The sequence below is a fragment of the Streptomyces sp. x-80 genome (genome assembly GCF_046549095.1).
GTDB classification, from domain to species: domain Bacteria; phylum Actinomycetota; class Actinomycetes; order Streptomycetales; family Streptomycetaceae; genus Streptomyces; species Streptomyces celluloflavus.
Window position 1 is genome coordinate 112,658 of sequence record NZ_JAJPWM010000022.1, and the last position, 45,711, is coordinate 158,368.

Annotated in this window: 45 protein-coding genes, 1 pseudogene and 1 riboswitch (1 of these 47 running past the window's edge); of the genes and pseudogenes, 23 read left to right on the top strand and 23 right to left on the bottom strand. The window is 72.4% G+C overall.

What is annotated here, in order from left to right:
- From ACLJWH_RS34190 to ACLJWH_RS34210, 5 genes are all read right to left on the bottom strand, one after another.
- Positions 1-459, bottom strand: partial view of an isochorismatase family protein gene (locus tag ACLJWH_RS34190; protein WP_411145677.1) — the 5' portion only. 186 nt of this gene lie to the left of the window's left edge; only the first 459 of its 645 coding nucleotides appear in the window; its start codon is at positions 457-459; its stop codon lies off the left edge, out of view.
- Between the two features lie 122 nt (positions 460-581).
- The gene (locus tag ACLJWH_RS34195; protein WP_411145678.1) at positions 582-1,361 is read right to left on the bottom strand and encodes a 2,3-dihydro-2,3-dihydroxybenzoate dehydrogenase; all 780 of its coding nucleotides are present in this window, start codon (positions 1,359-1,361) and stop codon (positions 582-584) included.
- Positions 1,362-1,571: 210 nt separating this feature from the next.
- Positions 1,572-2,021: a winged helix-turn-helix domain-containing protein gene (locus tag ACLJWH_RS34200; protein ID WP_411145679.1), complete on the bottom strand. Its 450-nt coding sequence runs from the start codon at positions 2,019-2,021 to the stop codon at positions 1,572-1,574.
- A 152-nt stretch (positions 2,022-2,173) separates the two neighbouring features.
- Complete coding sequence (locus ACLJWH_RS34205; protein ID WP_411145680.1) at positions 2,174-3,814, bottom strand: NRAMP family divalent metal transporter; 1,641 nt, start codon at positions 3,812-3,814, stop codon at positions 2,174-2,176.
- Positions 3,815-4,115: 301 nt separating this feature from the next.
- Positions 4,116-4,289: riboswitch (M-box (ykoK) riboswitch) on the bottom strand.
- A gap of 103 nt (positions 4,290-4,392) precedes the next feature.
- Positions 4,393-5,394, bottom strand: a complete 1,002-nt coding sequence (locus ACLJWH_RS34210; protein ID WP_411145723.1) for a methyltransferase — start codon at positions 5,392-5,394, stop codon at positions 4,393-4,395.
- A gap of 560 nt (positions 5,395-5,954) precedes the next feature.
- Between ACLJWH_RS34210 and ACLJWH_RS34215 the strand changes: the two genes are divergently transcribed.
- The 3 genes from ACLJWH_RS34215 (at position 5,955) to ACLJWH_RS34225 (ending at position 8,019) form a co-directional block, all read left to right on the top strand.
- Positions 5,955-6,128, top strand: coding sequence for a hypothetical protein (locus ACLJWH_RS34215; RefSeq protein WP_411145681.1), 174 nt, complete (start codon positions 5,955-5,957; stop codon positions 6,126-6,128).
- 163 nt (positions 6,129-6,291) lie between these two features.
- The gene (locus ACLJWH_RS34220) at positions 6,292-6,777 is read left to right on the top strand and encodes a cation:proton antiporter regulatory subunit (protein WP_411145682.1); all 486 of its coding nucleotides are present in this window, start codon (positions 6,292-6,294) and stop codon (positions 6,775-6,777) included.
- 6 nt (positions 6,778-6,783) lie between these two features.
- Positions 6,784-8,019 carry a cation:proton antiporter gene (locus ACLJWH_RS34225; protein ID WP_411145683.1) on the top strand — a complete coding sequence of 412 codons (1,236 nt, stop codon included), beginning with the start codon at positions 6,784-6,786 and terminating at the stop codon, positions 8,017-8,019.
- A gap of 165 nt (positions 8,020-8,184) precedes the next feature.
- Here the strand turns inward: ACLJWH_RS34225 and ACLJWH_RS34230 are convergent, their stop codons facing one another.
- From ACLJWH_RS34230 to ACLJWH_RS34250, 5 genes are all read right to left on the bottom strand, one after another.
- Entirely contained in the window at positions 8,185-8,628 is a 444-nt protein-coding gene (locus ACLJWH_RS34230; protein WP_411145684.1) for an SPW repeat protein, read from the bottom strand.
- A gap of 61 nt (positions 8,629-8,689) precedes the next feature.
- Entirely contained in the window at positions 8,690-9,322 is a 633-nt protein-coding gene (locus ACLJWH_RS34235) for a histidine phosphatase family protein (protein WP_411145685.1), read from the bottom strand.
- Positions 9,323-9,952: 630 nt separating this feature from the next.
- Positions 9,953-10,078 (bottom strand): hypothetical protein, encoded by a 126-nt coding sequence (locus tag ACLJWH_RS34240; RefSeq protein WP_411145686.1) that lies wholly within the window; start codon positions 10,076-10,078, stop codon positions 9,953-9,955.
- Positions 10,079-10,449: 371 nt separating this feature from the next.
- Positions 10,450-10,812, bottom strand: coding sequence for an ArsR/SmtB family transcription factor (locus ACLJWH_RS34245; protein WP_411145687.1), 363 nt, complete (start codon positions 10,810-10,812; stop codon positions 10,450-10,452).
- Complete coding sequence (locus ACLJWH_RS34250; RefSeq protein ID WP_411145688.1) at positions 10,809-11,054, bottom strand: hypothetical protein; 246 nt, start codon at positions 11,052-11,054, stop codon at positions 10,809-10,811. The genes ACLJWH_RS34245 and ACLJWH_RS34250 overlap by 4 nt, the downstream gene beginning before the upstream one ends.
- Before the next feature lie 732 nt (positions 11,055-11,786).
- Here ACLJWH_RS34250 and ACLJWH_RS34255 point away from each other — a divergent pair.
- Together ACLJWH_RS34255 and ACLJWH_RS34260 are read left to right on the top strand one after the other, a co-directional pair.
- Positions 11,787-12,161, top strand: coding sequence for a VOC family protein (locus tag ACLJWH_RS34255; protein ID WP_411145689.1), 375 nt, complete (start codon positions 11,787-11,789; stop codon positions 12,159-12,161).
- A 403-nt stretch (positions 12,162-12,564) separates the two neighbouring features.
- A pseudogene (locus ACLJWH_RS34260) lies at positions 12,565-12,883 on the top strand (transposase); the annotation flags it as partial.
- Positions 12,884-12,901: 18 nt separating this feature from the next.
- Here the strand turns inward: ACLJWH_RS34260 and ACLJWH_RS34265 are convergent.
- Together ACLJWH_RS34265 and ACLJWH_RS34270 are read right to left on the bottom strand one after the other, a co-directional pair.
- Positions 12,902-13,507 (bottom strand): response regulator, encoded by a 606-nt coding sequence (locus tag ACLJWH_RS34265; protein ID WP_411145690.1) that lies wholly within the window; start codon positions 13,505-13,507, stop codon positions 12,902-12,904.
- On the bottom strand, positions 13,504-14,700 hold the full coding sequence (locus ACLJWH_RS34270; protein WP_411145691.1) for a sensor histidine kinase: 1,197 nt from the start codon (positions 14,698-14,700) through the stop codon (positions 13,504-13,506). Before ACLJWH_RS34270 ends, ACLJWH_RS34265 begins: the two co-directional genes overlap by 4 nt.
- A gap of 148 nt (positions 14,701-14,848) precedes the next feature.
- On the opposite strand from ACLJWH_RS34270, the gene ACLJWH_RS34275 reads away from it, so the two are divergent.
- The 3 genes from ACLJWH_RS34275 to ACLJWH_RS34285 all read left to right on the top strand — a co-directional run bounded on the left by ACLJWH_RS34275 (position 14,849) and on the right by ACLJWH_RS34285 (position 17,406).
- Positions 14,849-15,328 carry a hypothetical protein gene (locus tag ACLJWH_RS34275; protein ID WP_411145692.1) on the top strand — a complete coding sequence of 160 codons (480 nt, stop codon included), beginning with the start codon at positions 14,849-14,851 and terminating at the stop codon, positions 15,326-15,328.
- Positions 15,329-15,382: 54 nt separating this feature from the next.
- Positions 15,383-16,873 (top strand): alpha/beta hydrolase, encoded by a 1,491-nt coding sequence (locus tag ACLJWH_RS34280; RefSeq protein ID WP_411145693.1) that lies wholly within the window; start codon positions 15,383-15,385, stop codon positions 16,871-16,873.
- Positions 16,874-17,055: 182 nt separating this feature from the next.
- Positions 17,056-17,406, top strand: coding sequence for an aldo/keto reductase (locus ACLJWH_RS34285; RefSeq protein WP_411145694.1), 351 nt, complete (start codon positions 17,056-17,058; stop codon positions 17,404-17,406).
- A 365-nt stretch (positions 17,407-17,771) separates the two neighbouring features.
- Here ACLJWH_RS34285 and ACLJWH_RS34290 read toward each other — a convergent pair whose 3' ends face one another.
- A complete protein-coding gene (locus tag ACLJWH_RS34290) occupies positions 17,772-18,209 on the bottom strand; it encodes a lipoprotein (RefSeq protein ID WP_411145695.1) in 438 nt (145 codons plus the stop codon).
- A gap of 1,157 nt (positions 18,210-19,366) precedes the next feature.
- Between ACLJWH_RS34290 and ACLJWH_RS34295 the strand changes: the two genes are divergently transcribed.
- The 4 genes from ACLJWH_RS34295 (at position 19,367) to ACLJWH_RS34310 (ending at position 24,589) form a co-directional block, all read left to right on the top strand.
- Positions 19,367-21,154, top strand: a complete 1,788-nt coding sequence (locus ACLJWH_RS34295; RefSeq protein ID WP_411145696.1) for a hypothetical protein — start codon at positions 19,367-19,369, stop codon at positions 21,152-21,154.
- Between the two features lie 82 nt (positions 21,155-21,236).
- Positions 21,237-22,733 (top strand): alpha-L-fucosidase, encoded by a 1,497-nt coding sequence (locus ACLJWH_RS34300; RefSeq protein ID WP_411145697.1) that lies wholly within the window; start codon positions 21,237-21,239, stop codon positions 22,731-22,733.
- Entirely contained in the window at positions 22,730-24,088 is a 1,359-nt protein-coding gene (locus ACLJWH_RS34305; RefSeq protein WP_411145698.1) for an SGNH/GDSL hydrolase family protein, read from the top strand. Before ACLJWH_RS34300 ends, ACLJWH_RS34305 begins: the two co-directional genes overlap by 4 nt.
- Positions 24,089-24,292: 204 nt before the next feature.
- A complete protein-coding gene (locus ACLJWH_RS34310) occupies positions 24,293-24,589 on the top strand; it encodes a hypothetical protein (RefSeq protein ID WP_411145699.1) in 297 nt (98 codons plus the stop codon).
- On the opposite strand, the gene ACLJWH_RS34315 is transcribed toward ACLJWH_RS34310, so the two are convergent.
- Complete coding sequence (locus tag ACLJWH_RS34315) at positions 24,579-25,565, bottom strand: endonuclease/exonuclease/phosphatase family protein (RefSeq protein ID WP_411145724.1); 987 nt, start codon at positions 25,563-25,565, stop codon at positions 24,579-24,581. The two genes, ACLJWH_RS34310 and ACLJWH_RS34315, sit on opposite strands and share 11 nt — an antisense overlap.
- A gap of 287 nt (positions 25,566-25,852) precedes the next feature.
- Between ACLJWH_RS34315 and ACLJWH_RS34320 the strand changes: the two genes are divergently transcribed.
- The 5 genes from ACLJWH_RS34320 (at position 25,853) to ACLJWH_RS34340 (ending at position 31,396) form a co-directional block, all read left to right on the top strand.
- Entirely contained in the window at positions 25,853-26,548 is a 696-nt protein-coding gene (locus ACLJWH_RS34320; RefSeq protein ID WP_411145700.1) for a response regulator transcription factor, read from the top strand.
- Positions 26,541-27,656, top strand: coding sequence for a sensor histidine kinase (locus ACLJWH_RS34325; RefSeq protein ID WP_411145701.1), 1,116 nt, complete (start codon positions 26,541-26,543; stop codon positions 27,654-27,656). The genes ACLJWH_RS34320 and ACLJWH_RS34325 overlap by 8 nt, the downstream gene beginning before the upstream one ends.
- Before the next feature lie 446 nt (positions 27,657-28,102).
- The gene (locus ACLJWH_RS34330; protein WP_052854318.1) at positions 28,103-28,336 is read left to right on the top strand and encodes a cold-shock protein; all 234 of its coding nucleotides are present in this window, start codon (positions 28,103-28,105) and stop codon (positions 28,334-28,336) included.
- A 56-nt stretch (positions 28,337-28,392) separates the two neighbouring features.
- Positions 28,393-29,334, top strand: coding sequence for a phage minor capsid protein (locus ACLJWH_RS34335; protein ID WP_411145702.1), 942 nt, complete (start codon positions 28,393-28,395; stop codon positions 29,332-29,334).
- Positions 29,335-29,683: 349 nt separating this feature from the next.
- Positions 29,684-31,396, top strand: coding sequence for a GAF domain-containing protein (locus ACLJWH_RS34340; protein ID WP_411145703.1), 1,713 nt, complete (start codon positions 29,684-29,686; stop codon positions 31,394-31,396).
- Positions 31,397-31,416: 20 nt separating this feature from the next.
- Here ACLJWH_RS34340 and ACLJWH_RS34345 read toward each other — a convergent pair whose 3' ends face one another.
- Positions 31,417-32,751: an SLC13 family permease gene (locus tag ACLJWH_RS34345; protein WP_411145704.1), complete on the bottom strand. Its 1,335-nt coding sequence runs from the start codon at positions 32,749-32,751 to the stop codon at positions 31,417-31,419.
- A 118-nt stretch (positions 32,752-32,869) separates the two neighbouring features.
- Between ACLJWH_RS34345 and ACLJWH_RS34350 the strand changes: the two genes are divergently transcribed.
- The 4 genes from ACLJWH_RS34350 (at position 32,870) to lnt (ending at position 37,739) form a co-directional block, all read left to right on the top strand.
- On the top strand, positions 32,870-33,418 hold the full coding sequence (locus tag ACLJWH_RS34350) for a GNAT family N-acetyltransferase (protein WP_411145705.1): 549 nt from the start codon (positions 32,870-32,872) through the stop codon (positions 33,416-33,418).
- A 190-nt stretch (positions 33,419-33,608) separates the two neighbouring features.
- Positions 33,609-35,501 carry an ABC transporter ATP-binding protein gene (locus ACLJWH_RS34355; RefSeq protein ID WP_411145706.1) on the top strand — a complete coding sequence of 631 codons (1,893 nt, stop codon included), beginning with the start codon at positions 33,609-33,611 and terminating at the stop codon, positions 35,499-35,501.
- Between the two features lie 60 nt (positions 35,502-35,561).
- A complete protein-coding gene (locus ACLJWH_RS34360) occupies positions 35,562-36,062 on the top strand; it encodes a nuclear transport factor 2 family protein (protein WP_411145707.1) in 501 nt (166 codons plus the stop codon).
- A 147-nt stretch (positions 36,063-36,209) separates the two neighbouring features.
- On the top strand, positions 36,210-37,739 hold the full coding sequence (gene lnt, locus ACLJWH_RS34365; RefSeq protein WP_411145708.1) for an apolipoprotein N-acyltransferase: 1,530 nt from the start codon (positions 36,210-36,212) through the stop codon (positions 37,737-37,739).
- Here the strand turns inward: lnt and ACLJWH_RS34370 are convergent.
- Both ACLJWH_RS34370 and ACLJWH_RS34375 read right to left on the bottom strand, forming a co-directional pair.
- Positions 37,711-38,616, bottom strand: a complete 906-nt coding sequence (locus ACLJWH_RS34370; RefSeq protein WP_411145709.1) for a Gfo/Idh/MocA family protein — start codon at positions 38,614-38,616, stop codon at positions 37,711-37,713. The two genes, lnt and ACLJWH_RS34370, sit on opposite strands and share 29 nt — an antisense overlap.
- The gene (locus tag ACLJWH_RS34375; protein WP_411145710.1) at positions 38,613-39,848 is read right to left on the bottom strand and encodes an FAD-dependent monooxygenase; all 1,236 of its coding nucleotides are present in this window, start codon (positions 39,846-39,848) and stop codon (positions 38,613-38,615) included. Before ACLJWH_RS34375 ends, ACLJWH_RS34370 begins: the two co-directional genes overlap by 4 nt.
- Positions 39,849-39,927: 79 nt before the next feature.
- Between ACLJWH_RS34375 and ACLJWH_RS34380 the strand changes: the two genes are divergently transcribed.
- A complete protein-coding gene (locus ACLJWH_RS34380; protein ID WP_411145711.1) occupies positions 39,928-40,515 on the top strand; it encodes a TetR/AcrR family transcriptional regulator in 588 nt (195 codons plus the stop codon).
- A gap of 170 nt (positions 40,516-40,685) precedes the next feature.
- Positions 40,686-41,159 carry a hypothetical protein gene (locus tag ACLJWH_RS34385; RefSeq protein ID WP_411145712.1) on the top strand — a complete coding sequence of 158 codons (474 nt, stop codon included), beginning with the start codon at positions 40,686-40,688 and terminating at the stop codon, positions 41,157-41,159.
- On the opposite strand, the gene ACLJWH_RS34390 is transcribed toward ACLJWH_RS34385, so the two are convergent.
- The 6 genes from ACLJWH_RS34390 to ACLJWH_RS34415 all read right to left on the bottom strand — a co-directional run bounded on the left by ACLJWH_RS34390 (position 41,147) and on the right by ACLJWH_RS34415 (position 45,691).
- Entirely contained in the window at positions 41,147-41,689 is a 543-nt protein-coding gene (locus ACLJWH_RS34390) for a hypothetical protein (protein ID WP_411145713.1), read from the bottom strand. The genes ACLJWH_RS34385 and ACLJWH_RS34390 overlap by 13 nt on opposite strands.
- 102 nt (positions 41,690-41,791) lie before the next feature.
- Positions 41,792-42,469 carry a uracil-DNA glycosylase gene (locus ACLJWH_RS34395; protein WP_411145714.1) on the bottom strand — a complete coding sequence of 226 codons (678 nt, stop codon included), beginning with the start codon at positions 42,467-42,469 and terminating at the stop codon, positions 41,792-41,794.
- Positions 42,470-42,645: 176 nt separating this feature from the next.
- Positions 42,646-43,416 carry an SDR family oxidoreductase gene (locus ACLJWH_RS34400; protein ID WP_411145715.1) on the bottom strand — a complete coding sequence of 257 codons (771 nt, stop codon included), beginning with the start codon at positions 43,414-43,416 and terminating at the stop codon, positions 42,646-42,648.
- 29 nt (positions 43,417-43,445) lie between these two features.
- Positions 43,446-44,207 carry a 3-oxoacyl-ACP reductase FabG gene (gene fabG / locus ACLJWH_RS34405; protein ID WP_411145716.1) on the bottom strand — a complete coding sequence of 254 codons (762 nt, stop codon included), beginning with the start codon at positions 44,205-44,207 and terminating at the stop codon, positions 43,446-43,448.
- A 267-nt stretch (positions 44,208-44,474) separates the two neighbouring features.
- Positions 44,475-44,870: a DUF3037 domain-containing protein gene (locus tag ACLJWH_RS34410; RefSeq protein WP_411145717.1), complete on the bottom strand. Its 396-nt coding sequence runs from the start codon at positions 44,868-44,870 to the stop codon at positions 44,475-44,477.
- The gene (locus ACLJWH_RS34415; protein ID WP_411145725.1) at positions 44,867-45,691 is read right to left on the bottom strand and encodes a HipA family kinase; all 825 of its coding nucleotides are present in this window, start codon (positions 45,689-45,691) and stop codon (positions 44,867-44,869) included. Before ACLJWH_RS34415 ends, ACLJWH_RS34410 begins: the two co-directional genes overlap by 4 nt.
- Between the last annotated feature and the right edge of the window lie 20 nt (positions 45,692-45,711).

Sequence of the window (45,711 nt, forward strand, 5' to 3'; positions counted from 1 at the left end):
GTAGACACCGACCACGACGAGCTGGTCACGGCCGAGACCGGCCAGCTGCTCGCCGAGGTCGGTACGGGCGAACGCGCTGTACTTCCACTTGGTCAGCAGGGTGTCGCCGGGCTGCGGGGCGACGGGCGCGGCGACGGCCGCGGCGTCCTCCGGTTCGGCCGGCAGACCGGGGCCCCAGAAGTCCTGCTGGAGTCCGCGCTGGGCCGGGGTCTGGCCGGCGGGCTGCGCGGAGTAGACGACGGGGATGCCCGCCGCGCGGCAGGCGGTCGTCAACCGGCCCACGTTGTCCAGGAGTTCGGTGAGCGGCGCGGCCCCTTCGGTGAAGGCGCGCAGGAAGTAGTTCTGGAGGTCGTGCACGAGCAGTACGGCCCGGCGGGGGTCCACGGTCCAGTCGACGCGCTGGGCGGGCAGCGCGTCGGGGGTGGGCATGGGGTACGGGGCGATGGCGGGGAGCGCCATGACAGGGCCTTTCGCTGGTGAAGGGGTGGGGAGTCGGAGCTGCGGGGGCGCGGCGGGCCGGCGGCCGCGGCCGTCGTACGGGCGGTCGCGGGCCGGCGCGCGGGCCCGCGGTGCGGGCGGCGTCAGGCGCGCAGCGTCGCGCCGCCGTCAACGTACAGGTCGTGCATGGTGATGTGCCGGGCGCGGTCCGAGACGAGGAAGCCGACGGCCTCGGCGATGTCGCGGGGTTCGGCGATCCGGCCGAGCGGGATGCCGACCCGGTAGGACTCGGGGTCGCCGTCGATGATGCGGTCGCGGGCCTCCGGTCCGGTCCACAGCTGTCGCTGCATGGGGGTGTCGGTGGAGCCGGGCGAGACGACGTTGCACCGTACGCCGCTGCGGGCCAGTTCGAGGCCGAGGCATTTGGTGAAGAGCGTCGCGGCGGCCTTGGAGGCGGCGTACGCGGCCATTCCGGCGCGCGGCACCCCGGCCGCGTTGGAGCCCACGGTGACGATGCAGCCGCTGCGCCGGGTGGTCATGGTGCGCGCCACGGCGCGGGAGAGCTGGAAGACGCCGGTGGTGTTCACGGCGAAGGTGTCGTCCCAGTCCTGGTCGGTGAGTTCCACGACGGGCGCGGTCCGCAGCACACCGGCGACGTTGACCAGGATGTCCAGCGGCCCGGCGGTGCGTTCGGCGTCGGCCACCAGAGGTTCGACGGCCGCGCGGTCGGTGATGTCGACGGCGCGGCCGGTGATCCGGCCGACGCCGTACTCGGCCTCCAGGGCGGTGACGCCGTCGGCGTCCCGGTCCACGGCGACCACCCGCGCACCCTGGTCGGCCAGCAGTCGCGCCACGGCCTCCCCTATGCCCCGGCCCGCGCCGGTGACCAGTGCTGTCCGACCGGAAAGTTCGGTTTCCCGCACGCCGTTTCCCCTCACTCACGTCATCACTTAGGCAAGCCTAACCTAACATGAAGATCGCGAGCGCGGACGCCGCCCCGGCCGGACGCCCGGCGCGGCACCCCGGCCCGACGGGCGTCAACAGCGGCCATCCGCCAAGACGTTGCACCCGGCCGTCGCCGCCCCGCACCGCCCGGGCTCCGGTGCGGGGCCGGAACCCCGGCCGGCCCGCCCCTACCGCGCCCGGTTGGCCGGATCGAAGGCGTAGCCGACCTGCCGTACGGTGCGGATCAGCGTCCGGTGGCCGGGGCCGAGCTTGCTCCGCAGGCGGGCGATGTGGACGTCGACGGTGCGCGTGTACCCGACGGGGGCCTGCTGCCACACCAGCTCCATCAGCTGCGGGCGGCTGTAGACCCGCCGCCGGTTGGCGACGAGATGGGCGAGGAGTTCGAACTCCATGCAGGTCAGCTCCAGTTGGCGCCCGTCGACCGCGACGCTGCGGGACTCGCAGTCGACCACGAGACCGCGGACGCGGTGCACCGGGGCCCGGGGCGGTTTCACGGCCCGGGGTTCGACGGACGACGGCCGCGGTACGGGCCGGGCGGCTGCACCCCGCCGTGACTCCGCGGCCGTGGCGACACGGTCGCGGTAGACGCGGTGGACCAATCGGTGACGCAGGGTCATAGCGGCTCCTGACGGGTTCGGAGGTGAAGGGAATCGGGTGCGGGGCGGGACCGGGCGGACCCGGCACCGCCGGTGAGGAGGACGGAAACGAGCGCCCGAGGCGTTCCCCCGGGCCCCGGAACCGGCGCCCGGAGCCTGGGCCGCCCCACGGTTCAGCCGCCCAGCGCCACTTGGACGATCTTGACGGCGACCAGCACCATCGCGATGAGCAGATAGGTCCGCAGGGTGCCCATGCCGATCCTGCGGGTGGTGGACATGGCCGGGCGGGTCAGGGTCTCCAGCGGTGGCATCCGCCAGGTGTCCCGGCCGGTGCGGTCGACCGGCTCCGCCCTGGCCGCGGTGCGGCGCCGGGTGCCGGCGTAACCGGCCGCGAGGATGCCGGCGGCGGCGCAGCCGGCCATGATGTCGATGATCGCGTCGGCGCTGATGCCGGGGAAGAGCACGGAGGCGGTCAGGACGACGGACAGGGACACCAGCACACCCACCACGACGGCGGTGAAGGCGTTGGTGCGGGAGCCGTTGACCCACGGGCCGAGGACCTGCTTGTCGTTGCAGAGCAGCAGCAGGAAGACCGAGGCGGACGGCAGCAGGACACCGGCGAGCGTCTGCACGCCCTCGGTGAGCAGACCGAGCGGGGAGCCGGGGATCAGCACGATGGCGGCGGCCGCCGCGACCAGTCCGGCGTAGAGGGCGTAGAAGCCCTTGGCGCCCTTGACCCCCCGGTGCAGGGAGTGCTTCATGCCGAAGACGTCACCGATGGCGTAGGCGGTGGAGAGCGACACCGCGAACGCGCCGATGACGGAGGCGTCCAGGAGGGCGATGGCGTACAGGACTCCGGCGAGCTTGCCGGCGTGGACCTCCAGACCGTGGGCGATACCGGCGGCGTCGCCGAAGTTCCCGAAGCCGGTGGTACCGGCGAACGCGGCGGCGGTGAAGCCCATCATGGCGGCGCCGCCGATGACGACGATGACGATGCCGATCCACAGGTCGGCCTTCTCGTAGCGCATGAACCGCGGCGTGATGCGCTTGTCGATGACGTACGACTGCTGGAAGAACAGCTGCCAGGGGGCGACCGTGGTGCCGACGATGCCGATGATCAGCAGCATGACGGTGGACAGCTCACCGGAGCCGCCGGGCAGGCCGGGAGTGATGAGGCCGAGCGCCATCTGCGAGGCCGCGGGGTGGACGAGGAAGTAGACCGGCACCAGCAGCAGGGAGGCCGCGCACAGGCAGATGGCGATCCGCTCGAAGCGGCGGAAGGAGCCGGTGAACGCGGAGGCGACGATGACGAGCGCGGCCAGGACGACCGAGGCGGCCTTGGGCAGCCCCAGATATCCGGCGGCGAGGGTGATGCCGATGAACTCGGTCACCAGCGTCAGCGCGTTGAGCAGGAACAGGTCGATCACGCTGAACGCGCCCCAGAACTTCCCGAACCGCTCCAGGATCAGCCGCGCATGCCCCACCCCGGTCACCGCGCCGAGCCGCAGGACCATTTCCTGGTTGACGTAGAGGACGGGGACGAGCAGCAGCAGGGTCCACAGCAGGTGGGTGCCGTAGTTCTGCCCGGCCTGGCCGTAGGTGGCGAACGCGCCCGCGTCGTTGTCGCCGACCATCACGATCAGGCCGGGTCCGACTATCGCCAGCAGGGTCTTGAGCTTGGCGGACAGGCCACGGCGCGCGCCGTGGTCGTCGAGCCTGATGGTGCCGAGCGCGCCCTGGATGTCGCCGAGGTGCGCGTCATCCAGCACGGCGGCGCGTTCCGCCGGTACCGGGTCGAGTGCGGTGTGGGTCATGGCAGCCTCCCGAACCCCTTGACAGGGCGAGGTGTTGGGGGGCACGCGGCAGCGGTCCGCCGGCGAGCGCAGCCCGGCACCCCGGGGCGGCGGTCGGCCGCACGGGGGCAGGGGTGGGAGCGCGAACGCGCCGGTGGAGAAGGTGGTTACCGGGTGCCGGAGAAGAACGAGAACATGCAGAGTGGAGCGCAGCTACGGTCCGGTCTACTGCCACCGCTGTCCATGCCGCTCGCCTCCTCCCGGCCGGGGACGCACTGGGCGTCACAACGACTCGGCAAGGAGCGGACCGGCCCGTACGGCCGGTTCACCCCAACTCGTCAGAGCTTTGGCACTGCACGGCGTAATCCCTCGGCGAGGGCAGCCACTTGGGGTCACCCCTTAGGCCGGGGAGACCTGTCCTGACCCTGGGCGTCTCTCGATGTCGTGGGGTCAGTGGCCTGTGTCCGTGCAGAAGCCTCACCGAACGAGGTGCCTTTCTGCATTCGTCTGAAGAATGACCCACACTTGCGCGTTGACGCAACTATTTGACGAAGACTTGGCGCGTTCGCCGCCTCCCGGGTGGGTAACACCGGCTCGGCTCAGACCGGTTCGGCCTCGATGAGCGAGAACGGGCTCGGCTTCGGAAGTGCCGTCACGGTCCGCACGGCGAAGCCCGCGGTGCGGCAGAGCTCCTCGAAGTCGTCCCGGGTGCGCTCCCGGCCCCCGAGGTTGACCAGCATGTTCAGGTCGCTGAGATACATGGTGCCGGCTTGCGACGGGTCCACGACAGGCGGCAGGACGGGCTCGACGATCAGCAGCCGGCCGCTGTCCGGGATGACCTCCCGGCAGTGCCGGAGGATGTCCGCGCACTGCTCGTCGTTCCAGTCGTGGATGACGCTCTTGAGGAGATACAGGTCGGCGCCTTCGGGAGCGGTGGCGAAGAAGTCCCCGGTCACCAGCGAACAGCGGCCGTCCAGTCCGTCGCGCGCCAGCTTCGGGCCGGCCTGGGCGAGCCCCTCCGCGCTGTCGAAGATGATGCCGCGCAGCGACGGATACGCCCGCAGCACGAATGCCAGCAGGGTGCCGTCGCCACCGCCGATATCGGCCACGGTCGTGAACCGGCCGAAGTCGAAGGCCCCCGGCACCAGCGCCGCCGTGTCTCTGGTGGCCTGGCTCATGGCGGCGTTGAAATCGGCGGAGAGCTCCGGGTGTTCGGCGAGATGGCCGAAGAAGTCCTTGCCGAAGACCTCGTCGAAGGACGTCTTGCCGGTGCGCACACTGTCGTCCAGGCGCTCCCAGGCCCGGACCATGACCGGGTCGGTGAACATCCGGACGAGGGAGTACACCGAATCCGGCCGGTCGCTGCGGAGCAGGGCACCGGCCTCGGTGACCGTGAAGCGGCCCGGGGCGCGCTCGACGAGCAGCCCCAGTCCGGCCAGCGCGCGCAGCAGCCGGGCCAGCGCCCGGGGCTGGGCCGCGCACTCCGCCGCCAGCTCGTCCGCCGCCCGCTCACCGTCGCCGATCAGGTCGACGATCCGCAGCCGGGCGGCGGCGCCGACCGCCTGACCGGCCATCGCCCCGTACATCATCTGGGCCAGCATGGTCCGGTGGTCGGCGGGCGACCCGCTCTCCTGCGGCTTCTCCTGCGACATGGTGCGACCTCTCTCCTCGACGGCGTTGCGGTCAGGGCGGGGCAGGGCGATACGGGGCGGGGCGCGGCACCACAACGCCGGTGATATCGCGGCCCGCCCGCGACCCCGTTTCGAGTTAGGCAAGCCTAAGTTCGCACACCGTTCGGATCAACACCCTTTATTCGGCCATCGGTTGGAGAGCGGCGCAGGGAGTCGGCGCGGAGAGATGACGGAGGGCGACAGCGCGGGAGGGCGGCGCGGGCGAGCGGCACGGGACGAGGCACGAGGCGCGAGCCCCTGAGCCGACCGGCACCACGGCCTGCGGCTCTACTGCCTCACCCAACCGTCCCATAACCCTCATTCCAGCCATTTTCGCTGCGATAAACTACCTCCCGGGCAATACCGGGTGGTCTGCGCACCGTGCTGGCGGGGACCACCCACTTCCGTTCCCGGGGCCGCTTCCCGGACCGCCTGCCGGGCGGCCGGCCGCCGGTCGCAGCAGCCATGGTCGTGGTCGAGGAGGGCCGGAGATGCGCACAGCCGTCGCCGCCGTCGCCGCGCCCGCGTACGGCACGGGCCGAGCCGCCGGCATCCGGCGCACCCCCGACGGCGCACCCCGCTCCCCACATGGCGCCGCGTGCGCCCGCGGCCGTGTCACCCCGTGCGCCCACCGCGGCATTCCCGATGCCGCCCACGTCAACTGACGTGGTACCGACCGTGCGCGGTGGCCACCCGGCCCGGCCGCCGACGCCGCGTGATGCACAATTCCTGACCGGTAGCCACCGCCCCGCGCGGCCCGGCCACCGTCCCAGGGCGCCTCGCACCGCCCGTACGCAGTCCCGGAACGCCCGTAATGGAGCGCAGTCAATGGAGCCATCGGCCCACGTCGCCAAGACCCCTCTCCCCGGGGTCGGTACCCGCTACGACCTCACCACCGAAGGCGGCCGGCATCTGTCGGTCGTCGTCCACCAGGACGGCCGGCGCATCATCGCCTTCCACGACCCGGCGGACGAGGACAGCTGCAAGGACGCCGCGGCGCTCGCACCGCACGAGGCGATCGCGCTGTCCAAACTGCTCGTCCCCGATCCCGTCGCGCATCTGCGCCAGCACCTGGAGATCGATCTGGTCACCGAGCACATCCCGGTCACCAGCCGTTCCCCGTTCGCCGGCCGGACGCTCGGCGCCACCCAGGCCCGCACCCGGACCGGCGCCTCCATCGTCGCCGTCCTGCGCCGCACCGACGCCTTCCCCTCGCCCACCCCGGACTTCCGTTTCGCGCTCGGCGACACTCTCGTGGTCGTGGGCACCCGGGAGGGCGTGGACGCCGTCGCCGCTCTGATCACCGGAGGATAGAAGCCCGTGCACGACACCACCGAACTGCTCATCGAACTCGGGGCCATCATCCTCGGCCTGGGCATACTCGGCCGGCTCGCAGGACGGGTGGGCTTCTCCCCGATACCCCTCTACCTGCTCGCCGGTCTCGCCTTCGGTCACGGCGGCCTGCTGCCGCTGAACGCCAGTGAGGAATTCGTCTCCACCGGCGCCGAGATCGGCGTCATCCTGCTGCTGCTCCTGCTGGGCCTGGAGTACAGCGCCTCCGAGCTCGTCACCAACCTCAAGACGCAGTACCCCTCGGGCCTCGTCGACTTCGCGCTGAACGCCGTACCCGGCGCCGTCGCCGCCCTGGTCCTGGGGTGGGGACCGGTCGCCGCGGTGGCGCTGGCCGGCGTCACCTGGATCTCGTCCTCCGGCGTCATCGCCAAGGTCCTCGGCGATCTCGGCCGGCTCGGCAACCGTGAGACCCCGGTCATTCTCGGCATCCTGGTGATCGAGGACCTCGCGATGGCGGTCTATCTGCCGCTGCTGACCGCGCTGCTCGCCGGGCTCAGTCTGGCCGGCGGCAGCCTCACGCTCCTCATCTCCCTCGGCACCGTCGGCGCCGTCCTGTATCTCGCGCTCCGGCACGGCCGCCTGATCAGCCGCGCCGTCTCCTCCGACAACCCCGAGATGCTGCTGCTGGTCGTCCTCGGGCTGACCGTGCTGGTCGCGGGCGTCGCCCAGCAGCTCCAGGTCTCCGCCGCCGTCGGCGCGTTCCTGGTCGGCATCGCACTCTCCGGTGAGGTCGCCGAGGGCGCGCACCATCTGCTGGCCCCGATGCGCGATCTGTTCGCCGCCGTCTTCTTCGTCTTCTTCGGCCTCAACACCGTCCCCGCGGACATTCCGCCGGTACTCGTCCCCGCGCTGATCCTGGCCGTGATCACCACCTGTACGAAGGTGGCCACCGGCTGGTACGCGGCCCGCCGGGCCGGGGTGAAACCCGCGGGCCGCTGGCGGACCGGCGGCACCCTGGTGGCCCGTGGCGAGTTCTCCATCGTCATCGCGGGTCTGGCGGTCGGCGTGGAACCCCGGATCGGCCCGCTGGCCACCGCGTACGTCCTCATCCTGGTCATCCTCGGCCCGCTGGCCGCCCGCTGGACCGAGCCACTGGCCCGCCGCGGCGCCCCGCTGGTCCGCCGTATCGCCCGCCGCCCCGCACCTGCCGCCCCCGCGGCACCGGCCCCGGAGGCGACGGACGCGGCGACCGCGCACAGCTGAGGGCGGCGCGTACGGCCCGGTAGCCCGGAGCGACGGCCGGGCGATCCCCCATGGGGCCCCGGCGGGCGCGCCGCGCACACCGTACGCAACCGCCGGCCTGCCCGCCGTACACGGACGGCGGGCGGGCCGGCGGCCCGGTGGGTACCGCGCACTCGGCGCGGCACGCTATGTCGTCGCGCGGCGGCTCCGCGACGCCACGGCGACGCACATCGCACCCAGCAGGAACGTGAGAGCGCCGATGACGATGTTGTTCCACAGAACGCCACGGTCAGGGCCGGTGCCGACGATCCACGGCGCGATGATCATCCAGGCGCCGATCGCGCACATCGCCCCGCTCAGCCCGTACATCCGGTCCGGCATGACGGTGAACCCGAGCGCCAGTACGGCGATCGCGATACCGATGATGACGTTGTGCAGCACCAGTGCGGGCTGTGAGGTCGTGTAGTGCACGATCCATGGCGAAGCGGCGCAGTACAGGCCGACGAGGAACACCGGTCCGTCCACCAGCACCACATCACGTCCGCCGAGCACCCGCTCGTATCGCGCTTGCATCTCCGAAACGTCGGGATGACCTGCGAGATCACCCCTGCCGTGTGAGACGTGGGCCATGCGACTCGCCTCCTTCGTCCGTAAGCCTGGGCCGCATCGCGTGGCATCGGGCCGCGCACTTTTATTCTGCGCTTATGTCGTCTTTATGGGTAGATGTCGGAGTCTGAGAATTTCCCCCGGCCCCGGCCGCACCCGGTGTCCGGCCCAGGCCCAGGTTCCAGCGCCCGCCCCGGCCACTGAGCTCGGTCACGGTCAGGGGCGGCACATCCAGCCGCCAGAAGGCATCGGCCGGGACCCGGAGAGCGGAGAGCGCCGCGGCACGGACCACGTCCGGTTCGACGACGGCGAGCACCCGCCCCGGCTCGGCGCCCGCCCGCGCCAGCCAGCCCTCGATCCGGCCGCAGAACCCCCGCAGCGACTCCCCGCCGTGCCCCGCGAAACCGGGGTCGGTCAGCCACGCGGACACCGCCTCGGGCTCGGCGGCGGCCACCTCCGCCAGGGTCCGCCCGCGCCAGCGCCCCATCGCGCAGCCGGCCAGCTCCGGCGCGGGCGCCGCCACCAGCCCGAGTTCCTCGGCCGTCCGACGGCACCGGACGGAGGGCGAGACGGCGATCCGGTCCGCGGCCGGCAACGCCCCGGCGGCGGCCCGGCTCCGGCGCGCCCCGGCCGCGGTCAGCGGGCCGTCGTCATCGAAGCGCACCTCGCGCTGGGCCTCACCGGCGGCCGGCGAGATCAGCATCACCCGAGTTGTCATCCACCCATTCCTCACTCTTGCCCCGCCACCCGGTAACCAGCTTTCCGGGTACGGGAGTCGACCGTGCCACTGCACCGCGCCGACTGCTCCGAGGGCTACCCGTCCTGGGATCGGTGCGCGGTTCGCGGTATGCCCCGACGATATTGAGGATGACTTGACGGAGGCCGGCGACGTCGGAGGAAGCCGGTGGGATCCCGGCGCGGCCGGGCCCCTGTATGTCCTGTGTATCCCGTGCGGCCGTTCTGGCCGGCTCCTACGGGGCCGGGGCCGGGAGAGCTGTGGCCTTTGGACCACCGCGGGCGCTCCCTTCGCGGGCCGGCGTCCGTACGTTGCGGCCCCTCCCCGGTACGAAACCGCTACGAGCCGGGGCGGTACCCCTGCGGCCACCTGGCCTCCGCGGCGTCCGCAGCCGCCGCAGCGCCGGCGCCTTCCGTGATGTCCGCCGGTTTCCGCTGATGTCCGCTCGGTGTCCGCCACCGGATGCGGGCGTCGTCGTGCCCGGGGAAGCGGAGGGGCGGGGAGTCGGAGGGGAGGGGGTCGCGGTCCGGGATGCACCCTCGTCGGCACGGCCCGTGACACGGCGGACGGGCTCCGCGCCGCAAGTCCGCTACGGCTGCTCCGCTACTGCCCTTACGTGCCCGCGTGCCGGCCCAGGTAGACGACCAGCACCATGAAGCAGAGTACGAGGATGGAGACGGTGATGTAGAGCAACACCCTCCGGAACAGGCTGCGTTGCGCCGCCCGTGCCGACGGCACCACGACACCGGACAGCCGCCGGGGCTGCGTGCCCAGACGGACTGCGATCGTGCGGGCCCGCCGGACACCGCAGCGTGGAGACGTCCGGTGCCGGATGGCGATCTCCGGGCAGGTGCGCCGGTGACGGCGGGCGGTGCGGAGCGGCCCCCGGCCATGATGGTGTTCGGTGCCGGACCGTACGGTGCGCGGCCCGGAGGCCGCCCGTATACAGGTGCGTGACCGGACCGCCCGCCAGGGCGGCGGCCCCTTACGTCTCGATGCGCCGGTCATCCGCGATCACCCGGATCCGTCGCCGGAGGGCCGACGCCCGTCCCGGCCCCGGCAGTGCGTGAAGGAGAGCCGGCCGGCGGCCTGACTGCGGAACGTGCCCGTCACGACACCGCCCCCACTCCGCCGGCCTCGGCCGCCCGCAGTTCGGCGAGGAGTTCGTGCTGCCCGGTGAGTACCTGGGTCAGCAGTCGGCGGGCGGCGCGCATCAGCTCCGCGACATCGCCACCGGCCAGCTCGTAGACGACGGTGGAGCCACTGCGGGTGGCGGTCACGATGCCCGAGCGGCGCAGTACCGCCAGTTGCTGGGAGAGGGCGGACGGCTCCACCTCGATCGCGGTGAGCAGACTGCGCACCGGTAGCGGCCCGTCCTGGAGCAGCTCCAGGACACGGATACGGACCGGATGGCCCAGCATCCGGAAGAATTCGGCCTTCGCCTGATAGAGCGGCACCCACGCGCCGTTCATGCCGCCCCTCCGCTGTCCGGGCCGGTCCCGGCGCCCGGTGTGCCGCCGCTGTCCGGTGTGGCACCGGAGCCGTCCGGCTCCGCATCCGGGTCCACGCCGACGCCGAGAGCCATGCGGATCGCGTCATCCAGCTCATCCTCCGCCACGGCCGTCGCGTACGCGTCGTCCGCCGCCCGCGCCTCCGCGACGGCGGCTCGCGCCGCCCGCACCCGTTCCCGTACCGACTCGGCGAATCCGCCCACGCATGTCCTCCGCAACCAGGCCGACCGGCCAGCGCGCCGTCTGCCAGATCGCGCCACCGTCAGATGGCGTGATCTGTCGCACCGCGTTGTCCGTCGCATCGCGCTGACTATCGAATTGAAGAATTCTGCAACTGTAGACGACGACGGCCCAAGGCTCGCACCGGCCCGACGCACCCAGCGCCAAGGTAAAACCGACGATACGAACGTGGCCAGATCCCGCACCACCTCCGAAACCCTGGGCAACCCCCGCGCCGGGCCACCGCCCCGACGACAAGGAGCTGTAGAACAAGCCTCGCCCTGACGGAGTCCGCCCGGGACCGCCTGGACCGCGCCGTACCCCAGCCGCTGGGCCCCCGTCCCAGCCACCCCGCCTCACCGCCAAGGCGACCGGTCCACCGGGCACCGGGCACCGGGCACCGGGCACCGGGCACCGGGCGATGCTGCCCCACCCTGAAACGCACCCTGAAGCGCTGTCCGGCCTGCTGATCCGCTCCACCACCGGCGAAGGCACCGCAACGCTCCGGGCGAGCGGCGCTCATGGGCGACGCCGCCCGACCGGCCCCGGCCAACTCCGGCCGCCTCCGCGCAGCCGGCGGGGTACTCGACGCGCGCGGCCCGGCCCACCGACAGCCCGGACAACAGAGGCCCAAGCACCGGGAACCCGGGAACTCAAGCACCGGGAACCCGAGAACCCGATGGACAGCATCAGTAACCAATCCCATAGTGATGCCCATGACTTCACTGGTCCGTCACATCACCATCGACTGCACCGACGCCTATCGCCTCGCCGGCTTCTGGGCGGAGGTACTGGGTGGGTCTCTGGCCTCGGACGATCTGCCGGGCGACCCGGAGGCCACGGTGACCGCCGAGGGCAGCGCGCTGCTGTTCATCACGGTGCCCGACACCAAGATCACGAAGAACCGGGTGCATCTGGATCTACAGCCGCAGGACCGGAGCCGGGACGAGGAGGTCGAGCGGGTGCTGGCCCTGGGCGCGACCTTGGTCGAGGACCATCGCAGAGCCGATGGAACCGGTTGGGCAACGCTGGCCGATATCGAGGGCAACGAGTTCTGCGTGGAGCGCAGCGCAGCCGAACTCGCGGGCTGATCCGGCGGCGCGGACACACACGAGCGGACCGTCCGCCACCAGTTGTCCGGCCACCAGCGGCTCCGGCCACGGCTGGTGTGCGACAGGACCGCACAGAGGCGGGAAGGGCGGACCCGCGCCCGCCCCTCCCGCCCGGCGCCGCGGGACAACCGTCCGGCGCTGCTGGTACCCGCCCTGCCCCCTGACGCGGCGTCACCTGTAGGCCCTCAATGGGGATGTCCTGCTCCGGGGTGGCGACCTGCGCGTTCTCGGTCTGTCTCTTATTCGTGGGCCACGGCATTCTGTCTCACGATCTTGTCCCGTAGGGCAGCGGGCACGCGCGCAGCACCGTCGGGATCAGCTTTGTCGGGCTCACCGTGATCAATTCCTCCCGCGTCAGCGCGGCCCGGCGAGACCCAAAAGCGGCCGCAGCCCGGTCGACCGCGCGCGACCGGGCAACAGGCACCACGTCTCGCCCAGGCTTTCCGCTCACGGTGACGTTGACCGGCGGGAACCGCTACGACGTCACCCGACTCCTGCCTTCGCTGGACGCATTCCCACCGATCCGAGGACGGCGGGGACGTCCCCGTAGCAAGCCGCGGTGCTTGTACGCCGACGGGGCTACGACTTCGACACGTACCGCCGCCTGCTGGGGAAGCGCGGCATCAAGCCGGTGATCACACACCGCGGTGTCGTACACGGCTCCGGCCTCGGCCGAGGTGCGCTGGGTGGTCGGACATTCCTGCTGGACGGCGCGGCGATCACAGCCAGCCGTTGGCCTCCGCGAGCCGGGCCGCCTCGGCGCGGGTGCGGGCCTGCGTCTTGCCGATCGCCGACGACAGGTGGTTGCGCACGGTGCCCTGGGACAGCCGGAGCGCCCTGGCGATGTCGGCCACGGTGCCGCCCTCGGCGGCGGCGCGCAGCACGTCCGCCTCGCGCCCGGTCAGCGGGCTCGCACCGCTGGCCAGCGCTTCCGCGGCGAGGGCCGGATCCACGAAGCGCAGGCCGGCGTGGACGCGGCGGATCGCGTCGACCAGTTGTTCGGGCAGGGAGTCCTTCACGACGTAGCCGGCCGCGCCCGCGGACATCGCCCGCCAGAGGTAGCCGGGCCGACTGAAGGTCGTGCAGATGATGGTGCGGCAGCCGGGCAGCGCCCGCTGGAAATCGGCGGCGACGGCCAGGCCGTCCCGACCGGGCATCTGTACGTCGAGCAGCGCGATGTCGGGCGCGGTCCGCTGCGCGGCCGCCAGCACCTCGGTGCCGGTGCCGACCTCGGCGACCACGTCGATGTCGGGCTCAAGCCGGAGCACGGACGCGAGAGCACCGCGTACGAGTGCCTGGTCGTCGGCCAGCAGGACGCGGATCACGTCGGCTCGGCTTCCCGCGAAGGCGCGAGGTCCGTCGCCGGGGCCGGCCCGCAGGCGACGACCCGGAACCCGCCGCCGGGGGCAGACCCGTGTTCGAGCGTGCCCGACACCGCGACCAGCCGTTCGGTGAGGCCGGTGAGCCCGTTCCCGACGCGCGCCACGCCAGTGAAACCGCCGTTGTCGGTGACCTCCACCCAGTCGGGCCCGACGCGGACGGTGCACAGTTCGGCATCGGAGTGCCGCAGCACGTTGGTGACCGCCTCCCGCACGACGTAGCCGAACACCTCGCGCAGCTCGGCGCGCACGACGTCGGTCGCGGTGGGCAGATCGGCCCGTACGCCGGCGGCATGCAGCGCCATGCGGGCGCCGGCGAGCTCGCTGTCCAGCGACAGGGTGCGGTAGTTCGAGATGGTGGCCCGCACGTCGGACAGCGCCGTGCGGGCCATGTTTTCGAGCTCGGTGACCTGGCCGACGGCGAGGGCCACGTCTCCCGAGGACTCCAGGATGCGCCGTGTCAGTCCCAGTTTGACGGTCATCGTGGAGAGGCTGTGGCCGAGGACGTCGTGCATGTCCCGGGCGACCCGTTCCCGTTCCTGGTTCACGGCCAGCCTCTTGACCTGCTCGCGCGCGGCCCGCAGGTGACCGATCGTGAAGTTGAGCGCGAAGACGGTGCCGAGTGCCGCGGTCACGCCGACGAGGATGGCCACCTGCGCCCAGGCCACCTCGCCCCGGGCGAGACGCATCCAGACGATCTGCCCCAGCACCGTGGCTAGGCCGAGCAGCAGCGCGTGGCGCAGCGGCAGCAGCATGAGTCCGATCGCCAGGGCGTAGGTCAGATCGGTCAGGTAGGACGGCGACGCGAGAAGCACGGCCGGTGCCGCCCCGAGCAGGAACATCGCGGCCACGATGGCGACGCGCCCCCGCCGCAGCGCCACCGGCCCGTACCAGGGCGCCAGTATGCAGCCGATGCCGTAGCAGGCGACGAGGCCGATCGCGAGCGAGGTGAGCAGGGGAGGTGTGGTGCCGTGCGCGATGTCCTGGGCCCGTGCGATCAAGGTGAGGGAGGCCAGTGCGGTGGCCGTGGCGACGGCCACGCGACCCCGGGCGCTGCCCGGCTGGTCCTTCCAGAAACTCCAGTCCGGCCACTGGCCGACGGAGAACTCGTCCGGATCGCGTGCACCCACGTCGGTCATGCTACGGCCCGGATGCCCCCCGGAGGTACGAGCGGCGGCCCCGGGGAGCGATGTCTGGAACATGCGGGTAAGCATGGCCCGCCCATGACCCGCACCCCCATGACAGATGGCATGGGTCCGACCGGCGGACCGATGGTGCGATGAGGTCATGTTGCACGCGAAGAGGATTCATCTGCCGAGCCAGAAGTACGAACTCACCGAGGACGGCCGGGCGCTGACGGCGTTCTCGTTGCGCGGAGGCCACATCGGCGCGCGGTTCACACTGCGCGGAGCCGACTACCTCGTCCGCACTCACCGCTTCAGTGGTGTCCACGAACTGCTCGACGCCGACGGGACCGTCGTCGCGGCCACGGACCGGGTGCGCCGCAGCTGGAACATGACGTGCTCCGGGCGGGTCATCCCGTTCCGGCAGACCGTGGCGGCGGGCCGGGAGTACACCATGATCGGCGACGCCGGTGAGCCCGCCGGCACGATCCGCCGCACCGGGCACGTCCACTCCGAGGCAGCCGCCGACCTGCCAGGACTGGAACTCGTGCTCCAGGTCTTCGCTCTCGTCGTCGTGCTGCTGCGCAGGCGGCGCAAGCAGGCGGCGGCGGCCGTCCGGTCGGCCTCCCTCGCGGGCGGCTGACGCCCGGCCGAGCGTGCCGACACCCCCTGCCCTCTCGAAGTGAGGAGAACAACCATGCGCAGGACCTGGCTCGCGGCGCTCGCCGTCACGGTGGGCGCCGCAGCGGTGGCCTCAGGCGTATCGCAGATGGTCACGGCGGGCACGCCGTCCCGGTCGCAGGCGGGCTCGCCGTCCCGGCCCCCGCTGCGGTGGGGCGCGTGCCCCAGCCCGACGGAGGCGGCCCTGCGGTGCGCGAAGCTCGCGGTGCCACTCGACTACCGTCACCCCGACGGGCGGACGATCGATGTCGAGGTGTCCCGTCTGGCGAGCACGAAACCGGCCGAGAAGCGCGGCGTGCTCCTGCTCAACCCCGGGGGCCCCGGCCTGCCCGGGCTCCCCGTTCCCGCGCTGATGAAGCTGCCCCAGAAGGTGCGCGACCGCTACGACGTGATCGGTTTCGACCCACGCGGCGTCGGCCACAGCACCCCCCTGACCTGCAACTTCACCCCCGCTCAGAGCGGGGTGGTCAGCACCCCGCCCAACCCGGGCAGCGCGGCCGACGTAGCGGAGCAGGCCGCGACCGCGAAAAGGCTCGCCACACAGTGCACCACGTCGAAGACCGCGAGCCTGCTGCCGTACATCACCACCGCGAACACCGCGCGGGACATGGACCGGATCCGAGCGGCCCTGGGCGTGCCGAAGATCTCGTACTACGGCGAGTCCTACGGCACCTACCTCGGCGCGGTGTACACCGCCCTCTTCCCCCACCGGGGCGACCGCATCGTGCTCGACAGCAGCCTCCCGCCCGAGGGCTACGACGTCGACGCCCTGCGCAGCCAGAGCGCGGGCTTCGAGAGCCGCTTCCCGGACTTCGCGAAGTTCGCCGCGTCCGCAGCTCAGCGGTACCACCTGGGCAGCACACCGGCCGCGGTACGCGAGAAGTACTTCCCACTCGCCGCACGCCTCGACCACACGCCGGTACAGGGGTATGACGGCACGGCCTTCCGCGCCGTCACCGCGGGAATGCTCCAGGCGGACAGCGAGCTCGCCAAGCTCGCCGAAACCTGGCACGCCCTGGACACAAACCAGCCGCCCCCGGACTCCGGCGGCACGGGCGGCGGTGCGTACAGCGACAACTACCCCGCCGCCTACCTCGGGGTGATCTGCGGCGACTCCCGCTGGCCGACGTCCCTCGCGACCTACCAGCACAACGTCGCCGTCGACCGCGTCCGCCACCCGATGTACGGCGCGTTCGCGGCCAACATCAGGCCGTGCGCCTTCTGGCCGGCCCCCGCCGAGCCGAAGGTGAAGATCACCGATCGCGGACCTTCCGACGTCCTCATGGTCCAGAACATCCGCGATCCGGCGACCCCGCTGTCCGGGGCGCTGCGGACGCGCCGGGCCCTGGGCGAGCGGGCCCGGATGGTCAGCGTCGACCAGGGCGGGCACGTGGCCTACCTGTCGGGCTCGAACGACTGCGGGAACGACGCCGTGACCGACTACCTGGTCAGCGGGAAGTGGCCTGCGCACGACACGTACTGCCCCGCACAGCACGCCGCCCCGTAAGCCAGGCGCAGGACCTGACAAGGAGTGCGCATGGCCGAGGATCAGCCTCTCGGGAACCGCGTCAACCACGCGTCCGGGACGATCGAGATCGCCGGAAAAACCGTCCACAGGCTCGGTTTCGGGGCTATGCGCCTGGTCGGTCCCGGCGTCCGGGGGGGGAGCCGGCCGACCGTGACGCCTCGGTGCGGCTCCTGCGGCGCGCGGTCGAGCTGGGCGTCGACTTCATCGACACTGCCGGCGTCTACGGACCACACGTCAGCGAGAAGATCATCCGTGAGGCGCCGCACCCGTATCCGGAGCACGTACTGATCACGACCAAGGGCGGTCGGACACAGTCGGGCCCGGGCTCAGCGGCCTCGCCGCGCAGATCGGTGCCACACCGGCCCAGGCCGCACTCGCCTGGTTGCTCGCTCGGGCCGAGCACATGGGGCCCCGGCACGGCGTCGATGGCCCACCTGGAGGAGAACATCGCGGCGGCGACGGTACGGCTGGATCCGGCCCGGTTCACGGGGTTGAACACGCCGGCCGGTTGACCGGGAGTCGGACCGCAGCGGCGAACGGTCGGGCTCCAGCCCGCCATGCTCACCGCCTGTGCCGCCCCGCCGGACACCAGGTACACCCGAGCATGGCCGCGGGCCGCAGCACCCGCTGCGCAACCGGGGCGACTGCGACCACGCAATGAGAATCCGACAGCACGAACGAGAAGCGGTGAGAACCCGGCTCAGTGCCACAGGACAGGAATTGTCCCGTCGCAGTGCATCTGGCAGCCGGTGACTCGCTGACCTGCTGGGGTGCCATGTCCTTTGAGAACGCTGGACACGGTGTTCTCAAACGACATGGATTTCACGGAATTCGCGTTCGCTGTGCTACCGCTTGGGGCACCGCGTAGCGCGAACCCTCACTTCAGGTTGTACTCGCACATCTTGTTGGACTTGCCACCCTCGTTGTCCGCGACCTTCTTCCCGTCGACTGTGATGACGCAGGCCGCTGCGCGCATTGTGCCATCGGCGTTGTACACAGAGCCGGGGACGACGGAGACCGTCGTGCCGATCCTCTTCTCAGCGTCTGTCGTCAAGGTGACGGTCGAGGTCTTCTTCCAGGGAAGCTGCACCTTCTCCATCTTGTTGGTATTGAGGTTGTAGTACACCTGCGATGTGCCGTGGCCAAGAACTTCGAGCGTGACCTCGTGCTTGACCTCACTGTTCCCGCTGCCCGGCTTCGGCTTCATGCTCGCGTTCGCGGACTTGTCGGCCTTCGGCGGGCCGTCATCACTGCCGCAACCTGTCAGTAGAGCTGCGGTCAGGACCAGAGCCGTCCCACTGATGATCTTGCGCATGCTTCCCCCCTTGCGAATGAGTAAGCGATCTTAATCCTGCGTACAGCTGCCACGCGTACCAGGTCTGATCTGCCGGCCTCGTGAGCGTGCGTATCGGCCCACCGTCCTCCCCGTCAGCCCACTCGGCATCGGCCGGATCCAGGTCCATCGCCACCCCCGCTCATACCTGCCGAACCCGACCATGACAAATACAGCAGACGGGACCAGAGCAGTGAAACCAAACCCGACGATCGGAGCAAACGCCGCCGCTCAGCGCGTGACGCGATGAGAATCGACAGCTCGAACGAGAAAGAGTGAGAATCCGACAGCTTCAGTGCGACAGGACAGGAGTTCGTCCCACCGCGTTGTCCCTTGGGCCGGACGAGGGCCATCGTCGATGAGAAAGGGACGTGCGAAATGCGAACCCCTACATCACCGCCAGGACGGCAGGTAACGCCACCTCGGGCGGGGGTACCACCCCGGCAACGCCGAATGCCCCGAGAGGAACGGTGGACCAACCGCTCCCCCACGCCACCCTCCGACTACGTACGGCGCTGGTCCGAGGACCGGGACCGCTCCTGCCCCACCGCGGTCACCCCGCCCGCCCTGTCTCCTCCTGCGGCCTTCTCCGCCGCCGTCGCCTTCTCCCGCGCCTCGGCGAGGTCCTCCTCCGTCCCCGAATTCCCGCACCGCTTCCCCCTGCTGGTCCGCCTGGAGACCGGGGGTGCCGCGCCGAGGCGGACGATTCGGTGCCCTGTCCGGAGCGGGAGGCGAAGACGGCCTTCGAGGTCGGCCGGACCGCCCTCCTGGACGGGATCGGGGCGACCGTCCACAAGGCCCGCTGACGCCAACGCCGCACCCTCGGCCGGATCGCCCGCCACCCGGTTCCCGCCCTCGGCCGGATCGCTCCATCATCCGAGGATTCGCCATGTCACACCCCAACTGGCGCCACATCAGACGGTATTGACCCCGTTCCCCTCCGACGTCTGTCCGGTCGGAGGGCTTTCCGTTCCGGCCTCCCGCGTGCAGTATGCGACTGTCGGAATTCAGTGACGCAAACTTCGTGCACGTACATGACCGGCTCCTGTGCAGCGCCGGTCCGCGCGCCGCATCTTCGCGGCCCGCCCGGGTGGCGCGCGTACCGGTACGGCGCGCGTACCGGCACGACTGGAGGTCGTATGGCCGCTCCGTCCCCCTCCCCCCGGCCCTTCCCCCCGTCCCGCCGCGCGCTCCTCGGTGCCGCCGCCGGGGCCGGAGCGCTGCTGACGCTCGGCGCCGCCCCGGCCCCGGCCCGCGGCGGCGGGCGCCGGCTGCCCTACCTGTTCGACATGGTGCAGGCCAACCCCGGCGAACCCATGACGGAATCCCGCTACAACGACCCGCGGACGCTGGCCGGTTACGGATACGACGGCCAGGTGGTCAACGAGTTCCGGCCGCCGCACACCGCCGTCACCTTCGACTCGTTCGACGAACGGATCTTCCCGGCCGGATCGGCGGCCCGAGCCTGGGTCGAGGACACCGCGCGGCGGATCGACGCGCACATCCGGCGGGCGCACGCGGCCGGTATCGGCGCGTACTTCTTCACCGACATCATCGTGCTGCCCCGGCGCCTCGTGGAGCTCCACGGCGACCGCGTCCTGGACGACGAGGGCCGCATCAGCCTGCACCGGCCACTGACCCGGCAGATCCACCGGCTGATGCTGCGCGAGGTGTTCGCGCGCTTTCCCGGCCTGGACGGCCTGGTGATCCGCACCGGTGAGACCTACCTCCAGAACGTTCCGTTCCACACCGGCAACAACCCGGTCACCGAGGGGCGTTCGAGCCATGAGCTGCTGATCGGACTGCTGCGGGAGGAGGTCTGCGTACGGGCCGGGAAGCGGCTCCTCTACCGCACCTGGTCGACCGGCGGCGACCGGCTCCGGGACGATCCCGCGTACTACCGCGCCGTCACCGACGCCATCGCGCCGCACGAACGGCTGCTGTTCTCCGTCAAGCACACCGCGAGCGACTTCTGGCGGACGGTCGCGTTCAATCCGACGCTGGGCATCGGCCGGCACCGGCAGATCGTCGAGGTGGAGTGCGCACGCGAATACGAGGCCAAGGGCGCCTGTCCCGACTACATCGCGGACGGAGTGATCAACGGGTTCGAGGAGTACGGGTCCGGGCCGGGCCCGCGCGGGCTCGCGGATCTCGTGGACAATCCGCTGCTCGCCGGGGTCTGGACCTGGTCGCGCGGCGGCGGCTGGCGCGGCCCGTACCTCGCGAACGAGCTGTGGTGCGATCTCAACATGTGGGTGATGGCCCGGTGGGCGCGGGACACCGGGGGCGGTGAGGCGGGGGCGTTCGCGGCGTACGCCCGGCGCATCGGCCTGCACGGTGCCGCGGCCCGCCGGTTCCGGCGCCTGGCGCTGCTCTCCGCGGCCGGCACGCTGCGCGGCCACTACTCCGCGGTCGTCCCGCTGCGCTCGCTCACCTGGACCAGGGACCAGTTCCTCGGCGGCTCCGACAAGGACCTGACCGGGGACTTCGGCACGATCCTCGACCGCGGACTGATGTCCGCCGCGCTGGCGGAGAAGGACCACGCCGCCCGCATCTGGCGCGAGATCACCGCGCTCGCCGGCACCCTCCCGCTCCACGACCCCGCCGACCGCCGCTATCTGCGCGTCTCCGCCCGCTACGGCCAGTATCTGTACGCCGTCATCCAGCACGGCTGGCAGGTCATGCTGCGCGGCGTCGCGGGCGACCGCTCCGGTGGCTACGACACGGCCGCGATGGCCGCACATCTGCGGGCGTACGACGCGGCCTGGCGGGACTGGCGACGGCTGGCCGCCCGCGAGCCGTCCTGCGCGACGGTCTACCAGCCGCTCGGCTTCGGCAAGAAGGACGCGAACGGCGTCTACGAGGCCGATCCGGAGCACGGTATGGGCCCGTCCGTCGACCACTACCGGGCGCTGCTCACACGCTGACCCCACGACGGCGGCCCCGCGCACCGCCCCTCGACAACGTCCCCCTCCCGCACCGCACCTCCCTCGCGACAGGAGGCACACCGTGCACCACCGTCCCCTGGCCCGCAGATCCCTGCTGGCCGGCGCCGCGTCGCTGGGCGCCGCGACCGCCCTGCCGCCCCGGCCCGCCACCGCGGCACCCCTCCCCCGGGCCGCCGCCGACCGCCGACACCGCTACGAGCCGACACCGGAGTCGCTCGCCCAACACCGCACCGCCGCCTGGTTCCGGCGCGACAAATTCGGCATCTTCGTTCACTGGGGCGTCTACGCCGTACCGCACTGGGGCGACGACGACTGGAGCTCCGAGTGGTACCTCTACGCGATGAACGCCGCCGCCAAGGGCGGTGTGTACGAGCGGCACCGCCGCGTCCACGGCGCCGGCTTCCCCTATGACGCCTTCATCCCGCGCTTCACCGCCGAGCGCTACGACCCACGGTCCTGGGTCCGGCTCTTCGAACAGGCCGGCGCCCGCTACTTCGTCCTCACCGCCAAGCACCACGACGGCTTCCAGCTCTTCCCCAACACCGCCTCCGACCGCCACTCGGTGGCCCTGGGACCGCACCGCGATCTGGTCGGCGACCTCTTCCGGGCGGCGCGCGGGACGCGGCTGCGGCGCGGCCTGTACTACTCGCTGGGCGAGTTCTACCACCCCGCGCTGGGGACGCCGCCGGTCAACCCGTACACCCGCGAGCCCGTCCCGTACACGGGCTACCGGCCGGTCGACGACTACGTCCGGCAGTACGCGCACGTCCATCTGCGCACCCTCGTCGACCGCTACGACCCGGACCTGCTCTGGGCCGACGGCCAGGGCAGCCATGACTTCGCCGGCGGCGCGGGGCACATCTTCCGGCCGGCGCGCTGGGACTGGCGCGGTGACGAGATCCTGGCCCACTACTACGACCACGCCGAACTGCGGCCGCGCCCCAAGGAGGTGGTGGTCAACGACCGGTTCACCGCCTCACACGCCGACTACGCCGTGGTGGAGGGCGACAAACCGTCCTATCCGCTGCGGCCCGACCCCTGGGAGGCATGTCTGGCCATGAGCCGGTCCTGGGGCTATATGGATCCGACGTACCGGATCAAGCCGGCGGTACAGCTGGTGCGGCTGCTGGTCGACATCGTGGCGAAGAACGGCAATCTGCTGCTCAACATCGGCCCCCGGCCGGACGGCACCATCCCCGGCTGGCAGCGTGAGCGGCTGCTGGCGATCGGGGCCTGGCTGGCGGTCAACGGCCGCGCCGTGTACGGATCGAGGCCGTGGCACCGGGCCGAGGACGGTGCCGTGCGCTACACGGTGGGCGAGGACGGCGCGTTCCACATCATTCCGCTCAGCCGGCCGTCCGGCCGCCTCTCGCTCCCCGCCGATCTGCCGCTGCGCGACGGCGACCGGATCCGGCTGCTGGGCCATCCCGGCGGACCGCTCGACTGGCGCCGTACGGCGGACGGCTGCGAGATCACGCTGCCCACCGGCGGGCCGCCCGGCCCCGGCGGCCCGGAGTTCCCGGTCGTCCTGCGCGCCGTACGGGGAGCGGCCCGATGAGGCGGCAGGGCGGGCTGCGCCGTCCGGCCGCCCGGGTGCTGCTGCCCGTGCTGGGGCTGGTCCTGACGGCGCTTCCGCTGCCGGGGGCGACCGCGGCGCCACGGCCGACGGTCCCGGCGCGGGCGGCGGTACCGTCCGGTGCCGTCCCGGCCGCCGCGCACACCACCGCGCGCCCGCCGCACCACTGGGTGGGCGGCTGGGCCACCGCCCTGACCCCGCCCGGCAGCAGCGGCCTGTCCGCCACCGGCTTCGCCGACCGGACCGTCCGGATGGTCGTCCATCTCGCGGCCGGCGGCGACCGGATCCGGCTGCGCCTGTCCAACGCGTACGGCACCCGTCCGCTGGACCTGGGCGCGGTGACCGTCGCCCGGCGGTCCGCGGGCGCGGCCACCGTGCCCGGTACCCGGCGCACGGTGACCTTCGGCGGGCAACGCTCGGCCGCCGTACCGGTGGGTGCGGAGGCGGTCAGCGATCCCATCCCGCTGCGCGTCGCCGCGGACCGCGATCTGGTGGTGAGCGTCCATCTGCCGACGCCGACCGGCCCCGCCACCTGGCACGGCTGGGCCAAGCAGACCAACTACCTCTCCACACCGGGCGACCACACCGGGGACGAGGACGGCTCGGCCTTCCCCGAAGAAGCCACGTCCTGGTTCTTCCTCCACGGGGTGGACGTGTCCGCCACCGTCGCGGCGCACACGGTCGTGGCCTTCGGCGACTCCATCACCGAGGGCGGCGCCATCCCCGACGACGTCAACCTCCGCTGGCCCGACATCCTGGCCCGACGGCTGGCCGACGGCGCGCGGCCCGGCCAGGGGCTCTCCGTCGTCAATGCCGGAATCGGCGGCAACCGGCTGCTGAGCGACGCCGGGACCGCGGTCGAGGGCCGGATCAACCTCGGGGTCAACGCCGAGGCCCGCTTCGCCCGCGATGTGCTCGACCGGCCCGCCGTATCGGCCGCGATCGTGCTGCTGGGCACCAACGACCTGGGGTCGGGCAGCGGCGTGCATCCCGGCTCCGGACTGACCTCCGGTGAACTGATCGCGGGGCTCGCCTCGTTGGCGGGCCGGGCACACGCCGCGGGGATCGCGCTGCACACCGGCACCATCACCCCGAACGCCAAACTCACCCCCGCCGCCGAGCGCATCCGGGTCACGGTCAACCGGTGGATCCGTACCGGGCACGCCTTCGACAGTGTCATCGACTTCGACGCGGCACTGCGCGACCCGGCCGCGCCGCAGCGCCTGCTGCCCGGCTACGACAGCGGTGACGGGGTGCACCCGAACGTCGCCGGTATGCGGACGATGGCGCAGGCGGTGGATCTGTCGGCGCTGGGCCGCCCGCCGGTGACCCGCTGAGCGGTGCCGTGGCACGCTCCGGGCCCCTGCCGGGCCGGTCCGCGCACCGGGGAAGACCGGGTCCGGCGCCGCTGTCGGCACCGGTGCGGTCCGTCTCTGTCCCTGTCTCTGTCCCTGTCCCTGTCCGCAGCGTGCCCGGATCGAAGATCTACGGCACCACGGCCCCGGACAACTCCGCGCACCGGCTGCGCAAGGACTGGCTCCGTGAACGCCACGTCGGCGATCCGGCTCGGCGAGGGCGCCGACAACCGCCTGTACGCATGCGCCGAGTGGCGCCACGACTCCCGCACCGCGCGCCGACAGATGACCGACGCCCGGTATGCGGCCGCCCTCCGTAAGCGGGTCGCCGGGGGCGATCGGTTCGACCCGCTTGACTTCGGCGATTTCGTTCAGCGGCGGGTTCGGGCTGACGTTGTCGGGACGCGCCTCGATCTGTGGCAGCAGCTCCTGCGGGAGGTGTGGGACGCGTCGTGCGGTTCTGCGTGGCCGTTCACCAGCTGATTCCGGCCGCCACCGGCAGGTGGTCGCTGCCGGTGGCCGGGAGCACCCACGAGCTGTCCGGCGTCACGCCGCGGACCAGGATCTGGTCGATCCTCGCCACCGGGAACTTCGCCGGCCAGGTGAAGCCGAAGCCGTTCCCGGCCGCATCCTGGGCCGACCGCATCCGTGAGGTGATGTCGGCGAACGCCCGGTCGTCCGTGGTGCCGTTCAGGTCGCCGAGCAGCACCACCCGCCTGCTCGGGTCGGCTGCGACGGCCTTGCCGAGCGCCTGCACGCCTATGTCCCGCGAGGCCGTCCAGAAGCCCGCCCGGGGATTCACCCGTACCGACCCCAGATGGGCCACATACACCGTCAGCGCCCCGTGGTCCGTGGCCACTGTGGTGCGCAGCGCCCGGTTCGAGGTCATCTTCTTGTCGACCGGCTTGGTGGTCGCCAGCGGCCCGTAGTCCACGACGTCGATCGGCTGGGTGTCCGACAGCGGCAGCTTGCTCCACAGCCCGACCGTGCCCTGCACCGTGTGGTAGGGGTACGCCATCGCCAGCTCCTTCTCGTACCGGCCCGTGGCCTGCGGGGTCAGCTCCACCAGGGCCAGCACGTCCGCGCCGGAGGCGGCCAGCTTGCGGGCGGTGCCGGCCGGGTCGCGGTTGTCGGCATCGACGTTCTGCTCGGCCACGGTGAGGTCGCTGCCCTTGTGGGACTTGTCGCCGAGCAGCCCGCCGAAGAGGTTCAGCCACACCATGACCGGCAGCAGCAGCGCGACCACCGCGGAGGCGGAGCGGCGCCACAGAGCCCCGGCCAGCAGCAGCGGGACGAACAGGCCGAACCACGGCAGGAAGGTCTCCACCAAGCTGCCGAAATTCCCGGACCCGTTCGGGATCTCGGCGTGCAGCAGCATGAGCAGCCCGAGCAGCAGCGCCAGTGCCGCGAGCACCAGGCCGCGCTTCCAGGGCCCCGGCCCGGAGACGGCGCGGATCACCCGGCGGATGCGCGCGCACCAGGTCCCGGCGCCGGTCTCGCGGCGGCCGGTGCCGCCTTGCCCGGTCTCCGCCGTGTCTGCCTGCGTCGCCTGTCCTCGCTCACCGCCGGTCACTGCTGCGTCCTCGGGGCCTGGGCGGGGTTGGCCGACCCACTCGGGCCGCCGTCGTCCATCGTCGCCTTTGGGCGCAGTTCGTTCATGCCACCAGTCCACGCAGCATGGTGTTGTCGGCACGTATGGGGTTTTCGATACGCCGACGATATGTGCCGGCTCGTACCATCAAGGGCATGCGCGTCTTGGTCGTCGAGGACGAACCCTTTCTGGCAGAAGCCATCCGCGACGGCCTGCGCCTGGAAGCGATCGCGGCCGACATCGCAGGTGACGGCGACAGCGCTCTGGAACTGCTGTGCATCAACTCCTACGACATCGCCATCCTCGACCGCGACATCCCCGGACCGTCCGGTGACGAGATCGCCGAACGCATCGTCGCCTCCGGCAGCGGCATGCCGATCCTCATGCTCACCGCGGCCGACCGTCTCGACGACAAGGCATCCGGGTTCGCGCTCGGTGCCGACGACTACCTCACCAAACCTTTCGCACTCCAGGAACTCGCGCTCAGGCTCAGGGCACTCGACCGCAGGCGCGCCCACCACAGACCACCCGTGCGAGAGATCGCGGGCCTGCGTCTGGACCCGTTCCGCCGCGAGGTCTACCGGGACGGCCGCTATGTCGCGCTCACCCGGAAACAGTTCGCCGTGCTCGAAGTCCTCGTCGCCGCCGAAGGCGGTGTCGTCAGCGCCGAAGAGCTCCTGGAACGCGCGTGGGACGAGAACGCCAACCCGTTCACCAACGCCGTGCGCATCACCGTATCGGCACTGCGCAAGCGTCTCGGCGAACCCTGGATCATCGCCACGGTGCCAGGCGTCGGCTACTGCATCGACACACGACCGGAGGGCGACCACGAGGGAGGCGAGCGTGGATAGAGCACCCGGGTTGAGCGTTCGCCTCAAACTCACCTTCAGCTACGCCGGGTTCCTCATGGTGGCCGGCGCGCTGCTGCTCGCGGCGGTGTGGGCGTTCCTCCTGCGTTACGTCCCCGAGCGTGCGCTCATCGTCCCCGGCTCCACCGGCACCTCCACCAACGGCGTCTTTCCCGTCCGGTCCAACCTCCTGCACGTTTTCGCTCCGAGGGCAGCCGCGGTGCTGGCGCTCCTGCTGGCGTTCGGCCTCGTGGGGGGATGGCTCCTCGCCGGCCGTATGCTCGCTCCCCTGACCAGCATCACGGACGCCACTCGCCTGGCCACCTCCGGATCGCTCGCTCACCGGATCCGGCTACCGGGCCGCAAAGACGAGTTCCGCGAACTCGCCGACGCATTCGACGCGATGCTGGCACGGCTCGAAGCACACGTCGCCGAACAGCGGAGATTCACGGCCAACGCCTCCCACGAGTTGCGCACCCCGCTGGCGATCTCGAAGGCACTGCTCGATGTGGCCCGCACCGATCCGAACCACGACGTCGGCGAAGTCATCGACCGCCTCCACGCCGTCAACGCCCGAGCGATCGACCTTACCGAGGCATTGCTCCTGCTCAGCCGCGCCGAGCAGCGGTCCTTCACCCGGGAGCCCGTCGACCTGTCCCTCATGGCGGAAGAAGCCACCGAAACGCTCCTGCCCCTCGCGGAAGAGCATGGCGTCACCATCGAGACCCGCGGCGACATCACCCCCACGATCGGATCGCCCGCGCTCCTCCTGCAACTGACCACGAACCTCGTGCAGAACGCGATCGTGCACAATCTGCCTCAACACGGCATCGTGTGGGTGAATACCAGCCTCCGCCCCACCGGTGTGGTACTGACGGTCGAGAACACCGGCGAGCCGCTCACCCCGCGGCTGGTCTCCACGCTCACCGAACCGTTCCAGCGTGGCACCGAGCGCATCCGCACCGACCACGCAGGCGTCGGCCTCGGGCTGGCGATCGTCAAGACCATCACCCAGGCACACGACGGAACGCTCACCCTCACCCCGCGCTCCGCCGGCGGGCTCCGCGTCACCGTGGAACTACCCGCGACGGACCCGCGCTCCGACAGGTGATGCGGGAGTGCCCGCTTGGCAGTGAGGTGTTCGCTGTCCTGCCGTTGAGCTGGGCGCCTCGGGGCCAGGGGGCTGTACACAGCAGCCCTCAGCGTGGCGTGCCGTTCTCTCATCCTGCGTCCACGGCCTGTACGCGGACGCCGCGGCGCGCAGCAGCTCGTTGGCGCCCTCGGCACGGCCATGGACCTGAGGTGTTCGACGCGGCGGTCGCCGACACGTACCACACTGGAACGCGGACCGTGCCGGCAGGCTGCCGACCCTGGGATGCGAACCGCACCCGACCCATGTCGCCACCGCCCGAGCCCGCCTCACCGAATCCTGGCCAGCGTGATCGGGGACTGTAGCGGAGTTAGTACACCTGACCGGCGTACGCACCACGTCAGGGCGGGAATGACTCCAAGTGACAGTCAATGGTGTGTCCGGACACCCGAGTTGGAGGCAATCAGATGGCTGACAGGGTCAGTGGCGTAGTCCGGTGGTACAACCAAGCCCGGGGCGTCGGGTACATCGACGGGGACGACGACCTCGAAGTGAGGGTGGACCGCCGGTCCATCGAGCACGGAACCTTTGTCGTCGAGGGCTTGCGGGTGACCTACGTGCCCGTGGAAGACGAGAACGGCTGGCACGCGGAACACCTGACCATCGTCAGGCACTCCCCGGGAGCCGCCCACCACGAGTAGCCCGCACGTCCCACGACATCCGGGGGTGAGCGGACATTCCCGTTCACCCCGCAACGGTGGAGGAGCTGTCGGCCGGAGTCCGGGGCTGGTACGCCGATGCCGAGAGGCGGCTGCTCGACAGCAGCACGCGCCAACTCGTCGCGGGCTATGAGGCACCCGGCTGGGCCACCACCGAACTCGCCGACACCCAGCCGCTGCGCCGTACCGCACAACAGATCGTCGACGCCCTCGGCACGGCCATGGGACTTGAGGTCCACGACGCGGTCACCGAGGCATACAACGTAAGCTCCCGCGCCGGGCCGGCTGAACTCGGCGCGCTGCACGGTGCGGACGCCCGCCGGATCGCCGAGAGCACACCGAACGCCCGCGCGGTCGATCGTCTCGCGCATGAGGCCGTCGAGCGCGTCACCGCCACGCGGAATCCTGAGGGGCGTGGCCGATGGGTACCGGCAGACGACCGCCAAGTGTCCGGCACTCCGTTGCCGGGTGTGGAGAAGCGCCGGCAGGCGACGCAAGCCGCCATGCAGCGGTTCGCCGGCCGCGGACGGAGAACGTTCGTCGACCGGTCCGGCCGTTCCTGGTCCATGACGTCGTACGCCGGGATGGCGGTGCGCACGGCCGTCGGACGGGCCGCGGTCGAGGCACCCGGCGACCGCCCGCGCGCCGCCGGGATATCCCTGGTGATCGCGTCCAACGCCCCGCACGGGTGCCCGCTCGGCAAGCCGTATGAGGGCAAGGTGCCGGCCCTCGACGGGCCCGGCGGCGCCCGCACGATCGAGGCCGAGCCCGCCGCCGAGGATGGCCGTACGGTCCGCGTACAGGTACCGGATCCCTCGGCGAAGCGCGCCGGAACGGGTTCCCACATCCCCACTGCCGGCACAGCACCAGCGTCTGCCTGCCCGAACATTCCACAGCCCCCGAGGGCTACGGCCACGCAGCGGCAGCGCGCCATCGAAAGGCCGCCACCGAGCAGGGCGCCCGCGCCGACCGGCTGCTGAACCCGCGGTCGTTCCTCGGGGCACGGTGGCCGAGCTCGGCCCCGCTGACGCCAGGCTCGGCCCCGCTGACGCCAAGTTCGGCGAACAGCTCAAGACTGCCGTCCGGGCCGCCGACGGGGGACGGCCACCGGGCGGCCGGTCCGTGTCCGGGAGGGCGGACCGGCCGTACGGCACCACACCGGCCGGCACAGCGGTCCCAGCAGTCCCAGCGGCCCGAACGTCACTCTTCCGGGCGTTCTAGACTGTCCAAACCACCCGAAAGCGTGAGGTGCGCCCTGAAACCGCATGGCGAATGTGGCCGCGACCCGAATGGGCGTGGCCACGTCGCCGCCGAGGAGAAGCGGGACCGATGCCGCAGCCCCCCTACGCCCCCGATTCCACCGTCCCGCACGGGCACCCCGACGCCACCGCCGAGCTGGCGGAACGGACCGCGCAGAGTCTGCGCGATCTGGCCGGCGGCCCGATCTCCCGGCTTCCGCAGCTCCTGGAGGCGATGGTCGCGGTCGGCTCCGATCTGAACCTGCGCGGTGTGCTGGACCGCATCACGGAGACCGCCGCCTCCCTCACCGGCGCGCGGTACGCCGCCGTCGGCGTCCTCAACGAGGACGGCGACGGGCTCTCCGACCTGATCAGCTACGGCGTGTCCACCGCGGACAAGGAGCTGATCGGGCGTATCCCGGACGGCCACAGCGGCATCCTCGGCGCCCTGCTGCACGGCGCGGACGCGGTCCGGATCGCCGATGTGCGGGACGATCCGCGGACCTCCGGCCGGCTGCCCAAGGGGCATCCGCCCATCCGGTCCTTCCTCGGCGTCCCCATTCAGGTGCAGGGCGAGATCTTCGGCAACCTCTACCTCGCGGAGAAGCCGACCGGCAAGGAGTTCAGCGCCGAGGACCTCCACCTGGTGCGGGTGCTGGCCACCGAGGCCGGTATCGCCATGGGCAATGCCCGGATGCACTCCGCCGCCCGGCAGCGGCGGCGCTGGATCGACGGCGCCGCGTCCGTCACCACGGCGCTGCTGGCCGGCCCGGAGACCTGTTCGACGACCGAGAACGCGCTGACGGTCGTGGCGGAGAAGGGCCGGGAGCTGGCCGAGGCGGCGACCGGCGCGGTGCTGCTGCCGCATGCCGAGGGCGGTATGGAGATCGTGGCGGTCTCCACCGAGCTGCCCGAAGCCGTCCGCGACGAGGCGCACCACGGCACGATCCCGGCGCAGAGCCCGGTGGTGCAGCAGATCCGCGCGGGGCTCACCGCCTTCTCCGACGACTTCGCCGCGGACCCCCGCTCGATCTCCCCGATCGCCCGCTACTACGGCCCGACGATGCTGCTCCCGCTGCGCAGCAACGGGCGGGTACTGGGCGCCCTGGCGCTCTGCCGGCTCTCCGGCGACCGGCGCTTCAGCCATACCGAGCGGACCCTGGCGACGCAGTTCGCGTCCCAGGCCGCACTGGCGCTGGTGCTCGCCGACACCCACCGCGACCGCGAACGGCTGGCGGTCTTCGAGGACCGTGACCGGATCGCCCGCGATCTGCACGACCTGGTCATCCAGCGGCTCTTCGCGACCGGGATGATGCTGGAGAGCACGGCGCGCAGGGCCGTGACGCCGGAGGTCCGGGAGGGCGTCGACCGGGCGGTGGACGAGCTGGACGCGACGATCCAGGAGATCAGGACGGCGATCATCGCGCTCCAGCAGGGGCCCTCGGAGGCACCGCCCGGACTCCGTACCCGCGTCCTCCAGCAGGCGGGCGCGGCGACCCCGGCGCTCGGTACCCGCCCGTCGGTGCAGTTCGTGGGCCCGGTGGACGCGCGGGTGGGCGAGCCGAGCGGCCACGAGCTGGTGGCGGCGCTGGGTGAGGCGCTGGCGGACCTGGCCACGGCGGCGCCGGCGGCGGTCCCGGCCCGGGTCGAGGTTCTCGTGGACGCCACCGCCACCCTGCCCGACGGCCGGGCGGGCGTCCGGCTGACGGTGTCGTGTGCGGCGGCCGGGGCGGAACCCGGCGGCGAGGGACCCGGGGCGTCGGATGCACCCGGGGCACACCTGGTCTGGGAACGGCCCCTGTAGCCGTGGGGCGGGCCCGCCCGTCACGTACCGATGAGGTGCAGCCCCGCCCAGAGGCCGGTCGTGGACAGCACCAGCGTCGCCGGCACGGTCAGCAGGCCGAGGCGGGTGAAGGACGACAGGTCGGGGGCGCTGCCGTGGTCGTGCAGGATGCGCCGCCACAGGAGCGTGGCCAGTGAACCGACGTAGCTGAGGTTCGGGCCGATGTTCACCCCGATCAGCACCGCGAGGACCGGGCCCGCGCCGGACTGCGCCGCCACGGGCAGCAGTGCGAGGACCGCGGGCAGGTTGTTGATCAGGTTCGCGAGGAGCGCGGCGCACCCGGCGAGTGCGAGCAGGGCGGGCAGCGACGGGCCGGCGGGGAGGAAGTGGGCCACGGCGTCGCCCACGCCGTTGTCGACGACGGCCTCGACCACGATGCCCAGGGCCGGTACGAAGACGCAGAACAGCGGGTTCGCCGCCGAGACGAGCTGTGCCGGGGTGGTCTCCTTACGGCGCAGCGCACGGACCGCGAGGACCAGGGCGCCGCCCAGCGCGGCCCATGCCGGGTTCACCCCGGCGAAGGAGGTCACCACGAACCCGGCGAGGGTGAGGGCGAGGACCACGAGCGCGAAGACCGGGAGCGGGGGCGCGGGCGGCGGAGCGACCGGTGCCGTGCCGCCCTCCCGTATTCGCTCCCCCGTCCCCTCCGGTGTGCCGGGGTCCGGTATGAGGTCGCGGGCGAAGAAGCGGCGGAAGACGAGGTACTCGACGGCGACCGCGAGCGCCCAGGGCAGCGCCATCAGCGCCGCGAACCGGGTGAAGGAGAGTCCGGCGGCGCCCAGCGCCAGCAGGTTGGTGAGGTTGGAGACCGGCAGCAGCAGCGAGGCGGAGTTCGCCAGGTGGGCGCAGGCGTACAGATGTGGCCGGGCGGGGGCGCCCGCGCGCGCCGCGGTGGCCAGGATCACGGGTGTCAGCAGCACCACCGTCGCGTCCAGGCTGAGCACCGCGGTCACCGCCGCCGCGAGCGCGAACACGCCCGCGAGCAGGCGGTCCGGCCGGCCGGTGCACACCCTGGCCAGCGCCGCGCCCGCCGCCTCGAACAGGCCCTCGCGCGCGCAGAGGTGCGCCAGCGCCAGCACCGCGGCGAGAAAGCCGACGACCGGCAGCAGGCGGTGCACCTGGGACCATGCGGCGGCCGGTGCCACCGCGCCGGTCAGGACGAGGACCGCCGCCGCGGGGACCGCCGCCACCGCCTCGGGCGCGCCGCGCGGCCGCCGTACGGCGAAGGCCAGCACACCCAGCAACAGCAGGAGGGAGAGGATCTCGGCGACGGAACGGCTCACAGCCGAAAAACTACCGGCCTGTCCGCGCACCATGACATCGGCCCCTTTAGGCTTCCTTCATCCCTTTTATGGAGCACTTCATGCGAAGCGCCGCACGTGCGCGACGTGCCCCGAGAGCCCGAAGAACCGGCAGTGAGGAATGCGACCGGCCATGTCCACACCGGCAGCGAACACCCCCGACATCACCCTGCACACCCTGGAGAACCACCATCTGCCGGCCGTCCTCGCACTGGGCTCCCGGGTTTACGACACCGACGCCAAGCCGTACACCGGCTGGTCGCTGACCGCCGTCGCCACGCATCTGGACGCCTCCGTGTCCGCGTGCCGGGTCGCCATGGCGGGCGAGCGGCTGGCCGGATTCGTCCTCGGGTCGATGACCTTCGAGCAGCGCGAGGACTGGGGGTACCTGGAGTGGATCGCGGTCGATCCGGAGTTCCAGGGGCGCGGGGTGGCCGGCCGACTGGTGCAGGAGTGCTGCGCGGTGCTGACCGAGGCGGGTGCGTCGTCGGTGGTCACCGATGTCGAGGTGAGCAACACCGCGTCGGCGACGCTGATGCGCCGCAACGGTTTCACCGAGGGCGTCACCGTCACCCTGTTCGTCCGGCCGGGCACCGGCACGCCGGCGGCGGGCGGCGGCATCTCGCTGCGGCACTTCGCCCGTACCGGCCGCCCCCGCCCGACGCACCGGGACGGCCGCTGACGGCAGCCCCTGCCGGCGTCCATGGGCGGCAGGCGTACGGGCCGGCGGGCGCCCGGCGGCCCGTACGGCCTTACCCGGGTGGGTGAGCCGAGGGCATTCCCTTGACCTCAATATTGGTTGAGGTCATAGGTTCCTGTCAGATCGCCGGACAGTCACGGCGATCCCCGCCGACGAGGCCCTGGAGAGCACGATGGACATGGAAGTCACCGCCTGGCATTCGCTGCACAGCTCGCTGACCGCGCAGCAGGACCGGCGGCCGTTCTCCCGCCGGACGCTGCGCCGGATCGCGGCCTTCGCCCGCCCGCACCGCCGTCAGCTGCTCTGCTTCCTGGCCCTGAGCACGGTGACCGCGATGCTCGCGGTGGCGACCCCGCTGCTCGCGGGCCGGGTGGTCGACGCGATCGTGCACCACGATTCGGCCGGCCTCGTCCTGGGCCTGTCCGGGCTGATCGCCGCCATCGCGGTCGCGGAGGCCGGTCTGGGCCTGCTGACCCGCTGGCTGTCGGCGAGCATCGGCGAGGGCCTGATCCTGGACCTGCGCACCACCGTCTACGACCATGTGCAGCGGATGCCCGTCGCGTTCTTCACCCGGACCCGCACGGGCGCCCTGGTCAGCCGCCTCAACAACGATGTGATCGGCGCCCAGCGTGCCTTCAGCGACACCCTGTCCGGGGTCGTCAGCAATATCGTGACGCTGCTGCTCACCCTCGTGGTGATGCTCAGTCTGTCCTGGCAGATCACCCTGATCGCGCTGGTACTGCTGCCGGTGTTCGTCCTGCCCGCCCGCCGCGTCGGCCGGCGGCTGGCGGCGCTGCGGCGCGAGGGCGCCGACCACAACGCCGCGATGGGCACCCAGATGACCGAACGGTTCTCCGCGCCGGGCGCCACCCTCGTCAAGCTGATGGGCCGCCCCGCCCGCGAGTCCGCCGAGTTCGCCGCCCGCGCCCGGCGGGTGCGCGACATCGGGGTCCGCTCGGCGATGGTGCAGACGTACTTCGTCACCGCGCTCACCCTGGTCTCCGCCCTGGCACTGGCCGTGGTCTACGGGCTGGGCGGCTTCCTGGCGCTGCGCGGATCGCTCGACGCGGGCTCGATCGTCTCGCTCGCCCTGCTGCTCACCCGGCTCTACGCCCCGCTGACCGCCCTGTCCGGCGCGCATATCGAGGTGATGAGCGCACTGGTCAGCTTCGAGCGGGTCTTCGAGGTGCTGGACCTCAAGCCGCTGATCGCCGAGAAGCCGGACGCCCGCGCGGTGCCCGACGGCCCGGTGTCGGTCGAGTTCGACTCCGTACACTTCGGCTACCCGTCCGCCGACAAGGTCTCCCTCGCCTCCCTGGAGGAGGTCGCCACCCTCGACACCCGGGGCGGCGCCGAGGTGCTGCACGACATCTCGTTCCACGTGAAACCAGGCCAGATGGTCGCCCTGGTCGGCTCCTCGGGCGCCGGCAAGTCGACGATCGCGCAGTTGCTGCCGCGGCTGTACGACACGGACTCCGGGGCGGTCCGGCTGGCCGGGACGGACGTCCGCGAGCTGACCGCCGCCTCGCTCCGCGACACCCTGGGCATGGTCACCCAGGACGGGCACCTCTTCCACGACTCGATCCGCGAGAACCTGCTGCTGGCCAAGCCGGAGGCGGACGACCAGGAGCTGTGGCACGCGCTGGGCCGCGCCCGGCTGGCGGAGCTGGTCAACTCACTGCCCGACGGTCTGGAGACCGTCGTCGGCGAGCGCGGCTACCGCCTGTCCGGCGGCGAACGGCAGCGGCTGACCATCGCCCGGCTGCTGCTGGCGCACCCCCGGGTGGTGATCCTGGACGAGGCCACCGCACACCTGGACAACACCTCGGAGGCGGCGGTGCAGGAGGCCCTCACCGAGGCACTGGAGGGCAGGACCTCGGTGGTGATCGCCCATCGGCTGTCGACCGTACGGGCCGCCGATCTGATCCTCGTCGTCGAGGCCGGCCAGATCGTGGAGCGCGGCACGCACGAGTCGCTGCTGACGGCCGGGGGGCGGTACGCGGAGCTGTACCGCACGCAGTTCGCCCCGGCGGCCGGACAGGGCGCGACGGTGCCGGCGCACTGATCCCGTGTCCGCGGGTCCCCGCCCCTTGGCGGGGACCCGCGCATGCCGAAAACTGAGGTGATGACGCAGCGCGCGGAACACACGACTGTCATGGACCGCCTCGCTATCGACGATCTGATCACCGACTACGCCATCGCCGTGGACGACGGCGACTGGCCCGGCTACCGGGCCCTGTTCACCGGCGACGGCCGCGCCGACTACCGCTCCGCGGGCGGCATCGAGGGCAGCGCCGGGGAGATCGCGGCCTGGCTGCGCACCGCGCTGCGGCGGTTCGCCGTCCGCCAGCATCTGATCGTCAACCGCCGCATCCGCGTCGCCTCGCGCGACGGCGCCCCCGGCGACACGGCCACCGTCCGGGCCGACTACCTCAACCCGATGCGGCCGGCCGGTCCGGCGGCGGGGCCCGGTGATGACCCCGCTGACCCGGCCGGACCCACCGGTCCGCACTGCACCTTCGCCGGGCGCTACGACTTCGCCGCCCGCCGCACCCCGGAGGGCTGGCGGCTGACCGGGGTGGTCGTCCAGGAGAAGTGGCGGCAGGTACCGTCCGCCACCGGGTGACCGGCCCACCGCGCCGGGCCGCCGCCGCGCCCCGGTGGAGCAGTCGGCCCAACCCCCTTCCGCCGACCGGCCCGGCCTCGCACACCGGCCGTCCGGCCAACGGAAACTGGACAGCGAGCAGCGGCAACCGGCAGGAGGGAAGACGGTATGCGCGGACCGTTCGGCCACTGGGCACGCCTGCTGGACTCCCCCTGGTCACGGGGACCGGCCGCGGCGCTGGCCGGTGCGCTGCCCGTACTCACCTTTCCCGCGCCGTCCTGGTGGTGGCTGGCGTACGGCGCGCTCGTCCCGTGGCTGCTGCTGGTGCGCTCGGCGCCGACGAACCGGCGGGCGGCGCTGGACGGCTGGCTGGGCGGTACCGGCTTCATGCTGGCGGTCCACCACTGGCTGCTGCCGAGCCTGCACGTCTTCATCCTGGTGCTGGCCCTGCTGCTCGGTGCGCTGTGGGCACCGTGGGGGCTGCTGGTGCGCGCACTGCTGGGCGGTGCGCCCGGTGCGGGGCGCCTCGCCGCCGCGCTGGTGCTGGTGCCGTCCGGCTGGCTGATGGTCGAACTGGTCCGGTCCTGGCAGTACTTGGGCGGCCCGTGGGGGCTGCTGGGCGCCAGTCAGTGGCAGGTGCCGCCCGCCCTGCGGCTGGCCTCGATCGGCGGGGTGTGGCTGCTGAGCCTGCTGATCGTGGCGGTGAACACCGCGCTGACCGAGCTGATCGTCCGTCCCGCGGTGCGGCGGCCGGCCGTCGGCGGACTGCTGGTGTGCGCCGTGGCCGCCACCGCCGTCTGGTTCTGGGCGCCGGTCCCCCGGCCCGCGGGCACGGTGCGGATGGCGGTGGTCCAGCCCGGCGTCATCGACGGCCCGGCGGCCCGGCTGGCCCGCGGCGAGGCGCTGACCCGCACCCTGGCGGGCCGCGGGGTGCGGCTCGTCGTCTGGGGCGAGAGCAGCCTCGGCCAGGATCCCGCGGAGCATCCGGCCCTCGCCGCCCGTCTCGCCGCGCTGTCCCGTGAGACGGGCGCGGAGCTGCTGGTCAACGCCGACGCACCGGCCAGGCACGGGGCGGGCATCTACAAGACCGCGGTGCTGATCGGCCCGCACGGGCCGACCGGTGACCGCTACGCCAAGATGCGGCTGGTGCCCTTCGGCGAGTACGTCCCGTTCCGCTCCGTGCTGGGCTGGGCGACCCGGGTGGGCAAGGCCGCCCAGGTCGACCGCAGGCGCGGCACCCATCAGGTGCTGATGCCGATCGCCTCGGCCGGCGGACTGCGCATCGGCCCGCTGATCTGTTTCGAGACGGCGTTCCCGGACATGAGCCGCCGGCTGGCGCAGGACGGGGCGCAGGTGCTGGTCGCCCAGTCCTCGACCTCGACGTTCCAGCACAGCTGGGCGCCGGCCCAGCACGCCTCACTGGCCGCGCTGCGGGCCGCGGAGACCTGGCGGCCGATGGTGCACGCCACCCTCACCGGGATCAGCGCGGCGTACGGCCCGCGGGGCGAACCGGTCGGCGGCCGGCTCGGTACCAGCAGCAGCGCGACGGCCGTCTACGATCTGCCGCTGGCCGAGGGCACCAGCCCGTACACCCGGTTCGGCGACTGGCCGGTGTACGGCGCGGCGGCGGCCCTCGCCGCGTACGTCGGATGGGCGGGGCTGCGGGCGGTCAGCCGGTCTGCGCGAGCGCGTCGGTGACCACGCGTTCGCACAGTTCGTGGGTGCGCAGCGCGTCCCGGGCGGACGGCTGCTCGCCGGCCCGGACGCTGTCCAGGAACGCGAGCACGATCTGCTCGATGCCGCGCTGGCGGGCGACCGGCACCCAGTCGCCGCGGCGGCGCAGGGTCGGCTGCCCCTGGTGGTCGATGACGTCGGCGAGGTTGACGATCTGGCGCCTGGTGTCCTGGCCGGAGACGTCGAGGATCTCCTCCGTGGAGCCGCTGACGCGGTTCATGGTGCCGATGGCGGTGAAGCCGTCGCCGGAGAGCTGGAGCACGACATGCTGCATCAGCCCGTCGCGGACCCTGGCGCGTACGTCGATGTGCTCGATCTCGCCGGGGGCCAGGAAGCGGAGCGTGTCCACGACATGGATGAAGTCGTCCAGCACCAGGGTGCGGGGGTCCTCGGGGAGGCCGACGCGGTTCTTCTGCATGAGGATCAGTTCGCGGGCGTGGTCCAGGCACTGGGCGTAGCCGGGCGCGAAGCGGCGGTTGAAGCCGACGGTCAGCCCCACGCCGCGGTCCTCGGCGAGCCGCACGATGCGCGCGCTCTCCGCGAGCTGGTAGGAGAGCGGTTTGTCGACGTAGGTGGGCACGCCGGACTCGATGAGCCGGGTCACGATCTCGGGGTGCACGGCGGTCGGCGCGTGCACGAAGGCCGCGTCCAGGCCCGCGGAGAGCAGGGAGTCCAGGTCGGTGTGGCGCTGCCGGGCGGCCAGCCGGTGGGCGTCGCCGACCTGGTGGAGGGTGGCCGGGGTGCGGGTCTGGAGATGCAGCTCCACACCGGGCTGTGCGCCCAGCACGGGGAGATACGCCTTCCGGGCGATGTCGCCGAGTCCGATGCAACCGACCTTCACCTGTGCTCCTCGCGTTGTGCCGCGGTCCGGGTGCCCCGCGTGCCGGAAGCATACGTGGCGGCCGGCGGACGCCAGTCGGCGATGCCGTCCAGGGTGCGCAGGGCGAGATCGGGTGTGCGGCGGGCGCACGTGGCCAGCACGGCGGTGCGCAGCGCGCAGGCCGGCCGGGACCGCCAGGTGGTGAACCGGCCGATCCGCTCGGCCCGGCGCACCACCTCCATGGTGCGCGGCAGCCGCTGCCGGGTGTAGGCGGCGAGCGCGGCGGCCGGATCGGCGCCCGGCGCGGCCTCGTGGGCGAGGACGACGGCGTCCTCGATGGCCTGGCACCCGCCCTGGCCGAGGTTGGGGGTCATGGGGTGGACGGCGTCGCCGAGCAGCGCGACCCGGCCCCGGTGGAAGGCGGGCGGCGGGGCGGCCGCGGTGTACACGTCGTTGCGGAGCACGGCTGCCGGGCCGGCGGCGGCGAGGAGGGCGGGGACGGGATGGTGCCAGTGGCCGAAGCGGCGCAGCAGTTCGGCCCGTTCGTCATCGGCGGCCCGCCCGCCCGGCGGTACGGCCGCGGTGGCGTACGCGTAGACGCGTCCGTCGTGCAGCGGCAGGGAGCCCCACAGGCCGCCCCGGCCCCAGGTCTCGTGCGCCACGAACGGGCGGTCGGGCGCGGGGACGACCAGGCGCCAGGTGGTGAATCCGGCGTAGCGGGGTCCGGGGTGGCCGGGGAAGAGCGTGCGGCGGGCGGCGGAGTGGATACCGTCGGCGGCCACGACGAGGTCCGCGGACAGTTCCTCGCCGTCCGCGAGCCGCACCCGCGCCGGCCGGCCGGCCGCGCCCGTTTCCCCCCTGTCGACGAGTTCGGCCGCGGCGGCGGTGCGGACGGCGCCCGCGGGCAGCCGGGCGGCGAGGAGGCCGACGAGTTCGGCGCGGTGCACGACGAGGACCGGGCCGCCGAAGCGCCGGACGGCCGCGGCGTCGTCCGTACGGGCCAGTCGGCGGCCGCCGGGGAGGCGGATTTCGCCGGCGGCCTGCCGGGCGGCCCGCGCCCGGACGGCGTCGCCGACGCCGATGGTGTCCAGGGCGCGCTGGGCGTTGGGGGCGAGGCCGATGCCCGCGCCGACCGGCTCCAGCGCGGCGGCGCGCTCCAGGACGGTGACCGCCCAGCCGCGGCGCTCCAGTGCCACCGCCGCGGTGAGCCCGCCGATGCCGCCGCCGATCACGATCGCCGTCCGGTGCCGCATACCGCCACCCGCCCCTCTGTCAACTACACCTGTAGTCACACATTACTACACCCGTAGTTGACGCGTTAGGCTCCCTGCCATGAACGCCCGCAACGCCCCCCGCCATGAGCTGATCGCCGATACGGCCCTGACCCTGCTCGCCGAGCGCGGGATGCGCGGGCTGACCCACCGGGCCGTCGATGAGGCGGCCGGACTGCCGCAGGGCTCCACCTCGAACCTCGCGCGCACCCGCGCGGCCCTGCTGGAGAGCGCGGTACGGCGACTGGCCGAGCGCGAGGCCGCGGTGCTCGCCCCGCACGCGGTGCCAGGCGCCGCGGGCGCCGGCACGGCCGCGGTCGCCGACGCGCTCGCGCGGGCCCTGCACCGCTATCTGTCCGGGCACCGCCAACTCCTCGTCGCCCGTTACGAGCTCGCGCTGGAGGCCACCCGCCGCCCCGAACTGCGGGCGGTCTACGACCGGGCCGGCCGGCGCTTCCGGGAGCCGGTGGCCGCGATGCTGTCGGCGGCCGGCTCCGCCGAGCCCGAGCGCCATGCGCTCAGCCTGGTCGCCTGGTGCGACGGGGTGCTGTTCTCCTGCACCGCGGGCCAGTTCCACGCCGCGCTCCCCACCCGTGACGCGCTCCGCACCTCCTGCGCGGAACTGCTCGACGGCATGCTCGGCCGCTGACCCGTGGCCGGCGGCCTGCCCCGGCGGCGTGCCCGCGCCGCCGTCGGTGAACGAACGCCGGCCGGGCGGCGCGCCGCCCGGCCAGGGCGTCCCGTCCACGACGCGACGGTCACCCCTGCGGGGCCTTCCCAAAGACATATACGGCCGGAAAAGTTGCGGAGGTGCACAGATTGCCCACATTCACGGTCCTGGCGGTGATCGTCGCGGCGACCGCCACCGGCTGTATGACCGTTGCCACTCCGCCGGCCGTCGAGGCCACGCCCCGTCCCGCACCGCCCGCCCCTTCCGTGGAGCCGCTGGGTCCCGCCGCCCGGTCCCCCGGCGGCGACCGGGCCACCGCGGCGCCCCCACCGTCGCCGGGCCACGACCGCACCGATCCGGGATCTTCCCGGCCGGACGGCGACGGGCCGCGCCGGAGGTCCGGCGCCCCGGGCACCGGACCGGGCGGCCGCCCGGCACCGGCCGGACACGGTCACCGGGATCCTGGCCCGGCGCACCACCGCGACCCGCTCCGCATCCCGCGCATCGGGGGCCTGCCCGCCGGCTCGTCCGGTACGGATGTCTGCGCACTGGGCCGGGCGTTCGGGCACTGGCGGCAGGGCAGTGCGCAGCAGCGGCTCTGCGGCGCGTTCTACGACGACTGACCCGCGGCCCCGTCGATCCGCAGCGCCAGCCGGTCGATCGCCTCGCTGAACCCCCGGCGGTCCGCGTCATCGGCGAGGGCGTTGACCGACGCCCGTGCCCGCAGCAGCTGGGCGCGGGCCTCGGCCGGCCGGCCGAGTGCGGCGTAGTCGGCCGCGAGGCTGAGATGCAGGGCGGGGAAGAACGCGCGCAGGGCGACGACGGGGTGGCGGCGGCCCGGACCGTCGGCGGCGCGCGCTTCCCCGAGGGGCCCGGCGGTGCTCTCGGCCCGCTCCGTGACGAAGCCCTCGGCCACCTCCAAGGCCCTGAGGTCCCAGTCGAGTTCGTCCCTGGGGTCGTCCTGGGTGTCGGCCAGGTAGTGGGCGAGGGTGCAGCGGTGGAGGGCGTCTCCCCGGGGCCCGATCTCGTCCCACAGCCGCACGAGGCGGTTGCGCGCCTCCTCCCGGTCGCCGGCGCGGTGCAGCATGATCGCCTGGGCTATCCGGGTCGGGACACCGCCCTCGGGCGCGTCCGCCCGCTGTGTCTCCGCCATCGCGTGTGCACCGCCTTCGCTCGCCGCCCCCGCTGCTCTCCCCGACGCTAACCGCCGGGGAGGGCCACCGCGCGCCGTGCGCGACGCGCGGGACCGCATGGCTCAGCCGAGGTCCGGGATGCGCCAGTCGATCGGGGTGTGCCCCTGCGCGGCGACCGCCGCGTTGATCTGGGTGAAGGGGCGGGATCCGAAGAACTTCTTCGCGGACAGCGGGGAGGGGTGCGCGCCCTGCACCACGACATGCCGCTCCTCGTCGATCAGCGGCAGCTTCTTCTTGGCGTAGTTCCCCCACAGCACGAAGACCGCCGGGTCGGGCCGGGCGGCCACCGCGCGGATCACCGCGTCGGTGACCTTCTCCCACCCCTTGCCCTTGTGCGAATTGGCCTCGCCCTCGCGGACCGTCAGCACGGCGTTCAGCAGCAGCACGCCCTGGCGGGCCCAGGGCATCAGATAGCCGTTGTCCGGGACCGGCAGGCCCAGCTCGTCGTTCATCTCCTTGTAGATGTTCCGCAGCGACGGCGGCGTCCGGACGCCGGGCCGCACCGAGAAGCACAGACCGTGCCCCTGGCCCGCGCCGTGGTAGGGGTCCTGGCCGAGGATCAGCACCTTCACCTGGTCGTAGGGTGTCGCCTCCAGCGCCGCGAAGACCTCCTCACGGGGCGGGTAGACCGGGCCCCGGGCCCGCTCCTGCTCGACGAAGTCGACCAGCTCCTTGGCATAGGGCTTCGCCAGCTCCTCGCCGAGGACCCCGCGCCAGGACTCGGGCAGCATGTCGGCCATCACGTCAACAACCTCCGGTGTACGTTCCGTTCTCGTTCTCAGAACCTACCGGCGACCACTGACAATGCCGTCCGCGGGCCGGGAGCGCGGCACCGGAGGGGCGGGCTCCCGGCCCGTGCCGGACGGCGGGACCGGACCGGACGGGCCGGCGTCGGCCCCGCCGTCCGGCACGGTGGTCAGACGCCGGCGTTGAGGGACAGCCCGCCGTCGACGACCAGCGTCTGGCCGGTGATCCAGCCCGCGCCGTCGGACAGCAGGAAGACCGCGGCCCCCCCGATGTCCTCCGGGACGCCGAGCCGCGCCATGGGGTAGCCGGCCGCCGCCTCCTCCTCACGGTTCTCGAAGAGCGCGGCGGCGAACCTGGTCTTCACCACGGCGGGGGCGATGGCGTTGACCCGCACCACCGGCGCGAACTCATGGGCCAGCTGAAGCGACAGGTTGACCATCGCGGCCTTGCTCATGCCGTACGCGCCGACGAAGGGCGAGGCGTTGAGGCCGGCGACGGAGGCGATGTTGACGATCGCGCCGCCGTTCTCCTTCTGCCAGGCGTGCCAGGTGCGCTGCGCGAAGCCGAGCGCCGAGATCACGTTGGTCTCGTAGACCTTGCGCGCGACATTGAGGTCGAGATCGGCGAGCGGGCCGAACACCGGGTTCGTACCGGCGTTGTTCACGAGGTAGTCGACGCGGCCGAACTCCTCCATCGCGCGCTGGACGGCGACCGCCTGGTGGGCCTCGTCGTGCGCCTTGCCCGCGACACCGATCACCCGGTCCGCGCCGAGCCGGTCGACGGCCTCCTTGAGGGCGTCCTCGTTGCGGCCGGTGATGCAGACCCGGTCGCCGCGCGCGACCAGCGCCTGGGCGATGCCGTAGCCGATGCCCCGGCTGGCGCCCGTGACCAGCGCCGCCTTGCCGGAGGGGGCGGGGAGCGCGCTGTGCTGCTCGGTCATGTCGTGTACTCCTGGGGTCGGTGGGGCGGTCAGTTGAGCGGGCCGCCGGCGACGTACATGACCTGGCCGGAGACGAAACCGGCCGCCTCGCCGGTGAAGAAGGCGATGGCGTTGGCGATGTCCTCGGGGCGGCCGACGCGCTGCACCGGGATCTGGGTGGCGGCCGCGGCCTGGAACTCCTCGAAGCCCATGCCGACGCGTTCGGCGGTGGCGGCCGTCATATCGGTGACGATGAAGCCGGGGGCCACCGCGTTGGCGGTGACGCCGAACTTTCCGAGCTCGATGGCGAGGGTCTTGGTGAAGCCCTGGAGTCCGGCCTTGGCCGCCGCGTAGTTGGCCTGGCCGCGGTTGCCGAGCGCGGAGCTGGAGGAGAGGTTGACGATCCGCCCGAACTTGGCGTCCACCATGTGCTTCTGGCAGGCCCGCGACATCAGGAACGCGCCCCGCAGGTGCACGTTCATGACCGTGTCCCAGTCGGTGTCGCTCATCTTGAACAGCAGGTTGTCGCGGAGCACGCCCGCGTTGTTGACGAGTACGGTCGGCGCGCCGAGCTCGGCCGCGACCCGGGCGACCGCCGCCTCCACCTGCGCCGCGTCCGAGACGTCGCAGCCGACGGCGAGGGCCTTGCCGCCGGCCGCGGTGATCTTCTCGACGGTGTCCTCGCAGGCCGCCTCGTCAAGGTCGAGTACGGCGACGGCGCGTCCCTCGGCGGCCAGGCGGACGGCGGTGGCCGCGCCGATGCCACGGGCCGCGCCCGTCACGATGGCGACGCGCTGCTCGGTGGTGGACATGCGGGTTCTCCTCACCCTCGAAACCTCGACAAGCGGTCCGCCGCACCGGCCTCGCGGGTGAGCAACCGCTTAGTATCTTCAGCAGGGCTGACGCTAGAAGCCCGGCCACCGGCTGTCAACGCCCCTTCGCCGCACCCTCGCCCACCTCATCTGCGGCGCGAGCCCGGCCGCGGCGTGATCCCGTCACCCGGCCCGGCGCCGACGCCCCGGTACGTCCACCGGGCACCGCCGCCGGGCCGCTCACCCGCCGCGTCCGCCGCACCGGCCTCAGCGCACCAGCAGCTCCAGCAGCCGCTCGGCCTCGCCGGTGGGGTCGGCCGTCAGTCCGGTGTGCACCGGACCCGGCTGGACGATCGTGCTGCGCGGCGCGATCAGCCAGCGGAAGCGGCGCCCCGCGTCGTCCCCCGCCGCCTGCCCGGCCTGTTCGCCGCCGTGGCAGATGCCCTCGACGGCGCCGAGCGCGGCCCGTACGCCGCCGACGTCCACCGCGGGGTCCAGCGCCAGCAGCCGGGCCTCGTCCAGATACGTCCGGGCCTCGACGAAGCCCGTGGCGTGGCAGTACACGACCACGCCGGCATTGATCATCTCGCCGCGTTCGACGCGCGGCACGACCTTCAGCACCGCGTATTCGAAGACATCGCGCCCGTTGTGCAGACCGCTCATTTCACTGCCCTCCGCGGCGGCTTGCCCGCCAGCCACGCCGGCGCCTGCGAGGGCTTGTCCTTGCTGCGCTCCCCGAGGGCGATGTGGTCACCGATCGTCCGGGCGCGGGCCAGCAGCGTGGTCACGTACACCCGGCGCAACGCGTCCGGGGAGTCGAAGCCGGGCTCGTCGACCAGCCATTCGTCCGGGACATCGGCCGCGATCGCGGTCAGCAGCTCCTCGGTGATCCCCGGCGCGAACTCGGCGGCGGCCGCGGCGATGTCCGGGCCGAAACCGGCCAGCACATGGTCGGAGGCGTCGTAGGGCTTGGCGACGGCCTTCTCCGCGCTGGGCCAGTTGTGGTGCCAGATAATCGTGGCGCCGTGGTCGATCAGCCACAGTTCGCCGTGCCAGACCAGCAGGTTGGGGTTGCGCCAGGACCGGTCGACGTTGTTGATCAGCGCGTCGAACCACACCACACGGCCCGCCTCACGCGCCCCGACCTCGAACGCGAGCGGGTCGAAACCGAGCGACCCGGGGAGGTAGTCCATCCCCAGGTTCAGTCCGCCGCTGGCCCTCAGGAGCTGCTGCACCTCCTGGTCGGGCTCGCTCAGACCGATCACCGGGTCGAGCTGTATCCGGACCAGATCGGGCACCCGCAGGCCGAGCCGACGGCCCAGCTCCCCGCAGACGATCTCGGCGACCAGCGTCTTACGCCCCTGTCCCGCACCCGTGAACTTCATGACATATGTCCCGAGATCGTCGGCCTCGACGATTCCCGGGAGCGATCCGCCCTCACGCAAGGGCGTGACATAGCGGGTCGCTACGACCTCTTTCAGCATTTCCCAGACAGCCTGTCTCT

Bases quoted from the DNA above. Each gene is read 5' to 3' on its own strand.
- ACLJWH_RS34200 (WP_411145679.1), bottom strand. From the start codon at position 2,021: ATGACCCTGCGTCACCGATTGGTCCACCGCGTCTACCGCGACCGTGTC.
- ACLJWH_RS34205 (WP_411145680.1), bottom strand. From the start codon at position 3,814: ATGACCCACACCGCACTCGACCCGGTACCGGCGGAACGCGCCGCCGTG.
- ACLJWH_RS34210 (WP_411145723.1), bottom strand. From the start codon at position 5,394: ATGCTGGCCCAGATGATGTACGGGGCGATGGCCGGTCAGGCGGTCGGC.
- ACLJWH_RS34215 (WP_411145681.1), top strand. From the start codon at position 5,955: ATGCGCACAGCCGTCGCCGCCGTCGCCGCGCCCGCGTACGGCACGGGC.
- ACLJWH_RS34220 (WP_411145682.1), top strand. From the start codon at position 6,292: ATGGAGCCATCGGCCCACGTCGCCAAGACCCCTCTCCCCGGGGTCGGT.
- ACLJWH_RS34230 (WP_411145684.1), bottom strand. From the start codon at position 8,628: ATGGCCCACGTCTCACACGGCAGGGGTGATCTCGCAGGTCATCCCGAC.
- ACLJWH_RS34235 (WP_411145685.1), bottom strand. From the start codon at position 9,322: ATGACAACTCGGGTGATGCTGATCTCGCCGGCCGCCGGTGAGGCCCAG.
- ACLJWH_RS34245 (WP_411145687.1), bottom strand. From the start codon at position 10,812: ATGAACGGCGCGTGGGTGCCGCTCTATCAGGCGAAGGCCGAATTCTTC.
- ACLJWH_RS34255 (WP_411145689.1), top strand. From the start codon at position 11,787: ATGACTTCACTGGTCCGTCACATCACCATCGACTGCACCGACGCCTAT.
- ACLJWH_RS34270 (WP_411145691.1), bottom strand. From the start codon at position 14,700: ATGACCGACGTGGGTGCACGCGATCCGGACGAGTTCTCCGTCGGCCAG.
- ACLJWH_RS34275 (WP_411145692.1), top strand. From the start codon at position 14,849: ATGTTGCACGCGAAGAGGATTCATCTGCCGAGCCAGAAGTACGAACTC.
- ACLJWH_RS34280 (WP_411145693.1), top strand. From the start codon at position 15,383: ATGCGCAGGACCTGGCTCGCGGCGCTCGCCGTCACGGTGGGCGCCGCA.
- ACLJWH_RS34290 (WP_411145695.1), bottom strand. From the start codon at position 18,209: ATGCGCAAGATCATCAGTGGGACGGCTCTGGTCCTGACCGCAGCTCTA.
- ACLJWH_RS34295 (WP_411145696.1), top strand. From the start codon at position 19,367: ATGGCCGCTCCGTCCCCCTCCCCCCGGCCCTTCCCCCCGTCCCGCCGC.
- ACLJWH_RS34305 (WP_411145698.1), top strand. From the start codon at position 22,730: ATGAGGCGGCAGGGCGGGCTGCGCCGTCCGGCCGCCCGGGTGCTGCTG.
- ACLJWH_RS34320 (WP_411145700.1), top strand. From the start codon at position 25,853: ATGCGCGTCTTGGTCGTCGAGGACGAACCCTTTCTGGCAGAAGCCATC.
- ACLJWH_RS34330 (WP_052854318.1), top strand. From the start codon at position 28,103: ATGGCTGACAGGGTCAGTGGCGTAGTCCGGTGGTACAACCAAGCCCGG.
- ACLJWH_RS34340 (WP_411145703.1), top strand. From the start codon at position 29,684: ATGCCGCAGCCCCCCTACGCCCCCGATTCCACCGTCCCGCACGGGCAC.
- ACLJWH_RS34345 (WP_411145704.1), bottom strand. From the start codon at position 32,751: ATGGTGCGCGGACAGGCCGGTAGTTTTTCGGCTGTGAGCCGTTCCGTC.
- ACLJWH_RS34350 (WP_411145705.1), top strand. From the start codon at position 32,870: ATGTCCACACCGGCAGCGAACACCCCCGACATCACCCTGCACACCCTG.
- ACLJWH_RS34355 (WP_411145706.1), top strand. From the start codon at position 33,609: ATGGACATGGAAGTCACCGCCTGGCATTCGCTGCACAGCTCGCTGACC.
- ACLJWH_RS34360 (WP_411145707.1), top strand. From the start codon at position 35,562: ATGACGCAGCGCGCGGAACACACGACTGTCATGGACCGCCTCGCTATC.
- lnt (WP_411145708.1), top strand. From the start codon at position 36,210: ATGCGCGGACCGTTCGGCCACTGGGCACGCCTGCTGGACTCCCCCTGG.
- ACLJWH_RS34375 (WP_411145710.1), bottom strand. From the start codon at position 39,848: ATGCGGCACCGGACGGCGATCGTGATCGGCGGCGGCATCGGCGGGCTC.
- ACLJWH_RS34380 (WP_411145711.1), top strand. From the start codon at position 39,928: ATGAACGCCCGCAACGCCCCCCGCCATGAGCTGATCGCCGATACGGCC.
- ACLJWH_RS34390 (WP_411145713.1), bottom strand. From the start codon at position 41,689: ATGGCGGAGACACAGCGGGCGGACGCGCCCGAGGGCGGTGTCCCGACC.
- ACLJWH_RS34395 (WP_411145714.1), bottom strand. From the start codon at position 42,469: ATGGCCGACATGCTGCCCGAGTCCTGGCGCGGGGTCCTCGGCGAGGAG.
- ACLJWH_RS34400 (WP_411145715.1), bottom strand. From the start codon at position 43,416: ATGACCGAGCAGCACAGCGCGCTCCCCGCCCCCTCCGGCAAGGCGGCG.
- fabG (WP_411145716.1), bottom strand. From the start codon at position 44,207: ATGTCCACCACCGAGCAGCGCGTCGCCATCGTGACGGGCGCGGCCCGT.
- ACLJWH_RS34410 (WP_411145717.1), bottom strand. From the start codon at position 44,870: ATGAGCGGTCTGCACAACGGGCGCGATGTCTTCGAATACGCGGTGCTG.
- ACLJWH_RS34415 (WP_411145725.1), bottom strand. From the start codon at position 45,691: ATGCTGAAAGAGGTCGTAGCGACCCGCTATGTCACGCCCTTGCGTGAG.